General features: G+C 51.6%; 47 protein-coding genes, 1 pseudogene and 1 riboswitch (2 of these 49 only partly in view). Of the genes and pseudogenes, 43 read left to right on the forward strand and 5 right to left on the reverse strand.

All coding sequences use genetic code 11. The features are described from left to right. From argH to CF651_RS06345, 7 genes are all read left to right on the forward strand, one after another. A protein-coding gene (gene argH, locus CF651_RS06315) for an argininosuccinate lyase (protein ID WP_094014117.1) crosses the window boundary here: on the forward strand, positions 1-1,370 show its 3' portion. It extends 157 nt beyond the left edge of the window; the window shows 1,370 of its 1,527 coding nt (coding positions 158-1,527); its start codon lies beyond the left edge, outside the window; its stop codon occupies positions 1,368-1,370. A 235-nt stretch (positions 1,371-1,605) separates the two neighbouring features. Further along, positions 1,606-2,589, forward strand: a complete 984-nt coding sequence (locus CF651_RS06320) for an amidohydrolase family protein (protein WP_094014000.1) — start codon at positions 1,606-1,608, stop codon at positions 2,587-2,589. Then, positions 2,543-3,937 carry a sugar ABC transporter substrate-binding protein gene (locus tag CF651_RS06325; RefSeq protein ID WP_425436214.1) on the forward strand — a complete coding sequence of 465 codons (1,395 nt, stop codon included), beginning with the start codon at positions 2,543-2,545 and terminating at the stop codon, positions 3,935-3,937. Before CF651_RS06320 ends, CF651_RS06325 begins: the two co-directional genes overlap by 47 nt. 43 nt (positions 3,938-3,980) lie before the next feature. Continuing rightward, positions 3,981-4,913, forward strand: coding sequence for a carbohydrate ABC transporter permease (locus tag CF651_RS06330; protein WP_245855736.1), 933 nt, complete (start codon positions 3,981-3,983; stop codon positions 4,911-4,913). A 27-nt stretch (positions 4,914-4,940) separates the two neighbouring features. Then, complete coding sequence (locus CF651_RS06335; RefSeq protein WP_094014001.1) at positions 4,941-5,795, forward strand: carbohydrate ABC transporter permease; 855 nt, start codon at positions 4,941-4,943, stop codon at positions 5,793-5,795. Positions 5,796-6,013: 218 nt separating this feature from the next. Next, positions 6,014-6,101, forward strand: a riboswitch (cyclic di-GMP riboswitch). Between the two features lie 118 nt (positions 6,102-6,219). Beyond that, the gene (locus CF651_RS06340; RefSeq protein ID WP_094014002.1) at positions 6,220-6,669 is read left to right on the forward strand and encodes a chemotaxis protein CheX; all 450 of its coding nucleotides are present in this window, start codon (positions 6,220-6,222) and stop codon (positions 6,667-6,669) included. Positions 6,670-6,797: 128 nt separating this feature from the next. After that, on the forward strand, positions 6,798-7,925 hold the full coding sequence (locus CF651_RS06345; protein WP_094014003.1) for a sensor histidine kinase: 1,128 nt from the start codon (positions 6,798-6,800) through the stop codon (positions 7,923-7,925). Positions 7,926-7,973: 48 nt separating this feature from the next. On the opposite strand, the gene CF651_RS06350 is transcribed toward CF651_RS06345, so the two are convergent. Further along, complete coding sequence (locus tag CF651_RS06350; protein ID WP_094014004.1) at positions 7,974-8,867, reverse strand: TetR family transcriptional regulator; 894 nt, start codon at positions 8,865-8,867, stop codon at positions 7,974-7,976. Between the two features lie 299 nt (positions 8,868-9,166). On the opposite strand from CF651_RS06350, the gene CF651_RS06355 reads away from it, so the two are divergent. The 5 genes from CF651_RS06355 to CF651_RS06375 all read left to right on the forward strand — a co-directional run bounded on the left by CF651_RS06355 (position 9,167) and on the right by CF651_RS06375 (position 16,576). Beyond that, positions 9,167-9,679, forward strand: coding sequence for a GbsR/MarR family transcriptional regulator (locus CF651_RS06355; RefSeq protein WP_094014005.1), 513 nt, complete (start codon positions 9,167-9,169; stop codon positions 9,677-9,679). An 86-nt stretch (positions 9,680-9,765) separates the two neighbouring features. Beyond that, positions 9,766-12,882, forward strand: coding sequence for an efflux RND transporter permease subunit (locus CF651_RS06360; protein ID WP_094014006.1), 3,117 nt, complete (start codon positions 9,766-9,768; stop codon positions 12,880-12,882). A 35-nt stretch (positions 12,883-12,917) separates the two neighbouring features. Continuing rightward, entirely contained in the window at positions 12,918-14,165 is a 1,248-nt protein-coding gene (locus CF651_RS06365; RefSeq protein WP_094014007.1) for an efflux RND transporter periplasmic adaptor subunit, read from the forward strand. A gap of 25 nt (positions 14,166-14,190) precedes the next feature. Then, positions 14,191-15,903: a hypothetical protein gene (locus CF651_RS06370; RefSeq protein ID WP_094014008.1), complete on the forward strand. Its 1,713-nt coding sequence runs from the start codon at positions 14,191-14,193 to the stop codon at positions 15,901-15,903. 121 nt (positions 15,904-16,024) lie between these two features. Then, positions 16,025-16,576: a glycerol-3-phosphate responsive antiterminator gene (locus tag CF651_RS06375; protein ID WP_094014009.1), complete on the forward strand. Its 552-nt coding sequence runs from the start codon at positions 16,025-16,027 to the stop codon at positions 16,574-16,576. Between the two features lie 246 nt (positions 16,577-16,822). Here the strand turns inward: CF651_RS06375 and CF651_RS06380 are convergent, their stop codons facing one another. After that, positions 16,823-18,499, reverse strand: coding sequence for a glycerol-3-phosphate dehydrogenase/oxidase (locus CF651_RS06380; RefSeq protein ID WP_094014010.1), 1,677 nt, complete (start codon positions 18,497-18,499; stop codon positions 16,823-16,825). 333 nt (positions 18,500-18,832) lie between these two features. On the opposite strand from CF651_RS06380, the gene glpK reads away from it, so the two are divergent. Together glpK and gloA2 are read left to right on the forward strand one after the other, a co-directional pair. Beyond that, positions 18,833-20,341: a glycerol kinase GlpK gene (gene glpK / locus CF651_RS06385; RefSeq protein ID WP_094014011.1), complete on the forward strand. Its 1,509-nt coding sequence runs from the start codon at positions 18,833-18,835 to the stop codon at positions 20,339-20,341. Further along, complete coding sequence (gene gloA2 / locus CF651_RS06390) at positions 20,334-20,723, forward strand: SMU1112c/YaeR family gloxylase I-like metalloprotein (protein WP_094014012.1); 390 nt, start codon at positions 20,334-20,336, stop codon at positions 20,721-20,723. The genes glpK and gloA2 overlap by 8 nt, the downstream gene beginning before the upstream one ends. Positions 20,724-20,838: 115 nt before the next feature. Here the strand turns inward: gloA2 and CF651_RS06395 are convergent, their stop codons facing one another. Together CF651_RS06395 and CF651_RS06400 are read right to left on the reverse strand one after the other, a co-directional pair. After that, on the reverse strand, positions 20,839-21,645 hold the full coding sequence (locus tag CF651_RS06395) for a histidinol-phosphatase (protein WP_094014013.1): 807 nt from the start codon (positions 21,643-21,645) through the stop codon (positions 20,839-20,841). Between the two features lie 8 nt (positions 21,646-21,653). Continuing rightward, on the reverse strand, positions 21,654-22,556 hold the full coding sequence (locus tag CF651_RS06400) for a LysR family transcriptional regulator (protein WP_094014014.1): 903 nt from the start codon (positions 22,554-22,556) through the stop codon (positions 21,654-21,656). A gap of 245 nt (positions 22,557-22,801) precedes the next feature. On the opposite strand from CF651_RS06400, the gene CF651_RS06405 reads away from it, so the two are divergent. Further along, the gene (locus tag CF651_RS06405) at positions 22,802-24,367 is read left to right on the forward strand and encodes an MDR family MFS transporter (RefSeq protein ID WP_094014015.1); all 1,566 of its coding nucleotides are present in this window, start codon (positions 22,802-22,804) and stop codon (positions 24,365-24,367) included. A 28-nt stretch (positions 24,368-24,395) separates the two neighbouring features. Then, positions 24,396-25,082 carry a PadR family transcriptional regulator gene (locus CF651_RS06410; protein ID WP_245855738.1) on the forward strand — a complete coding sequence of 229 codons (687 nt, stop codon included), beginning with the start codon at positions 24,396-24,398 and terminating at the stop codon, positions 25,080-25,082. 292 nt (positions 25,083-25,374) lie between these two features. Here CF651_RS06410 and CF651_RS06415 read toward each other — a convergent pair whose 3' ends face one another. Continuing rightward, entirely contained in the window at positions 25,375-26,163 is a 789-nt protein-coding gene (locus CF651_RS06415; RefSeq protein WP_094014016.1) for a TIGR01457 family HAD-type hydrolase, read from the reverse strand. A 366-nt stretch (positions 26,164-26,529) separates the two neighbouring features. Here CF651_RS06415 and CF651_RS06420 point away from each other — a divergent pair, with 366 nt between their 5' ends. The 27 genes and pseudogenes from CF651_RS06420 to CF651_RS06555 form a co-directional block, all read left to right on the forward strand. Further along, positions 26,530-27,213 carry a YceI family protein gene (locus tag CF651_RS06420; protein WP_094014017.1) on the forward strand — a complete coding sequence of 228 codons (684 nt, stop codon included), beginning with the start codon at positions 26,530-26,532 and terminating at the stop codon, positions 27,211-27,213. A 189-nt stretch (positions 27,214-27,402) separates the two neighbouring features. Next, the gene (locus CF651_RS06425; protein ID WP_094014018.1) at positions 27,403-28,362 is read left to right on the forward strand and encodes a metallophosphoesterase family protein; all 960 of its coding nucleotides are present in this window, start codon (positions 27,403-27,405) and stop codon (positions 28,360-28,362) included. 84 nt (positions 28,363-28,446) lie between these two features. Then, the gene (locus CF651_RS06430; protein ID WP_094014019.1) at positions 28,447-30,213 is read left to right on the forward strand and encodes an ABC transporter ATP-binding protein; all 1,767 of its coding nucleotides are present in this window, start codon (positions 28,447-28,449) and stop codon (positions 30,211-30,213) included. Positions 30,214-30,227: 14 nt separating this feature from the next. Next, positions 30,228-30,905: a response regulator transcription factor gene (locus tag CF651_RS06435; RefSeq protein WP_094014020.1), complete on the forward strand. Its 678-nt coding sequence runs from the start codon at positions 30,228-30,230 to the stop codon at positions 30,903-30,905. Continuing rightward, the gene (locus CF651_RS06440) at positions 30,902-31,975 is read left to right on the forward strand and encodes a sensor histidine kinase (protein ID WP_245855739.1); all 1,074 of its coding nucleotides are present in this window, start codon (positions 30,902-30,904) and stop codon (positions 31,973-31,975) included. The genes CF651_RS06435 and CF651_RS06440 overlap by 4 nt, the downstream gene beginning before the upstream one ends. Before the next feature lie 331 nt (positions 31,976-32,306). Continuing rightward, entirely contained in the window at positions 32,307-33,077 is a 771-nt protein-coding gene (locus CF651_RS06445) for an HAD-IIA family hydrolase (RefSeq protein WP_094014021.1), read from the forward strand. Between the two features lie 47 nt (positions 33,078-33,124). Then, positions 33,125-33,679: a glycerol-3-phosphate responsive antiterminator gene (locus CF651_RS06450; RefSeq protein ID WP_094014122.1), complete on the forward strand. Its 555-nt coding sequence runs from the start codon at positions 33,125-33,127 to the stop codon at positions 33,677-33,679. Between the two features lie 149 nt (positions 33,680-33,828). Further along, positions 33,829-34,584, forward strand: a complete 756-nt coding sequence (locus CF651_RS06455) for an MgtC/SapB family protein (protein WP_094014022.1) — start codon at positions 33,829-33,831, stop codon at positions 34,582-34,584. A gap of 258 nt (positions 34,585-34,842) precedes the next feature. Next, positions 34,843-36,153 carry an ABC transporter substrate-binding protein gene (locus CF651_RS06460; RefSeq protein WP_094014023.1) on the forward strand — a complete coding sequence of 437 codons (1,311 nt, stop codon included), beginning with the start codon at positions 34,843-34,845 and terminating at the stop codon, positions 36,151-36,153. A 33-nt stretch (positions 36,154-36,186) separates the two neighbouring features. After that, positions 36,187-37,131, forward strand: a complete 945-nt coding sequence (locus tag CF651_RS06465) for a carbohydrate ABC transporter permease (RefSeq protein WP_425436217.1) — start codon at positions 36,187-36,189, stop codon at positions 37,129-37,131. 12 nt (positions 37,132-37,143) lie between these two features. Next, positions 37,144-37,974, forward strand: a complete 831-nt coding sequence (locus CF651_RS06470) for a carbohydrate ABC transporter permease (protein WP_094014024.1) — start codon at positions 37,144-37,146, stop codon at positions 37,972-37,974. Between the two features lie 46 nt (positions 37,975-38,020). Beyond that, positions 38,021-38,761 (forward strand): glycerophosphodiester phosphodiesterase, encoded by a 741-nt coding sequence (locus CF651_RS06475; protein ID WP_094014025.1) that lies wholly within the window; start codon positions 38,021-38,023, stop codon positions 38,759-38,761. A 21-nt stretch (positions 38,762-38,782) separates the two neighbouring features. Further along, a complete protein-coding gene (locus tag CF651_RS06480) occupies positions 38,783-39,958 on the forward strand; it encodes a YncE family protein (protein ID WP_094014026.1) in 1,176 nt (391 codons plus the stop codon). 74 nt (positions 39,959-40,032) lie between these two features. Beyond that, positions 40,033-40,749, forward strand: coding sequence for a glycerophosphodiester phosphodiesterase (locus CF651_RS06485; RefSeq protein ID WP_094014027.1), 717 nt, complete (start codon positions 40,033-40,035; stop codon positions 40,747-40,749). 396 nt (positions 40,750-41,145) lie between these two features. After that, positions 41,146-45,603, forward strand: coding sequence for a lamin tail domain-containing protein (locus CF651_RS06490; RefSeq protein WP_094014028.1), 4,458 nt, complete (start codon positions 41,146-41,148; stop codon positions 45,601-45,603). Between the two features lie 185 nt (positions 45,604-45,788). Further along, entirely contained in the window at positions 45,789-46,280 is a 492-nt protein-coding gene (locus CF651_RS06495; protein WP_094014029.1) for a cysteine dioxygenase, read from the forward strand. Between the two features lie 61 nt (positions 46,281-46,341). Beyond that, the gene (locus tag CF651_RS06500; RefSeq protein ID WP_094014030.1) at positions 46,342-47,316 is read left to right on the forward strand and encodes an acetylxylan esterase; all 975 of its coding nucleotides are present in this window, start codon (positions 46,342-46,344) and stop codon (positions 47,314-47,316) included. Between the two features lie 104 nt (positions 47,317-47,420). Further along, positions 47,421-47,906: a CcdC family protein gene (locus CF651_RS06505; RefSeq protein WP_094014031.1), complete on the forward strand. Its 486-nt coding sequence runs from the start codon at positions 47,421-47,423 to the stop codon at positions 47,904-47,906. A gap of 169 nt (positions 47,907-48,075) precedes the next feature. Then, a complete protein-coding gene (locus CF651_RS06510; protein WP_094014032.1) occupies positions 48,076-48,720 on the forward strand; it encodes a gluconate 2-dehydrogenase subunit 3 family protein in 645 nt (214 codons plus the stop codon). Further along, a pseudogene (locus CF651_RS06515) lies at positions 48,713-50,421 on the forward strand (GMC family oxidoreductase N-terminal domain-containing protein). Before CF651_RS06510 ends, CF651_RS06515 begins: the two are co-directional and overlap by 8 nt. 491 nt (positions 50,422-50,912) lie before the next feature. Continuing rightward, positions 50,913-52,451 (forward strand): spore germination protein, encoded by a 1,539-nt coding sequence (locus tag CF651_RS06525; protein ID WP_094014034.1) that lies wholly within the window; start codon positions 50,913-50,915, stop codon positions 52,449-52,451. Then, positions 52,448-53,614 (forward strand): Ger(x)C family spore germination protein, encoded by a 1,167-nt coding sequence (locus tag CF651_RS06530; RefSeq protein WP_179232707.1) that lies wholly within the window; start codon positions 52,448-52,450, stop codon positions 53,612-53,614. Before CF651_RS06525 ends, CF651_RS06530 begins: the two co-directional genes overlap by 4 nt. A 36-nt stretch (positions 53,615-53,650) precedes the next feature. Continuing rightward, positions 53,651-54,742, forward strand: coding sequence for a GerAB/ArcD/ProY family transporter (locus tag CF651_RS06535; protein ID WP_245855740.1), 1,092 nt, complete (start codon positions 53,651-53,653; stop codon positions 54,740-54,742). A 96-nt stretch (positions 54,743-54,838) separates the two neighbouring features. Continuing rightward, the gene (locus CF651_RS06540; RefSeq protein ID WP_094014037.1) at positions 54,839-55,213 is read left to right on the forward strand and encodes a hypothetical protein; all 375 of its coding nucleotides are present in this window, start codon (positions 54,839-54,841) and stop codon (positions 55,211-55,213) included. 154 nt (positions 55,214-55,367) lie between these two features. Beyond that, positions 55,368-56,378: an ABC transporter ATP-binding protein gene (locus CF651_RS06545; protein ID WP_094014038.1), complete on the forward strand. Its 1,011-nt coding sequence runs from the start codon at positions 55,368-55,370 to the stop codon at positions 56,376-56,378. Next, the gene (locus CF651_RS06550; RefSeq protein ID WP_245855741.1) at positions 56,375-57,277 is read left to right on the forward strand and encodes an ABC transporter permease; all 903 of its coding nucleotides are present in this window, start codon (positions 56,375-56,377) and stop codon (positions 57,275-57,277) included. Before CF651_RS06545 ends, CF651_RS06550 begins: the two co-directional genes overlap by 4 nt. Positions 57,278-57,296: 19 nt before the next feature. Continuing rightward, positions 57,297-57,671, forward strand: the 5' end (the start) of a protein-coding gene (locus CF651_RS06555; RefSeq protein ID WP_245855742.1) for an ABC transporter permease. It continues 429 nt past the right edge of the window; the window shows 375 of its 804 coding nt (coding positions 1-375); it begins with the start codon at positions 57,297-57,299; the stop codon falls past the right edge of the window.

Here is a 57,671-nt window from a genome sequence, read left to right on the forward strand (position 1 = left end):
CCCATCTGATTATGCTGCACGAGCAGCGGCTGGTGAGCGAAGGCGACGCGGCTCTTATCGCCCGTGCTTTGCGGGATTTGGATCTTGCAGGGCTGAGAAGCAGCACCTATACCGGGCAATTTGAAGATCTGTTCTTTCAGGTGGAGCATGAACTGATGGCTTTAGCCGGAGAGGCTGCTGGCAATCTGCACTTGGGACGCAGCCGCAATGATATGGGGATTGCGATCTATCGCATCGTGCTGCGGGACAAGCTGCTCCAGACTATCGACTCGTCGCTGTTCCTGCTGGAGAAGCTGCTGCGCTTCGCCGCCGATCATACGGATACCGTTATGATCGGCTACACGCATACGCAGCATGCCCAGCCTACGACGCTGGGCCACTACATCGCCGGCGTCGCAGACTCGCTCGGCCGGGACATCCGAAGGCTGATGGCCGCCTACGGAAACTGCAACCGCAGCAGCATGGGGGCTGCGGCGTTAACGACCTCCGGCTTTCCGATCAGCCGGGAGCGGGTGGCCGTGCTCCTCGCCTTCGACGGCCTGATCGAGAATTCCTACGATGCCGTCAGCGGGGCGGACTACGTCGGCGAGATCGCAGCCGGCGTACAGTTGGCGGCTATCGGTTTAGGCCGTTTCGTGCAGGAGCTGCTGCTCTGGTGCACGCAGGAGTTTGCGGTGCTTCGCGTGGCGGCCCCTTATGTGCAGGTGAGCTCGATTATGCCGCAAAAGCGCAATCCGGTATCGATCGAGCACATGCGTTCCTTATTATCGAGCTGCGTCGGGACGTCGCAAACCGTGTTGACGATGATGCACAACACGCCGTTCGGCGATATTGTGGATACGGAGGATGACATGCAGCCCTATGCTTGGAAAAGCTTAAGCACGCTGGAATCAGTGTACCGGCTGCTTGGGCATGTCATCGCTACGCTCGAAATCAACCGTGAATTGCTGCGCAGCCGTGCGGAGAACAGCTTTGCCACTGTGACAGAGCTCGCGGATACACTGGTGCGGACGCAGGGGCTTTCGTTCCGGACGGCACACGGCATTGTAAGCAGGGTGGTGAAGAAAGTGTCGGAGCAAGGCGGATCCGCTCAAAGCGTGAGCTTAAAGCTTTTGAAGGAAACAGCTGTTGAGGTGAGCGGAAGAGAGCTTTCACTTACAGAGGAGGAGCTGAGACAGGCGTTGAATCCGGCTTATTTTGTAGAAGTCCGCAAGCTGATGGGGGGGCCGAATCCGCAGGAGGTGCTGCGGGCTCTAACCGGACAAGAACAAAGGCTCTCTGAACAAAGGGCATGGCTGATTGAGAAACGCAATGGCATGATTAAGGGGCAGGAGCAGGTGGAGCTTATTTTAGCTTCATGGTTGGTATAGGCGAACTAGGGGGAGAGGGCCGGAAGCAGTACTCGACGCGCCAGCACCCTTCAATCCGTTACTGGTAAAAATAGGTTGACAATCTATGCGGGCGGTGATATTCTTAAAACAATTTAAAACCAACTAAATTTATATGAATAATTTGTTATTGTGTACCGGACCACCGGAGATGAGATTTCTTCCTACAGAAGAATTTGCATCTCCTTTTTTTATTCTCTAGAGGGAGCGATCCGATATGTTTACGAATGGCTTCAAGGTTTATGATATTCATGGACATTTGCCGTATGCCCTTCCTTTTATTACACGCAACGAGGTGGTTGACCGGCATAATGCCAAACGATCGGAGAAAATGAGACTCACATGGGATTTTCCTTCTCAGGAAAAGGACGAGAAAGAAGCAGCGAGACCGTTAATCGAACGCTGGGTAGATGAATTGGACCGCTACTCCATCGGAGGAATCAACTTTTTGACAGCCTGGAACAACGATGACTTGGCCGATCAAATCAGCCGTTACCCGGGACGGTTTACAGGATTTGCCCATCATTCCATCGAGGGGGACGATGCGGCCGCCGAGCTGCGCCGTGCCGTTGATGAGCTCGGCTTGAGAGGTTATAAGCTGTTTGGCCCTCTTGTACAAATTCCTTTCCACGATCCGTCGCTGAAGCCGGTATGGGAGTTCATTGCGGAACGGCAGCTGCCGGTTCTTATTCATTTCGGTATTTTGGGACATACGGGGGGCATCGTGCAGCATCTGAATATTAGCCCGCTCTCCATCTACAATGTCGCTCGTGAGTATCCCGAAATTCCCTTTATTATTCCGCATTTCGGAGCAGGGTATTTTCAGGAGCTGCTTCATCTGTGCTGGAGCTGCCCTAATATCTTCATTGATACCTCTGGCTCGAATCAATGGATGCGCTGGTCTCCCTACGAGCTAAATCTGGAGATGCTGTTCCGCAAGACATATGAGCTGATCGGACCGGAGCGAATCTTGTTCGGGACCGATTCCAGTAGTTTTCCGAGAGGCTATGTGTACAGATATTTACAGGATCAAGTCAGGGTATGCCGGGAGCTTCGATTGGCAGAAACCGACATTGAGCTTATTTTCGGCAACAACGCTCGAAGGCTGCTCAACATTTCAAATGGTCATGATAAATCCACGACGCGAGAGGGGAATGGGAGTCTTGAAGAAAGCGAATCGAAATCCATCTCATTACGTTAAGCTATCTGCAATGACGTTAAGCATGCTGCTGGTATTTACCGGCTGCTCCGGAGGCGCGGCCAAGCCTAACACAGGTACGGCAGGGCAGTCCGACAGCAATAAAGGGACGGAGGCTGCGAAATCAGCTGCCAAGACAGGCAGTGATGAGAAAGTGACTATCGAGTATTGGCAGTATGTGTATCCGGCCAAGGTCGATCTGATCAATGCTTTGATTGACGACTTTCAGAAAAAGCATCCGAATATTACGGTAAAGCATACGAACTTCCCTTACGACCAGTACAACGAAAAGGTAGCGGCCCTTGTTCCTGCCGGCAAGGGGCCTGATGTCATCAATCTGTATTACGGATGGCTGCCGAAGTACGTAGCCTCAGGGTACCTCCAGCCGCTTCCGGATAGCGCATTCTCCGAGGAAACGATTAAGAAGGAGTTTTTCCCCTTTGTAGAAACGGCAAAGCTGAACGGCAAGTACTATGCAATTCCTACAGCCGTCAGGACGCTGGCATTGTTTTATAACAAGGATTTGTTTGCAAAGGCCGGACTGGACCCTGCCAAGCCGCCGGCGACCTGGGAGGAGCTTGTGTCCTACGGGAAGAAGCTGACGGAGAAGGACAGCAAGGGGCAATACGTCGTCGAAGGCTTGGCGTGGCAGCCTAACTCCCAACTGCACCACTGGTACCGCGATGCATTGGTGTATCAGGCGGGTGGCAAAGATTTAAGCGACGACCGGCGCAAAATATTGTGGGGAGATTCGCCCGCTGGCTTTGAAGCCTTCAAATATTTAATCGATTTGTCTCTGGTACATAACCTGGGCACCAAAGATTTTTATAACGATGATATTACCGCATTTAAGGGTTCTCATGCCGCTATGAATATTGATGGATCGTTCCAGCTAGGAGGCTTGAAGAAGGACGCGCCTAATCTGAATTACGCTATCGCCCCGCTGCCGTCCTACAAGGAGAAGGCGACACAGGTGTCGTTCTGGGCCAATGCGATTACCAAAGGGGTACAGGGCAAAAAGCTGGAGGCGGCGACACAGTTTCTGAATTATTTGACAAGCAAGGAAGTACAGGAGCAGTGGGTGGAAAAGGTCGGAGAGCTGCCGGCCAAAAAAGAGGTGGCGCTGCAGGATAAATACGTTAAGGACGAAAAGCTCGGTCCGTTCATCCAGCAGTTGAGTTACGCCCATGCCCATTTCTTTGTTGATGAGAAGCTGGAGCGGGATTATTTCGTCGAAGCCGTCGATCAGGTGGTGCTGAACAAGATACCGTATGAAAAAGCTTATCAGGAGCTGGTTCAGAAAACGCAAAAGCTGTATGACGACTATTGGACCAAACAGGATAAGAAATAGGTTCTGACATTAACTACAGTTATAGGAAGGAAGCGTGGGATCTGTGGAACAACTGGAAAGACTGGGGACAGAACGGCAGCCGGCTGTATTTTTCAAAAAGAGGCTCGGATTCAGAAAACAACGTTACCTTTTTATCTACAGCTGCTTGCTAATCCCCCTTCTCTTTTTCCTGTGTATCCGAATATTGCCGATCCTGTATTCCTTTAATATCAGCTTGAGGGAATGGGATTTGTTATCGGAGCAAAAGCCATTCGTCGGGCTGCAAAATTTCATTACCTTATTTCACGACCCCGTGTTTTTGCAGTCCATACACAATACGCTTGTTTATGTGGCGATCGGGGTTCCCGGGCAGCTGCTGGCCGGTTTGATCATCGCTTTGCTGCTGCAAAGACTAAACCGGTCCCGGGGGCTGTTCCGGACGATTTATTTCATCCCTTACGTAACGAGCGTGGTGGCGGTCAGCTGGGTATTCCGTTGGATCCTGATGAAAAATGGAATCATCAACGCACTCCTGCTTCATGTGGGGCTGGAGCCGCAGCTTTTTCTCGGGTCACCGTCACAGTCGATCTATTGGGTCATTGCTTCGATCATTTGGCAATCCATCGGCTTTCAGATGCTTATTTTTCTCACGGGTCTGGAGAGCATTCCCTCTATGTACTATGATGCGGCAGCCATCGACGGGGCTGGGCCATGGCAGCGGTTCCGGCATGTGACCGTTCCTCTGCTGAATCCGGTAATCGTGTTTTCAGTCATTATTGCGAGCATCAGCTTCCTGCAATCGTTCGCGCAGGTGCTAAATATGACGTCCGGCGGTCCGCTCAACTCTACGCTGTCCATGGTGCTCCATATTTACAATCTTGCGTTCAAGCATTTTAAAATGGGCGAGGCGGCAGCTGCCACCGTGGTGCTTTTCTCGATGATTCTCTTGCTGTCGCTGCTTCAGTTGAAAGTGCTGAACAAAAAGGTTGACTATTAAAAATCAATCGAAAGGAGCTATAGCTGTATGGGCAGCGCCGCGTCTCTGAAGTCAGGTTCCCCCTTTGCCAAGCATGTTCTTCAAGCCATCGTACTGCTGGTGTTGGGATCAGGCACGATTGTTATGGTATTTCCATTTGTGTGGATGGTTGCCACCTCATTGAAATTACCCCAAGATGTATTCTCTCTTCAACTGATCCCGCGCCCGCTGACCTTGGATAATTACGTTGCGATTTTTGCCAAAACACCTTTCCTTCATTGGATCAACAACAGCTTTATTGTGGCAGCGGTGACCACGGTGAGCGTTTGCTTTTTTGACACGGTCATCGGCTATGTTTTGGCCAAATTCTCGTTTCAAGGGAGAAAGCTTATTTTTGTAGCAATTCTAAGCACGCTGATGGTACCGACGGAAATGCTGATTATCCCCTGGTATCTGCTCTCCGTCCAGTTAGGGTGGGCAGATACATATATAGGGATATTATTTCCAGGTCTTATTTCTGCCTTTGGCATTTTTCTAATGAAGCAGTTTATGGAATCGGTGCCTCAGGATTTGCTGGATGCGGCCCGGATCGACGGGATGTCGGAGTGGGGGACTCTGCTTCGGATTGCGGTTCCGCTAGTGAGACCGGCATTGGCGACATTAAGCATTTTAACATTTCTCGGCAATTGGAACGCCTTTATTTGGCCTTTGATTGTGACTCAGTCGGAGGCGTATCAGACGATCCCGGTAGGGCTTGCGTTTTTCTCCAGCGAGCAGAAGGACAGCAGCGGGTGGGTGATGATTATGACGGGAGCCACTTTATCGATCATTCCGCTCATCCTCTTTTTTTTCATTTTTCAGAAGCAGATTATTCGGGGCATTGCCTTAACGGGACTCAAATAATTCAAAACGGTAGCCGGCCAGAGGGGATCGGCTGCCTTTTTTTTGGCGGCAAATCGGGCTGCCCGCGGGAAGAAGCCAGGAGATAAGGGATTGCTACTTCAGACACAGGAGAATAGGCGGATGGTCACGATGGTGAGTAGATGGCATGATGAAAATCAGTACTATTTTATCAGGTTGTGTGATACAATGAGTCTGATCGTCATTTAAAACCATCAACAAACCGATAAAGGCAAACCTGCTGAAAAGCAGGGACGCAAAGCTACGGACCTAACGGGAGCCTCTCCCTATGGTAGCCGGGCCGCCGAAAATTGTGCCCATATTCTAGAGGGTTAGAACGGGACTGCTCAATTTCGGGCAGTTCTTTTTTTATGTTGAGCCACTTATTCTTGTTATTCGACCTTACTTGTAAAAGGAGTTGTATCGTGTGCAGGCCAGTCTGGTCAATCCGTTCCTGTCTTCTTCCATTCACGTTATTGAGACGTTAATCCAAATCAAACCGTCCGTAGGTCAGCTCAGTGTTCAAACGATAGACTATATTCATCATTACGTTTGGTTCAAAATCGGGATCGTCGGAAATTTGAACAAGGAAATTTTGTTCGGATTCCCTGAAACCGTAGCTTTTAAAATGGTATCGGGCATGATGGGCGGTTATCCCGTAACCGAATTCGACGAGATGTGCCAAAGCGCCGTCGGTGAGCTCGGGAATATGATCAGCGGCAATGCCAGCACGATTTTGTTTCAACAGGGCATTGAAGTCGATATCACCCCGCCGCATTTGATTCATCAGACAGGCTACACGTGGGGAGAGAAGGTATTCAGCATTCCGCTGACGATCGAGACGATAGGGCAATTTAACATTTATATCTCGGCCTGATGGTCAGGTGGTGGACTAGGTCCGAGGATTGACGAAAACGCGCACAGTAGAGCATTGTGCCCAATAGGGAGGTTATGCTATGGTTAAAAATAGAGTAAGGCATCCTATTTACGGGCAGGTTGTTAGAGATGGATATTGAGCCGTGGCTGACGGAAATAAAGAAACGCAAAACGCAGTATATTGAATATTGGATTGAACAATTCAATGACCAGTTCGTCGATCAATACGACCATGCCGCATTGTACAAGCAGGGTGATACGTTATTTGACTTTTTCGTCGATTTGCATATCCCTGCGGAGGAGCATTCGATTCAATGGCTCGTAGATGACTGGTGCAGGAAATATAAAGAAGTGAACGTCCATATCATACATATTATTACAGGAGCCCACCTGTGGAGGAAAACCTTTCTGGAAATCGAAAGCGAGGTTATTACTATTGCACAGTATCGGGACATCAGCTATCGGATCGACCAATTTGAGCGGGTGATGTGCGAGTGCTATTGGAATCAGGCGGTGTCAGCAATGCGGGAGAAGGATCAGGCGATTCATGCGCTGCACGATGACCGGATTAATCTGATCGGCAAAATGGCTGCCAGCATGGCGCACGAGATTCGTAATCCGCTTACAGCGATCAAGGGGTTTCTGAAATTGCTCAGCTCCAGCCTGCGTTATCCCGATCCCACTAAATTTCAGACTTACATCGGATACATCGAGAATGAGTGCAACAACATTCATATGCAGGTCACCGGCTTCCTTAGCTTTTCGAAGCGTCCCATCATGGAAGAGGAAATGGCGGTGCTGCCTATCAAGCCAACGCTGGAATACAGTTTATCGCTGCTGAACCCGAGATTAATTAACGAAAATGTTGAGCTAACCGTCTCCGTGCCTTCGGGACTGTTCGTCAAGGTGCAGAAGCTGGCGTTTCAGCAGGTACTGTCGAATTTGATTAACAATGGGATCGATGCGCTTTCGGAAATTAAATATAATAAGAAAATGCATATTTCCTGCTTTGAGGATCAGGAGACGGTGCATATCCACGTAAGCAATAACGGCCCCCGCATTCCTGAAGAAATATCCCGTACGATATTCGCGCCCTTCGTCACGAATAAAGCGGACGGAACCGGCTTGGGGCTTGCGATTTGCAAGCAGATTATGAGTAAAAATAACGGAGACATCTCGTTCACCAGCAACGAATTTGCGACGACGTTCATGCTTACTTTTCAAAAAAACGCATCGTCTGCCATAACAAATACATAATAAAAAATCCATGCTTTCCCCTATTGGGAAGCATGGATTTTTTTGGTATCAGGGTCTGGTCAAGCCCTTGCACAGGCTGTTGGCCGCATCGTTCTCAATCATGTCCGCAAGCTGGGGATAGGGACCGCTCAAGCTCTGAAGATAGGTGTACATGCCTTGTATGATGACATCGTTCGGGTGTTCCTTGAGAAATTCGGTTTCAAGCGCTTGAAGCGCCAGCAGCATGGATTGAGCGCTCTTTGGGTCCGTAACATAAGTTTCGATGCCTTGTTTTAGCTGGGTAAGACACGTGAGTCTCGATTCCCCGGCTGAAGCTTCCGTTTCCTGAAATATGTATTTCGACGACAGAATCGGCTCCTGGTGTTTGCCCAATAGGCCATGGACGAGGTCATCCAGCCGTTCTATAAGATAAACAGATAGCTTCTCGATATCAATTGGATGATTAAAGCAAATATAACAAAAGAAATATTCCTTCAGCATACCATTCAGCATGGTAGCCAGGTCGATGCCATGCGGTTCAACGGCAGGTCCGTACAGGTCGATGATCTTGGTTTGAAACCAAGTAAGCCCCATCAAGCTTTGTTCCATACAAATTTGTTGTATCTGCTCACTTTGCGAAGACACAATGCCCTTAACCTGCATCGTTAAGAAATCTTTGTTTTCCATAACGAGCTCGCATTGCAAAGCAATAGCTTTTATCAGCAGTTCTTTCTTTGTAAGCGCTTGATCTTGACATGCCTGTTCCAATTGAGTGAAGTAGGAGCTGAAGTAATGCTTGAATATCGATAGGAGCAATTCCTCTTTGGAATGAAAGTGTAAATAGAAGGAGCCTTTGGAGACGCCAGCCAAGGATACGATATCTTGAATAGAGGCACTGTGATAATCCCGTTCTCCAAACAGCTTGATTGCCGCCTGAATCAATAGCATTTTTTTATCGTTCAACACGTTCACTTCCCCAAAGTCGATGAATAAAGCCCATTTTAGGGGCTAACGCCATTGTAACGTCGATATTACAGTAAGTCAAGGTTGTGACTGACTGGTCAGTATTTTCTCTGAATTGACATATTTTCGTAGAAAATTAGTTGAATAATTGCTGGAAATTGTTTATATTCTTAATTGGAATGACCGACCGGTCAGTTTTTACTACATGCATGCCACCTTGGATGACGGGAAGCCGTTGTTCTGTGGGATCGTTAACGTAATTGAAAATGATCTAAAAGCCAGATAGCGAGGAGAGTGCTATGAATGTCGAGCATAGAACTTTCACGGAGATAAGGGGGGCCCTTAGCGATCACCTTTCCCTTATTTTTGAGAACGAAGGGTACAGCCCGCTTGTAGGTAAAATTTTTGCCATGCTGTTGTTTGCGCCGGAGCCGTTAAGCCTGCAGGAGCTGGCGGGTCTGCTGGGCGTCAGTAAAGCCGCCGTCAGCGTGCAGATCCGAGCGATGGGACGAAACGCTTTATGCCACAAAATACATAAGGGCAACGATCGCAAAGATTATTATTACATCTCGGAGGACATTAGCCTGAAAGTGATTCAATCGGTTTCACAGAAATTGCTGGCAGGGCAGCAGCTTATTTCGAAAACACTTGAGGCGATTTCAAGACTGGAGCAGGTGGAGCCGGGGGATCAAGCATCAAGGGAAATCGCAAGAAAGCGCATGACGGAGATGTCGGATATGTATGAGCTGTCCCGGTGCAGGCTGCAAGGGCTGCAGAGTGAATGGGAGCATCGCTTCAGGACACGGCAGTGAACAGTTTTAAGAGTCGTATGTAGAAGCTAGTTAGGTAGAAAGGGTGCTTCCGGATGGAAGGGCCCACGTATCGGAGGAGTCAAGGGATGAACAAGTTAACGAATTTTTCTTTAAAAAATGTCGCTGCGATTCTCATTATCTGCTTCCTCCTGTTCGCAGCGGGAGGCTTTGCGGCAACCTCGCTGAAGCAGGAGAACATGCCGGACATTTCGCTTCCGGTCGTATTTGTAAGCACTACGTATCCAGCCCCTCCGAAAGATGTTATGGAGGATGTAACGAAGAAGCTGGAGAAGCGGATTGTCGGAATTGAGGGTTTGAAGAAAATTTCCTCGACCTCAAATGATAATTTCTCGGCGATTACCGTCGAATTGGTCAATGGCCGCAGCCCGGACGATGCCAAGGACGATATTGAAGCCGCCCTGTCGGATGTTGAGCTTCCTTCCAATGCAGGCAAACCGAAGGTATCGAAGTTCGGCAGCAACGACTTTCCTGTCTTTTTTGCCGCACTTTCAGGCAACAACGGGATGAGTCAGGAGGAGCTGAACCGGATTTACAAGGACACCATTGAGCCAACCCTAAGCGGGATGAAGGGGATCGATCACGTCGATTCGGTCGGCGAGGAAGAAGCAACCCTGAAGCTCAAAATGAATGTGAACGCCATAAATAATTATGGTCTGACACCTGCGCAGGTTTCCCAAAGCATCAAGGCTGCCTTGGCGACAAGTCCGGCCGGTAACGTGAAATTTAACGGGAACGACCAAATGGTGCGTGTCGAAAGCGACCTGAATACCATTTACAATTTGGAAAATATGAAGATTTCCACTCCGGGCGGGGAAACGGTGCTGCTGAAGCAGATCAGCAAAGTCGAAGCGATCTCCGATTCCGAATTTATCGCCCGGCTGAACGACCAGCCTACAATCGGGATTACACTGTACAAAGGTAAAGACGCGAATACGGTGGAATTCGCCAATGAAGTCAACCGCCTGATGGCGGGCTGGGAGAAGGATTTTCCGAATTTGAAATTTACCCCTGTCTACAATTCCGCTACGGAAGTGGAGAAGTCCGTTCACGGAATGCTGAAGGAAGGGATTACCGGCGCGATACTCGCCGCTGTCATGATTTTATTGTTCCTCAGAAATATTCGGATGACATTGATTGTTTTGGTCTCCATTCCATTATCTATTTTGACCACACTGGCGATTATGCTGCCGCTTGATATTACGCTGAATGTTATGACCTTGGGCGGTCTGACTATCGCAGTCGGACGGGTTGTGGATGATAGTATCGTTGTTATCGAGAACATTTACAGCGAGCTGCAAAGAGCGCAGGAACGCAATGAGTCGGTCATAAAACTGGCTACCGCGAAGGTGGCATCCGCTATTACCTCGTCGACCTTGACGACGGCCGGTGTATTTTTACCGATTGCGTTTGTCGGCGGTGTGCTTGGGGATATTTTCAGGCCCTTCGCCATTACGCTGGTCGTTGCGCTGCTGATGTCTCTCTTGGTGGCACTTACGGTCATTCCGATGCTCGCGAAGCTGCTTGTATTGAACAATAATAAAATCGTGCATCACGATGAAGAGAAGCTTGGCAAATTTGCAGGATCGTATAAGAAGGTATTGTCCTGGTCGCTCGATAATCCGAAGAAGGTTGTCATTGCTGCCTTCCTCATACTGGTATTGTCCGTGGGAGGAACGGTTCCTTTCCTGGCGGCCTCCTTTATGCCGGAGAGCGCGTCGGACCGACAGGTTATGTTTACATTGAAGCTTCCACGTGAAACCTCAATGGAATCGATGGATGAGAAAATGAAGGAAATCGAGACGATGCTGCGGGAATCCAAGGATCCCCAAGGGCATCCGGCATTCGACTATTATGAATCGATGGTTGGCTATGACCAGAACAACACGAGCGGGGACCGGGTACCTTACCGGAGTATGATGATGACCTCCGTGTCGAAGAACCTGAAGCCGAAGGAAGTGGCTAAAGAGTATAAGGACAAAATTTTGTACCTTCTGCCCAAAGGCTCGGAAGTGGAAGGCAAACTCATGTCGGAAGCGATGGGCGGCACGGGGGATGACTTTGCCTATGTTCTGAAAGGCGATGACTTGAACCAGCTGATGACGGCGGCCGAGCTGTTGAAGGAGAAAATGAAGCAGTTTCCGGAGCTGGAGGAAATCAAGGATAATCTGAACGAGAGGAAACTGCAGGTTCAGGTAAGCGTCGATCAGAATAAAGCCAGATTGTATGGACTGTCATCAGCTGAAATCATGGGCACGGTAAGGGTGTGGCTGGCCGAAGAGGAAATCGGCGATTTGAAGTTCGACAATGTAACCTTCACGACCAAGGTCATGCTGGATGATGAATTCAAAAATTCAATTGATAAAATCGGACATTTCCAGCTGAAAACGGCTGCGGGTCAAACCATTAACCTGAATGAAATCGCAAAGATTCGCCAGGTGGATGCGCCGGCTTCGATCTCGCGGGAAAATCAGGAGCAAATGGTGAAGATCACGGCCAAAATCGACAGCAAAGATAAAGGCGGGGTCAGCACCAAGGTAGGAGAGGCATTGAAGACCGTCGAGCTGCCAGGCGGAATCCGCACCCAGGTCCAAGGGGTTAGCGACGATATCCAGGAAAGCTTCGGTCAAATGGCTGTAGCCATGGTGGCAGCTATTTTGCTCGTATACCTGATTATGGTTATCGCATTCGGTAATGCAAGCGCACCGTTCGTTATTTTGTTCTCCTTGCCGCTTGCGGCGATCGGAGGCTTCCTCGGTCTGCTTGTAGCGGGAGAATCGATTAATATTACGTCGCTTATCGGCTTCCTGATGCTGATCGGTGTCGTTGTCACGAATGCTATCGTGTTGATCGACCGCGTGCAGCAGCTGGAGGAAGAAGGTTTGTCGGTAAGGGAGGCATTGGTCCAGGCCGGTTTAAGCCGTCTGCGTCCTATTATTATGACAGCCGGTGCAACGATTGTATCGCTGATGCCGCTGGCAATGGGGCTGTCCGAGGGAACGCTGATTTCCAAAGGGCTTGCGGTCGTCGTAATCGGCGGCTTGACTACCTCTACGATTTTGACGCTGGTCGTCGTTCCAGTCATTTATGAAATTATTGCCACGATGAAAAACTGGGTAAGCCGGGTGTTTAAGAAAAAGGGCAATACAGCCGCGGATTCCAAGACAGCACCTATTGTGCATTAATACAAAAGAACCAACCGATAAAGGAGAATCGACCCATGAACCTGACTTTTACGAAATCGATTCAAACAAGCGCGAAGGCCCTCGGGGCCGTCCTGCTCAGTGCAGCACTGATGGCGGGATGCACGTCCAAGCCTGCCGAGAATGCGGCACCAGCCGAGCCTCAGCTCAAAAGCGTCAAAGTAGCCGCAATTGAGAAGAAAAAAATTAGCGATCCGCTGGAGCAGGTCGCCGATGTGGTGTCCTCCATTCAAATCGATGTCATAACCAAGGCCGGCGGTGATGTGCTTGAGATTGTGAAGAAGCGCGGCGACATGGTGGAAAAAGGCGACGTCATTTTACGTCTGGATCCGACTGATGTGTTAATTCAAAAGGAAAAAACGCAAATCGGTTTAAGCGGCTCCCAGCAGCAGCTGGTTAAAGCGAAGCAGGATGTGGATGACGGCAAGCTGGAGCTGCAGAACGGAATCAAGAAGCTGGAGCTGGGCATCGCCGATGCGCAAAAAACGTACAGCAAAATGCGCAATGATTTTGACTTGGGATTGGTTACCAAGTTCCAGCTGGAGCAGACGGAAACGCAATTAACGAACTTGAAGCTGGATTTGGAAAACAGCCGCAATAAGCTGAAAACACTGGAAACGACGAACTCGTTGGCGCCATTGGAGCAAGGCATGCAGACGGCAGCCGTTTCCTTGAAGGAAATGGATCGTACGCTGGAAAATATGGAAGTCAAGGCACCTGTCAGCGGTGTGCTGACGGACCTGCCTGTTGAAGCGGGGATGACGGTTGCCGCCGGCTTCAAAGCGGCGCAGGTGCAGCAGCTTGATCCGATTAAGATTAAAGCGGAGCTGACGGAAGAAGCGGCTAAGCTGATTCGAGGCAAGCAGGAGCTCACCTTTTACGTTCCGGGTCAAACCGACAAGCTGAAGGGTAAGGTCAACTATTTGGCCGATGTGACAAGCGCCCAATCCAAGTCGTATTCACTGGAGCTTGAAGCGGCCAATGCCGATCGCAAGCTGAAGCCGGGCATGAAGGCGCAAATTTTGCTCACCGAGGAAAAGGATGAAATTGTCACCACCGTACCTTCCTTGAGTGTTGTTCGAGAGGGCGGCGATACCTACGTCTTCGTACTCGCAGGCGATCAAGCGGAGAGACGCAAGGTTGAGCTGGGCCGGTTAAGCGATACGCTTCAGGAAGTGCTATCCGGTGTGAAGGAAGGCGAGCAGCTTATCGTTTCAGGGCAGCATCAGTTGAAGGATAAAGAGAAAGTACAGCTGGCCAAGTAACCAATCATTGTCAGGGGGAAGTCTATTGAACCGCAAGCTGAAACAAACCGCAGCCTCGCTCGTCCTTATTGCTTCTATTATTAGCCCCGGATATTCCGTATATGCTGCGGATGGGCCTGTCCCCACAGAACAGGTACAGGCAGCCGTTATTTATCCGTTAACCGATGTCCTGGATGTAGAGTTAAAGAGCGTGCTGAACGAACATATATTAGAAGGAACACGACTAGGCGTCGTGATTCGCATGAAGAATAACAGCGACGCGATTACCCGGGTTCCGGACTATGAGCTTCGCGTCAAAACGAACGAAGGAACGGAATATACGCTGCAGCCGAGTGCGGCGAATGTGAAGGCTCTACAGCCGAAAGCAAACTCCGAGCTAAGCTACATGGCCGTGATCGACCGGACGGATGAGGTCACCTTATCGGAGATTCATTGGACGGATGTGGACTACTATGTATTCCCTAAGACTGAAACGCTGATCACCAGCGTGCCGATTACCGGGGCGGTTTGGAGCGGCAATGATATGCAAATTACCGACCCGAAGTCTGTTGTGAAATGGTCCGATTCCTTTAAAATTCCATCGCTCCTTTCTCCGATCCAGTACACGCCTGTCGGACTGAACAAAGAGTCGACAGAGCAGGGGACTGTGTATGTGGTTCAGCTGTTGGCTTATAACCCGACGGCGAAGCGGGAGACCGTTCCGAATTTTCAAATCGACGGAAAGACGGCAGTGAAAGTTTTTGCAGGGAAAAGAGTAGAGGAGCAGCCAACGGTGCTGGAAGGCCAGGAAGGGAAGTACATCCACTTTGCTATTCCGACCGATCAGGATACGCTGCTGGAGAGCTTGAATGTGCTGACGAAGGAAACGTTCGTGCAGACGGGCATGGCTCAGCAATATTTTATCGGCAGATTGAATATTGCTTTAGCGACCGCGGTGGACTCCAGCCGGTATCCTGTATATACACTCGGAGACAAGATGAGCTTCGATTCGCGCAGCGAGCTGATCCATCCGGATGTCAATGTCTCTCTCGTTGAGTTTCAAATGCACGAGAATGCGGATGAAGGAAGCCGCAATGTAACCGCCAAATACGAGCTGTTTAACAAAAGCGATCGTCCGATCGCCATTCCCGCATTCGAATCGACACTGGTCGGCTCGGACGGGTACGAGTACAACGGCAAACGGCAAAAAATGGCTACGTCTTCGCTGCTGCCGAATTCGGGTATGGTCGTCGGCTACTCCTTCACGGTGCCGGTATCCGAGACAGGGGAAGGGCTCGCTTTGAAGGTGCAGGATGCACAGATGGCAGCGCCTTTCAAAACGACCATTGCCTCGTACCGGGTCAGCCTGCAGCCGGAGAATAAAGAACCGAAGTTCAACGTATATCCATTTGAGGTTGCGGTGACGAGTTGGAATATTTCGTACCGTGTCGATACGACGACTTGGGCTTACAATTACAAGGGTAAATTTTTTCTGGACATTCAAAGAAAAGATGCCATCCAGGTCGATCCGAATTTCTCGCAGCTTAAATTTGAATTGTACGACAAGGCGGGACGGCTTGTTGGTACGGCGACCAAAGGCTTCACAGGACCGGGCCGCCTGGTTACCGGCGAGAACAATATGACCTTTGCCGGAACGTCGGAGCAATTCGATTATCCTCTGACGGTGAAAATCTACGATGTGTTCACGACGACGGACGGCAGCGAATCCAAGCGCCTCGTAGCCGAGTATACGGAATAAGTTTCACGGGCATGAAGGCCTGGCTCTTACCCAAGAGCCGGGTCTTTTCTTGTGAATTGGCGGGCTTGCATTTATGATGGAAGAATAGAAAGGTGAAGGTTATGGAAGGGAAGGGGCATAAGTGAATTTCTTCGGACAAAAGGTGCTGCCGGCCGTAAGGAAAATGAGAGAAATGGAGCTGCTGGTCAAAAGCCATTTTCAATATTTGGTGCTGCTTGACAGTCATATTTCCCAGTTAGCCAGTATCGTTCAATTAGCCCGCAGCCATCAAAAAAAGCTGCTTGTGCATGCGGATTTAATTCAAGGGTTAAAGAACGATGAATACGCAATCGAATTTCTGTGCCAGACGATTCGTCCGGCCGGCATTATTTCAACCAAGAGCACGGCTATCGCTACGGCGAAAAAAAATAAAGTGCTGGCGATCCAACGGCATTTTTTGTTGGATACGACAGCACTGGAAATGACCTATAAAATTACGGAAAAAATGCAGCCGGACTATATTGAAGTGCTGCCCGGCGTTATGCCTCACATTATTGCCGAGATGAGAGAACAGCTCGGCATTCCCATCCTTGCCGGCGGACTGATCCGCACCGTGGATGAGGTGGAAATGGCGCTTCAGGCAGGGGCCGTCGCGGTGACGACATCCCGCAAGGATATTTGGAGCCACTACTAGGCGGCCCGGATGTCCTTGCACAGCCTCACGCGCAGGAGGCATAGCCTGCTGGCTGCAGCCAAAGCGCAAGCACAGGCGGGCGCTGGCATGGGCGGGGCAATGCGCCCGGGCGGAGGCAGCAGGCAGCAAAAGCGCGAAGCATGCAAGCGCTGGCATGGGCGGGGCAATGCGCCCGGCGGCAGCAGCATGCCACAAAAGCGTGCGGCGTTGATGCCGCTGATAGCCGAAGCCGCAGGGTCGCCCGCTTTAGCCCTGCTCTGCGCTGAGCGGCTCCGTTGCATCGCGAAGCTGCCGATCAAGCTCATCGGCGTGGCGCTTCGTTTGCTCGTCGCTCCAGCCGAAGCGCTGCGCCATGTAGGCCAGTACCGGCTGCTTCCAACGCTCCACGGCGTGGATGTTGAAGTACACCGCGCCGGTACGCCGCACGAAAAAGTCCACCGGCGTCAAAACCATCTCCGACTCGATGCCGTACAGCAGCGAGGCGAACCAGACGCCGGATAGCCCTTGCTTCTGCGCCTCCTCCTGATGCGCAGTGTACAGCTCCAGCACACGGTCGACGTTCGAGCCGTAGCGCTCCACCAAGGTCAAGGCTTCGGCTTCCGTCAGGCCGACGCTTTGACCTGCCCGCACCTTCTCCTTGACGAAGGATGCGTAGCCCTGCGAGCCGCCGACGTCGCCGCCCGACAGCTTCACCCGGTCGGTCGTGCAGCCCGGGTAAGCCGGGTGTCCCTGCTGCTGGAGCTGGCTGGCCACCAGATCGACGATGCGCTCGGCCATCTTGCGGTAGCCGGTCAGCTTGCCGCCGGCAATCGTGATGAGCCCGGACGGCGCAACAAAGATTTCGTCCTTGCGGGATAGCTCGGATGGCGACTTGCCATCCTCATGAATAAGCGGACGAAGGCCGGACCAGCTGGATTCCACATCCTTCGGGGTAAGCGCCAGCTTAGGGAACATGAAGTTCGCCGCCCGCAGAATGTAGTCCCTATCCTCCACGGTCATGCGAGGATGCGTGATGTTGCCGGTGTAGTTCGTATCGGTTGTACCGATATAGGTTTTGCCGTTGCGCGGAATCGCAAACACCATGCGGCCATCGGGCGTATCGAAGTAGATGGCCTGCTGCAGCGGGAACCGTTTGCCATCGACTACAAGATGGACGCCTTTGGTCAAGTGAAGCCGTTTCCCTTGCTTGGAGCCGTCAATTTCACGGATTGTATCAACCCAAGGGCCTGCAGCGTTGACGATCTTTTTGGCATGAATGCTCACACTTTCTCCGGTCAGCTGATCGGTAACCTTGACGCCGACGATCGTTCTTTTGTCGTCATACAGCAGGTCGTCCGCTTTCGCATAATTGACCGCCTTCACGCCGCGGCGCACGGCTTCCTTCATCGTCTCAATCGTCAGCCTTGCGTCATCGGTCCGGTATTCGACGTAGTAGCCGCCGCCCTTTAGTTTATCGGTACGCAGCAGCGGTTCCATTTTCAGCGTTTTTTCCCTGGATAGCATGATGCGCCGCTCTTTTTTGCGGACACCGGCCAGAAAGTCGTAGACGAGCAGGCCGACGGAGGTCGCCAGCTTTCCGTACGTTCCGCCTTCGATAATCGGCAGCAGCATCCATACCGGTGTCGTGACATGGGGTGCATTCTCGTATACGATGGCCCGTTCCTTTCCCACCTCGGCAACAATCTTGAACTCCAGCTGCTTCAAATATCGCAGTCCGCCATGAATTAGCTTCGTCGAACGGCTGGAGGTTCCCGCGCCAAAATCCTGCATTTCAATCAATCCGGTTTTCAAGCCGCGGGTTTGAGCATCCAATGCGATCCCCGCTCCCGTAATACCGCCTCCGATGACAAGCAAGTCCAAAGTTTGTCCAGCCATCTCCTGTAAGTAAGCGTGCCGCTGTTCTGCTGAAAAATTCGTTGTCATACGAACCACCCTTTTCCTGTTTTGTGGGATAACCTGTATCAAAGTCTTTCCAAGAAGGGACCGCACTAGAGCGGTTGCGGCAAAAAAACACGCAAAAAAGACCGCTAACAACACCATGCCATAGCGCTCCAAAACGCCTGCACAGCCTGTTACGGTCTACTCTTCTTCTCTGACCTGAGTATTAACTTGTAATGTTTCATGCTTGACAATTAACCGTATCATAACATGGGATGGATGATTAATCAATACAGTTGACAGCAAAAAAGCTCCTGTGTTAGATTTCAACTTGAAAGCGGTTCAGGGCGGTCTAGTTTGAGAAGGGGGAATCCACCCATGACAAAGAATCGATTTATTGTTGCAATAGATCAGGGAACAACAAGCTGTCGGGCGATTGTGTTCGACCATGAAGGAACGATCGTGAGAACGGCACAAAAGGAGTTCACCCAATTTTTTCCTCAATCGGGCTGGGTGGAGCATGATGCGGATGAAATTTGGCAGACGCAGTGGGAGGTTCTGCAGCAGGCGGTTCATGATATTCCGGCTGGGCAGATTGCAGCCATAGGCATTACGAATCAAAGGGAAACAGCGGTCGTTTGGGATAAGCACACGGGGAAGCCGCTGCATCCTGCGATCGTATGGCAGTGCCGCCGGACAAGCGCCTTGTGCGAGGAGCTCAAGAGCCGGGGCTGGGGGGAGAAGATCCACGCGAAGACCGGTTTGCTGCTGGACGCTTACTTCTCCGGAACGAAGCTGAAGTGGATTCTGGATTCCGACCCGTCGATCCGGGAGAAGGCGGAACGGGGAGATGCGCTGTTCGGTACGATCGATAGCTGGCTGATCTGGAAGCTGACGGAGGGAAGACAGCATGTAACGGACGTATCCAATGCGTCCAGAACGATGATGCTCAACATCCATACCGTCCAGTGGGATGAGGAAATTTTGCACGAGCTGAATATTCCAAAGGCTATGCTTCCGGAGGTGCGCTCCTCCAGTGAGGTGTATGGTCATACGACAATGCTTGGCACAGAAGGCCATGCGGTACCTATTGCCGGAGCTGCGGGGGATCAGCAGGCCGCTTTGTTCGGGCAAGGCTGCTTTACCGAAGGGATGGCCAAGAACACATACGGAACCGGCTGCTTCGTACTGAAGCAAACCGGAGAGAAGCCTGTTTTCTCCGACAAAGGGCTGATTACGACCATTGCCTGGGGCTTGAACGGCAAGGTGTATTATGCCCTGGAGGGGAGCGTGTTCAACGCGGGAACCGTCATTCAATGGCTGCGTGACGGGCTTGGTATGATCCGGGATGCAGCCGAGACCGAGGGTTTGGCTCAAACGGTAGAAGATACGGCAGGCGTCTATTTTGTGCCCGCGTTCACAGGGCTGGGCACGCCGTACTGGGAACCTGAAGCGCGGGGCATGATTGCCGGATTGACGCGTGCGACGACGAAAGCACACATCGTCCGTGCCGCGCTCGAATCCATCGCCTATCAAAGCAATGACGTGCTGCAGGTCATGGAGCAGGAGTCAGGTCTTCATCTGAAGGAGCTTCGCGTAGACGGCGGGGCCGTCAAAAATAATTTCCTTATGCAGTTCCAGGCGGATCTGCTGGGGGTACAGGTGACACGTCCCAAGGTCATCGAGACGACAGCGCTGGGCGCGGCTTTTTTGGCGGGACTTGCCGTAGGCTTCTGGAACAATACGGGAGAGCTGGAGCAGCTCAAAGGGTACGGAGCTACATTTACGCCTAACCGGGACGATGCCTTCCGCGAAGAGAAGGCGGCAGGCTGGAAACGTGCGGTTGCTTACCAGATTACGCAAGGAGATACAGGTCCGCATGCTTAAGCTGAATAAGGTCCATCATGTAGCCATCATATGCTCGAACTATGAGGTATCCAAGCACTTTTATACGCAAAAGCTTGGATTGCCCATTCTTCACGAAATGTATCGTGAGGAACGCCAATCGTACAAGCTCGATCTCCTGGTGGGCGAGACGACACAAATCGAATTGTTCTCGTTCCCGGATCCGCCGCAGAGGGTTCAATATCCTGAAGCCCGGGGACTCCGCCATTTGGCTTTTGAAGTCGACGACGTTGTGAAGGCGGCGGAGGAGCTGGAGCGCGAGGAGATTGAGGTGGAGCCGGTACGGATTGACCCGGTGACGGGGAAGAAATATACGTTTTTCAAGGACCCGGACGGGCTGCCTTTGGAGCTGTACGAGGCGTAACGGAAAACAAAGATAAAAAATCGACCAGACCCGTAAAGGGCTTGGTCGATTTTTATTTTCGATGCGTGATGTGTGATGCGGGTATCACAGCGGTCTCTGCACAAGGCCGCAAGCTTTAAAGTGGAACGATTTGCCGTTCCTTCTGCTTGAAGTACACCCATTCCTTGAAGCCGATTTCCTTCAGCCTGGCACGTACCAGCTCCCAATCGTCTCCGACACGCTCAGGCTTGTGGGCATCCGAGCCGAAGGTGACTCTTACGCCGAAGTGATGCGCACGCTCCAGCACCGCGTCGTGAGGGTACCAGCCGCCGCAATCCTTGGTTTTGCCCGAGGTGTTAATCTCGATGGCAATATCCTGCTCGGCGATGATCGCAAGCGTCCGGTCCACCGCTTCCGTCGGGATATCGGCGAAGGCCGGATAAAAGCCGCGCATCGCATCAATATGCCCGAGAATTTGGAAAATTCCGCTCCGGGCGGACTGCTGAATGAGATCGTAATATAATTCCTTTTGCTCGATCTTCTGCTTGTCCGTCAAGCCGTTCCAACGCTTTTTGTTAAAAATGCTCACACCGCCCGATAAGTGCACGGAACCGATGATATAATCAAACGGGTATTGCTCATACATGGTTCTGTACAATGCCGCGTGCTCGGGGAAAAAGTCCGATTCCACACCTAGCAGCACATCGATTTTCCCGCTGTACTCCTGCTTCAGCTTGAGCACTTCCTCCACATACCGTGAAAATTCGCTTTTGGCCATAGCAATGCCCGGCTGCTCCCGATCCACGTCACTTGCGAAATAAGGAGAGTGATCCGAGATGCCGATAACCGTTAGCCCATGCCGGATCCCTGCTTCGATATAATCGCGAATGGTGCCCAGCGCGTGGCCGCACCGCTCATGATGTGTATGCAAATCGAATTTCATTTGTCTTTTCACTCCGATCCTATAAAATGAATTTCCTGCATGCCCTTCAAATCCAGCAAAAACTGATGCAGCGCCGAGCTTAAATAGCGGCCCGACTTGTAAACAACACCGACAGGGTGGCTGAGCTCCAGCTCATTGACCTTGACCATTTGCAGTGTGCCGAGCCTCAGCTCGTTGGCGATCGACAGCTTGGATATGATAGCGGCACCCAAATTCAGCTCCACCATCCGCTTCACTTCCTCGCTGCTCGACAGCTCCATCACAATCTGCGGTGTAATATACAGCTGCTTGAATATTTGATCGACAAAACGCCGGCCAGCCGTTTCCGGCGATAGCATGATGAGAGGCGTATCGTGAAGCTTCTCGATCGGAACATGACGGTAGCGGCTGAGCGGATGCTCAGGCGAGACGACGAGCTCGAAGGTGTCATAGTAGAGTACAGAGCTCTCCAGTGCCGGATGCTTTTCGAACAAATAGGTGATGCCGATATCAATCGCCCCGCTCTCAACGCTTTGCATAATTTGCGAAGAGGTCATGGAATGGATTGTCGTTTTGATTAACGGGAACTGGTTTTGGAAGTACGATAGCACCCGGGGCAAAATCTGAATCGCAATAGAGGTTGTCGTCCCCAGATGAATATGACCTTGCGGAGTCAAATTCAGATCGGCCAGCCGCTGCTTCAAGTCCTCGACGGTCTGCAGAATTAGCTCTGCATGCTCCAGAAAGACACGTCCGCTGTCCGTTAGGGTTACGGGCTGGTTACGGTCGATAAGCACCGTTTTGAACTCGTCCTCCAAGCTTTTGATTTGTGCGGATACGGCAGGCTGTGTCAGATTCAGCACTTCGCCCGCTTTGCGGAAGCTCATTGTTTTGGAAATCGTAATTAGCGTTTCCAGTTGATTTAAATTCATGACCGGAGCCCTCCTCTCTCTATGATAAAAAGCAATATCGCGCTTAAGAAGGCACGTAATAAAATAGATATAATTTATCGCTTTTTTAAATAATATAAATACAATTTCTCGAACTTATTCTCATTATATGACACTTACCGTTTTCGGGCAAACGGCAGACAGGCGATTTCACAAAATCTTTATTTGCAAATTACTCAAATTTGAATATAATAATTTTATGTTTTGGAGGAGAATGGAGGAGAAGCATGTCTGCAAAACCATCTAATATTCGTTGGACCATCGTAGGGTTGATGCTAGGGCTGCTGCTTGCGGCGCTCGATCAAACCATTGTATCGACGGCGATGCCTACCATCGTAGGAGAGCTCGGAGGTCTAGATAAATTCGTCTGGGTATTCTCATCGTATTTGATTGCCAACGTCGTATCGATGCCGATTTTCGGCAAATTGTCCGATATGTACGGAAGAAAGCTGTTTTTCCTGCTCGGCCTGGTTGTATTTATGCTCGGCTCGGCATTGTGCGGCACCTCGACATCGATGTTCGAGCTGATCGTATACCGCGCCATTCAAGGGATCGGGGGCGGCGCCTTAATGCCGATCACCTTTACGATTGTATTCGATTTGTTCCCGCCAGAGAAGCGCGGTAAGATGCAGGGCTTGTTCGGAGCCGTCTTCGGCATTTCGAGTGTACTGGGACCTCTTGCAGGCGCCTATTTTACGGATCATCTGGACTGGACCTGGATATTCTATATTAATCTGCCTCTCGGTATTGTTTCTTTTGCGCTCATCGCGATGTTCTATCATCCGGTGATGCCCAAAAATCCGAATCAAAAAATCGATTGGCTCGGAACGGTCGTCTTTGCAGGCTCGATTCTTTGTCTTATGTTCGCATTGGAGCTGGGCGGCAAGGAGTTCGCCTGGAATTCCTGGGAAAGCTTCGCATTGTTCGCAGGCTTTGTTTTATTGCTAGCGTTGTTCATCTGGGTGGAAACGAAGGTACAGAGTCCGGTTGTGCCGCTGGGCTTGTTCCGTAACAAGCTGTTTACCGCGAGCATGGGGGCGAGCATATTTTATGGCGCGCTGATGATGGCGGCAGCTTCTTATATTCCGATCTTTATTCAAGGGGTATTTGAAGGCTCGGCAACCAGCGCGGGCCAAGTCTTGACGCCAATGATGCTTGCTGTCGTTGTCAGCAGTACGTTCGGCGGCAGATTTATCGGTAGAACCAGCTATCGCAGCATTTTGCTCGTCTCGGCCGTATTGCTACTTATTGCTACGACGCTGCTGAGCTCCGTCTCCATAAATACGCAGCAGTGGCTCGTTGTCGTGTATATGGTGCTTATGGGACTTGGTATCGGCGTATCGTTTCCGGTTATTTCGATGTCTTCCCTGCACAATATTGCTTACCAGCAGCGGGGGGTTGTGAACTCGCTGGTCAGCTTTTTCCGCTCGATCGGTTCGGCCATTGGCGTCACCGTATTCGGTACGGTGCAGGCGATGGCACTGCAGTCCCGGCTGAAGGAGGGGGGCGTCTCTCAGGTGCCTCTGGATGCTCAAGCGCTGCTGCAGCCGAAGGTAAGGGCAACGATGGACGCGGCCACATTGCAAAAGATGACCGTAGCGCTTGCCGACTCGATCGGCTTCGTCTTCCTCTGTACGATTCTGATGGCGGTAGCGGTTCTGATTTTTGTCCTCCTGATGGGCAAGGCGAAGATGGAAATCCGTCCTCAGGGAGCTCAAGGAACAAACGGGCAAGGGGCCGCTCAAGGAGCCGTCTCCCAAGCCAAGACCGGTACAGCGGGGCAAAAAGCATAATTTCACGAGCAACGATGCAGGCCGAATCATGACGGAAAACTGGGGACTGCAGAGCCGGAGAGAGAAAGCCCGAGAGCCGTCCCGAAAGACGGCGAAGCCGCTAAGACAACACAAAGAAGGTGTCTACATCATGTCTATGAAGCTGGTCATCCTGGGATTATTGATGGAAGGCAATCGCCATCCTTATGAGATTCGCCAGACGATGAAGGACCGTGCCATGCATCATTACGTCAAAATGCAGGAAGGCTCGTTGTACTACGCCATTGATCAATTGAAGAAGGACGGCTACATCGCGCCTGTGGAGGTCGTCAAGGACAGCAGCCGTCCGGACCGGACAATCTATACGATTACGGCAGCGGGCGAGGAGCTGTTCCAGGAGCTGCTGCTGCTTCAGTTCAGTGGGAAAAAACAGGTGTTCCACCCGATGAGCACAGCGCTTGTCTTTGCGAAATATGGCGATCAGAAGAAGATCGAGCTCATTTTGCAAAGAAAGCTGAAGGAGCAGCAGAAGAAGGTGAAGGAGCTTTGGGCGGTATATGAGGAGCATATTCCGAAGGTTCCCCGAAGCGTATTGCACCTGATGATGTCCGGATACGAGCACGGGATGGCGGAGCTGCGCTGGCTGGAGAGGCTCATTCAGGATGCGCGCGAGGAACGTCTCGGACAATTTGGCGAGGCCTTGGATCTGCAAGCTTATCATCACCATGTAGAGTAAACGAAAAAACTGCCTATCCCATTAAGGAAGCCACTGAAGTATTCGCGGAGTGGACGGAATATCGTTCTGTAGAAGCGTAAGCGTTCGCCTTTGTCCCGGGATTTTGACCGCTATAAGCGGGTTGAAATTGAAAAAATCCGGGGACAACAGCGATCGGAAGAACGATCCGTACATGCAGCCGTAAATTTTTCAGTGGCTTCCCCGTTAAAGGGGGGCAGTTTTTTTTGAGCATAATTGAAGGCGGTCGCTCATCTTGAAAGGCTTTGATAAAGGTTTCTCAAGAAAGCTCGTTTTACAGAATGGCTTGGATATGCCCGGATAGCTGCTGCAGGTTATCGCACACCAGCTCAGGCTTCACCCCGGTACGCTCCACATGCTCCTGCACGGTTTCGCGCGTCAAAAGGCCTGTCAGGACTAGGGCCGTGTGGCACTCTGCGGCAATACCGCCTTGAATATCCGTCAGCAGGTTGTCCCCGACGACCCAGATGTGCTCCTTCGGCAAGCCCAGCCTGCGGATGGCATAGTTCATGATGATCGGGGACGGCTTGCCGATCACGACAGGCTTCGTTTCGCTCGCCCGTTCGATCGAGGCGGAGATGGAGCCGGCTCCCGGCTGCAGCTCGTTGTTCCACGGAAGCAGATGATCCGGGTTCGTCAGCACGTAGGCAGCTCCTGCGCGAATGCGGCGCACCGCTTCCGCAAGCTTCACGTAGCTGAAGCTCCGGTCAATCCCCTGCACGACGAAGTCGGCCGGGGCTTCATCGGCCGTTGTGAAGCCGCCCTCCTGCATGGCGAGCTGGAGCCCCGTTTCCCCAATGATATAGGCATTCGCTCCGGGCCGCTGTTCTTGCATATACAATGCCGCCGCTTGCGCGGAGGTCAGCACCTCTTTCGCAGCTGCGTCAATCCCCACTTTGGCGAGATGTGCCGCTACCTGCTCCGGCGTTCGCGATGAATTGTTCGTCACATAAAGGTAAGGATAGCCGTGCTCCTTCAGCCAACGTATAAATTCGGCAGCCCCTGCAATGGGCTGATCCCCATGGTACAATGTACCGTCTAAATCCAATAAAAACCCGGGCATGGCGCGGGCCTCCTTTTTATTCAAATAAAAGACATTGTACCAGAGGAGGACGGATTTACGCCAGATAAACGAGGGCTGGAGCCTCCTATTTGCGCAAAAATTGAAATCATAGCGGCATTCCTCTATAATAAAAAAATGACAAGCTCCCGGAAAACGTACGGTTTCTACGGAGAAGGGCTTTGTCTAATCAATTACACTACACTCTGTAGTGTGACGTCAACACCCGAGGAAGCGCGATAGAGCTTAATAAAAAAAGTGGACTTAAAAGGGGGGGAGACTTAGAACATGGCTGCCGTGTGAGGATGACGGGAACTTATACTCATTTAAACTACATAGCGTAGTGTGAAATCGAAAGGGGACAAACGGATGAAACCGAGAACAGTGTTCATTGCAGCAGGAATTGGAATTTTGGTATTGGCAGGCGGCGGTTATGGCGCCTATGATTATTTTGCGGGAAATCATGTGGAGGTCAAGGATGTCATCGCCAAGGAGGCCGTCGCTGCACCAAGCGGCAATCAACCGGTGGAGGCCAAGCAGGTAGCCGGAACATGGGTCATTCAGCCGGAATCCAAAGTGTACTTTTCCGTCACGACGTCGAAGGAAACGGTCAATATTGAAGGCGGAGCGGTGCAGGGCAATTGGATCATTGATTTGGCGAATCCTTCGGCGATGAAGGCAGAAGCTACCGTCGACATGAACAGCCTGAATTCCGGTAACCCGCAAAGAGACGGGCATATTAAAGGCGCCGATTATTTGAATACGGCAGGGGTTCCGGTATCCAGCTTTAAGGTGAAATCGTTCGATAACCTGCCGAAGGAATGGAAGGAAGGCACGAAGTTTCCTTTTACGATGAATGGAACGTTGACGGTCAGAGGGATTTCCAAGGACGTAACGTTCCAAGTGGAAGGACAATACAGTCAAAATACGATTTCACTGGAGGGAAGCACGGTTGTGACCTTCGATCAGTTCGGCATGAAAAATCCGCATACCGTCACGCTCGATACACAGAACGATGTCAAGGTGCAGCTCCGGTTAGTATTGAAAAAGTAAGCTTGCTTTTTATATTCCGCAATTCCGCAATTCCGCAATGCAGCAGCAAGAAGGCGCCCGGGACAAGCCCGGAGGAATGCCTTCTTTTTTGTGTTATTTGCTCGAGGGAAAGCAGGGAAATGGTAACCATTACCGAACATAGTGGGATGGATACACTACTATGGCATGGGTGGAAGGGGCCGAACCAGAATGAAGACGAATCAATTCAGGGATCCTAACCGATTAACCTTTCGTGAGGATGGCACGTTTACCATTGTGCAGCTGACGGATCTGCATTGGAAGCAGGGCGATGCAATAGATCGCCGGACAGAGCAGCTTATCGGGCTGGTGCTGGAGGAGGAACAGCCGGACTTCGTATTTTTTACGGGTGATACGATCGAGAGCGGGACCATTGCCGATCCGCGGCAAGCGTACCTCGATGCGGTGGCCCCGGTTGATCGCCGCGGCATCCCGTGGGCGGCCGTCTTCGGCAACCATGATGCGGAGGGCAGCGTGACGAAGGCGGAGCTGATGGAAGCGCAGCTGAGCTGCGGGATGTGCCGGTCCCAAGCGGGGCCTGAAGAGCTAAGCGGAATCGGCAATTATACGCTTCCTGTATACGGACGTGACGGCGCTCTCTCGGCGGTTCTCTATGCCCTCGATTCCGGAGAGTATGCGAAGCCGCTTCTCCATGGATACGACTGGATTCGCCGCGACCAGATCGATTGGTATGTGCGGCAGTCGGAGGCTTACGCAGGGATGAGTGACGGGAGGCCGCTCCCGGGACTAGCCTTCTTTCATATCCCGCTCCCGGAATATGTCGAGGTGTGGGCTCACGAAACGTGCTTTGGCGAGAAGGATGAAGGAGTCGCCAGCCCGAAGGTAAATTCGGGCATGTTCGCCGCGATGCTCGAGCAGGGCAATATCGACGGCGTATTTGTCGGGCATGACCATGTCAATGATTATTGGGGCGAGCTGCACGGCATTCGTCTATGCTACGGCAGAGCGACCGGCTATAACACGTATGGCCGGGATGGCTGGCCTCGGGGTGCGCGCATCATTCGGCTTACAGAAGGGAATCGCGGGTTCCAAACGTGGCTGCGGCTTGCGGACGGCACCCGTGTGGATGCGCAGCCTGAGCACAAGCCCGAGGTGAGTCGGGAGAAATAAAAAACTTCTCCGGTTTATATTCAGTTAACAAGGATCCGTTATCTTGTTCAGCATAAGGAGATTTGCCGGAGAGGATGATGTGTGATGGAAACGAATCAAACGAAACGAGGCTGGCGTGATTTCGCCAAGCTGATATGGGGAACGAAGCCGCCTGTTCTTCTGATGAGTATTGCGCTTGCGCTGAGCGTAGGGGCAACGCTGGTAGGGATCACGATCCCGCTGCTGACGAAGCAGGTTGTCAATCAATTTTCCCTGGAATCGCTAGACCGGATGAAGCTTGTCTGGCTCGGAGCCGCGTTTATTTTTCAGGCGGTAGCCGGAGGGGTATCCGTGTATTTGTTGAGCGGGGCGGGCAATACCATTGTCGCTTCACTGCGGGATAAGCTGTGGCAAAAGCTGCTGCGCTTGCCGATTCCTTTTTACGATAAGCACGAAACCGGAGACATGATCAGCCGCATGGTAAACGACACAGGGATTGTCAAAAATTTAGTGACCGAGCATTTAAGCAGCTTCATTACGGGCATCATTTCCATTGTGGGCTCCATTGTCGTATTGCTGTATTTGGATTGGCGGATGACGCTGCTGATGCTGCTCGCGGTTCCGCTGTCGATGGTGGTGCTCATGCCGCTCGGCCGCACCATGTATCGCATCTCTAAGGGGATGCAGGAGGAGACTGCCCGCTTTACCTCCGTATTGACCCGGGTCTTGTCGGAAATTCGTCTGGTCAAAGCCTCGAACGCGGAGCACGTCGAATATGAACAGGGACGAAGCGGCATCCTGAACTTGTTGAAATACGGCATGCGGGAAAGCAAGGTTCAGGCGTTCGTGTCGCCGCTCATTTATTTCGTGCTGATGCTGCTGTTCGTCACCATAATCGGGTATGGGGGCATGAGAGTTTCCTCGGGGGAGCTGACGTCGGGAGATTTGGTTGCGTTTATCCTGTACTTATTCCAGATTGTGATGCCGATCACGCAGATTACGCAGTTTTTCACGCAGTCTCAAAAAGCGATCGGAGCGACGGAACGGATCATGCAGACGTTTGAGGTCGCGGAGGAAAACCTTACGGCCGGCGCTCCGGTTCGGCAGTTGGACCAAGCGATTCAACTCGATCGGGTCAGCTTCGGCTATCATGATGAGGAGCCTGTGCTGCAGGATGTCAGCATTCAGGTGCCGGCCGGGAAAGTAACCGCCATCGTCGGGCCCAGCGGCAGCGGCAAAACGACGCTCTTTTCCTTGCTGGAGCGGTTCTATGTCCCGCAAAGCGGAGCGATTCGTCTAGGGGAGCAGGAGATGGAAGGCTTCTCGCTGGAGTCATGGCGTAGTCAAATCGGCTATGTGTCGCAGGAAAGCCCGCTAGTTGCCGGGACGATCCGTGAGAATATCACCTACGGGATGGATCGGGAGGTGAGTACAGCGGAGCTGGAATATGCGGCGCGGATGGCCTATGCGGATCTGTTCATCCGGGAGCTGCCTCAACAGTATGAGACCCAGGTAGGCGAGCGGGGCATCAAGCTGTCCGGAGGACAGCGCCAGCGGATCGCGATTGCCCGTGCGCTGCTGCGCAACCCGAAGGTGCTGATGCTCGACGAAGCGACCTCGAGTCTGGACAGCCGCTCGGAAGCGGTGGTGCAGCAAGCGCTCACGAATCTGATGCGGGGACGGACGACGCTGGTCATTGCCCACCGCCTTTCCACGGTTGTCGATGCGGATCAAATTGTTGTCATTGAAAAAGGAAAAGTGACCGGCACCGGTACACACCTTGAGCTGTATGGGAACCATGGGGTGTACAGGGAGTTTGCCGATCAACAGCTGCGGATGCAGGGTGCGCCGCAAGCAAATCTAACAACGTAAGGAGGGCGGCGCACATGCCTGTCATATTGATCGTAGACGATGACGCCCACATCCGGGAGCTGGTCCGGGTATTCCTGGAACAGTCCGGCTTTTCAACCTTGGAGGCCTCTGACGGCAATGAGGCTCTGGCGGTTTTGGAGCGCAATAAAGTCGATCTGGTCGTGCTGGATATTATGATGCCGAACCGGGACGGCTGGAGCATGTGCGAGGAGCTTCGAAAGGATTACGAGCTTCCCGTGCTGATGCTGACCGCAAAAGCGGAAACCGTGCATAAGGTCAGAGGCTTCGAAATCGGGGCGGATGATTACTTGGTCAAACCGTTTGAGCCTGCCGAGCTCGTCGTCCGGGTGAAGGCATTGCTGAAGCGCTACCGGATCGAAGCATCCCAGATCGTTCAAGTGGGCGAATTGTTTATGAACCGCCGAACCTTCGAGGTTGTCATGAACGGTCAAGGCGTGACTATTCCGTTGAAGGAGTTCGAGCTGCTGTTCAAGCTGGCTTCGAATCTGGGACGAACGATATCCAGAGAGCAGCTGATCGAGGACATCTGGGGCTTCGATTATCAGGGGAACGAACGGACCCTCGATGTTCATGTGAATCGGCTGAGAGATAAGCTGGAGGAATTCGGCTGCTCCTGCCTCATCAAGACGATTCGCGGATTGGGATACAGGCTGGAGGCGGGGGGAGCATGAAGCCGAAGTGGCAGGTCATTTTTCAACGTATCCTTGGCTTGACTGTAGCTATGGCTTTACTGCTCGTCAGCAGCGCCATTGTCTATGTCATTTCGTTTGGGATCCTTCGTCACTACCGTATTGAGCTGCCGATGCTGGCTATCCAGTTGATCAACATCGCCGGCGGCATTCTGCTCTTGTTCTGTATCATTAGCCTCATCATGGTTGTGACCAAAAGGCACCAGCCTCATTTTTTCGAGGAAGCCATGGAGGTATTCCGGCAAATCGGCAAGGGCAATTTCAATGTTCGTCTGAAACGGGACCCGCGGCGCAAGCTCGGGCACTTAGAAATCCTCGTCGACAGTGTGAACGAGATGACGGAGAAGCTCAAGCAGATGGAAGCGATGCGTCAAGAATTTATATCCAATGTCTCCCATGAAATTCAATCGCCTCTGACTTCCATCCGCGGCTTCGCCCAGGCGTTGAGCAACGACAAACTGAGTGAAGAGGAACGGCGTCATTATTTGCAGATTATTGAGATGGAAAGCACGCGCTTATCCCGTCTCAGCGACAATTTGCTTAAGCTGACCTCCCTCGAATCGGAGTTTCACCGCTTCGACCCCGCCGCCTTCCGTTTAGACAAACAGCTGCGCAGTCTGGTACTGGCGAGCGAGCCTCAGTGGCTGGAGAAAGGCATCGAGCTGGAGCTGGAGTTGGAGCCGGTAACCCTGACTGCGGATGAAGAAATGCTGAGTCAGGTTTGGGTGAACCTTATCCATAACAGCATCAAATTTACACCGCAAGGCGGCTGCATCCGCATCGTCTTGCGGAAGCAGCCGGATGAAGTCGCGGTTGAGGTGTCCGATACCGGGATAGGGATCTCTGCGGAGGAGCAAGAGCGCATCTTCGAGCGCTTCTACAAGGCGGACAAATCTCGTAACCGGGCAAGCGGCGGGAGCGGATTAGGGCTGTCGATCGTGCAGAAGATCGTACAAACGCACAAGGGACATGTACGGGTGGAGAGCTCCCTGGGGAAGGGAACAAAGTTTATCGTGACATTGCCTATAGACGTGCAGCCTGCAGCAACCTGATCGGTTAACCGGCGTCCTGCAGCGCCGTCGCTTGCCAGGGCTGCGCGCGTACGCAGGCGCTTAGGCTTGCATTCATGTGTAACCCGTGAAGGACATTATGTGCCCATGTCTTGAAAGCGTTTCAAAAAATGGGTTGACAGAATGCAGCTCCCGACATATAATTCAAATTAATTCAATACGTTGCTTTAAGGTCAGGTTTGAGTATACCCGAGAAACCCTTACCCTTAGCAGAGCATTTCTTCTTCATTTGGAGGAGGAATGGCCTGCTGTGGAATAAGGGTTTTTTTGCATTTTCTTTTCCTTATTCCTTTGAAAAAGCGAGGCAGATACGATGAGGGGCTATGTGTTTGATTTGGATGGGACGATTTATTTGGGAGACAAAATGATTGAAGGCGCGGCGGAGGTCATCCGGGTGCTGAGGGAAAGGGGGGACCGCGTTGTCTTTTTGTCCAATAAACCCATTGCTACAAGACAGTCTTATGCCGAGAAGCTGACCCGAATGGGGATACCGACCGAGGTGGAGGACGTATTGAACTCCTCGCTGATTGTGGCACGCTATTTGAAGAAACGGATTCAATCCGGCGACCGGGTTTACGTGATCGGCGAGGAGCCTATTCACGATGAGCTCAGGGAGCATGGCATCTCGTTGACAGACGATTATGAAAAGCCGGATTACGTGGTTTTATCGTGGGATCGCCAGTTTACGTACGATAAGCTCAATATCATTTATCAAGCGGCAATCAACGGCGCCAAGATTATCGCATCGAACCCTGACGCCACTTGTCCCCTGGATGATGGGCAAATTCCGGATACAGGCACGTTCATTGCAGCGCTGGAAGCGGCGACGGGCAAAGCGATCGATCTGGTGGCCGGCAAACCGTCGCTTATCGCAGCGGAAGCGGCCGTGGAGCATTTGGGCTTAAGCTATGGGGATTGCTTCATGATCGGTGACCGGCTCGAAACGGATATCCGAATGGGCAATGAGGCGGGGATGGATTCCGTGCTGGTGCTTACCGGCGTTACGACACGGGAGATGGCCGAGCGTGCACAGGATCGCCCCAAGCATGTGGTGAACAGCATCAAAGAAATCGTGGGGCTGTAGACGAGTCGTGATATAATGGTCTTATTTAGAAAGGGGGGGACCATATGATTTACCCCATCGTTGATCTGGTAGAGCATCAGACGATTGCAACCGTCAAGAAAGAAGAGGATTTGGAGCTTGCAGCCCAAAGCGCGACGAACATCGTTTTTTTGCTGACCGGTTCTCTGTTTAATATCGATGAGCTCGTCCACAAGATCAAAGCCGCAGGCAAGCACGTATTTGTCCATATGGAGTTTATCGAAGGGCTGGCGCCTGACAAGACCGGGGTTGCCTATATGGCGAATAATGTTAAGCCCACGGGACTGATTTCGACCAAAAGCAATTTGATCCGTACCGCCAAGGAATTCAATTTAATGGCCATACAGCGCATGTTTCTGATTGATAACAACGCCGTATACCGAGGCATCAAAGGGACGGAGCAAAGTCAGCCCGATGCGATCGAGGTGATGCCGGGCATTATGCCGCGCGTCATTCGCGAGATGACCAACATGACGCCGCTTCCCATTATTGCCGGCGGTCTGGTCAGCAATCAAGAGGAAATTGACGAGGCCTTAAGAGCCGGTGCGCTGGCTGTATCCGTAGGAACATCGAAGCTGTGGTAGCAGCCGCTCTCCAAAAATAAATCATATAGCAAACGTTTTCAAAGGGTTGGAGACCAAGAGAAACCTCTTTGAGAAAGGGAAGACGGATCAGGTGCCCGTCTGTCCTTTTTCAGGGAGGTTTTCTCATTTTCGATAGAGGAGATTAGGGAATGAACAGCATTTGGCATATTACGGACATGGAATTGACCCTTCGCATATTTGCGGCTGCCGCTATGGGAGGGCTGATTGGCTTCGAGCGGGAGTGGAGCAATCATGCGGCAGGCCTGCGCACCCATATCCTGGTCTGCATCGGCTCGGCGAGCATTATGCTGCTGTCGATTTACGGGTTCAGCGAATTCGTCACCGAGCCGAATGTCAGAACAGATCCGGCGCGTTTGGCGGCGCAGGTCATCAGCGGGATCGGTTTTTTGGGTGCGGGAGCGATCATGCGAAACGGCTCGACGGTATCCGGGTTGACCACCGCCGCATCGATCTGGGTGGTTGCGGCCATCGGCCTTTGTGTGGGAGCGGGATTTTTTTATTGTGCCTGCCTGGCCACGTTCATTGTTCTGATCAGCCTGTTCGTCCTTAATAAGTGGGAGAAGCGAATTCTGCGCCATAGACGGCATCAGGAGGTGATGATACGGATGTTCGACAGGCCCGGCGTCGTAGGCAAAATCTCCAGTTTATTCGGCGAGCAGGGAATTCAAATCGTCAACATGAAGATGAAGCTTGAGGCACTCGCGGCTGCGGACGACGAGGCGGAGCCCATTATGGAGCTCAAATTCAGCGTTCAGACGAACAGCAACGAGAAGCTGATCCGGGCGATCGAGCATATTTCCCACAGCGGCGACGTCATTATGATGGAATCCAGTTATGGAAAATCCTATAGTATAGCGGAAATTCAGGGCTCAAGAGCTTTGTAGCTGGAAGGAAAAAACAGGGCACAGCGTTATTGACAAGGCTTTCATGATGTGACATTCTTTTGTAAGAAGGCTTTAGCAATTGTATATCGGACTCACTTGGATGCGGAGATCATGAGATAATCCAAGGGACATTTGTCTTGCTGCAGTGCTGCGGCAGGTGTTCCTTGACGTTCTCTCGTGGTCTTCTTTTTTGCCTTCGTTTCATGGATGAAGAAATTGTATGGAAGCGCTTCACACATTCGAAAGGGGTAGATACATATGTTGAGAAAAAAATGGTTAACACTTCAAGCGGCATCGCTTGCGCTGGTCATGTCAATCGTAGGGTGCTCGTCTTCGGGAGCCGACAAGGTTGAGGATGCGAAGACCGCAGCAGAAGATAATTCCCCTGTAACGATTCAATACTGGCATTCCCATGCGGACGCGCAAATCGAAACGCTGAACTATATGATTGCGGAATTTCAGAAGAAATATCCTAACATTACCGTAGAGCCGGTATTCCAAGGGGCCTACACGGATCTGCACAAAAAGCTTCAGGCGGCCGTGGCGGCCAAAGAGGTGCCCGCTGTAACGAACGTAGAAGTATCCGTACTGCCGAACTTCGCCGATGGCGGTGTGTTTGCGGATTTGAGCCCGTATATTAAACGGGATGCCGTGGACATGAACGATTTTTCCAAAGGGATGCTGCAAGCGTATTCATACAATAACAAGCAGTATGGCTTTCCGTTGATCGTCAGCACAAGCGTCATGGTTTATAACAAGACGATGCTCGATCAGCTCGGCACGAAGCCGCCGCAAACCTGGGCGGAAATCGATGAATTCAACAAGAAGGTGACGCAAAAGGATAACGGGAAGACCACACGCTACGCGTTTTCGGTACCCGGCTGGGACACCTGGTACTATGATCCCTGGGTTTCCAACGGGGGCGGGGCCATTCTAAGCCAGGATCATAAAGCGACGCTGCTGGATCAACCCGACAGCCTGAAATGGATCCAAAATTTCCGCAAGTGGATGCAGGAGGGCTCCATGCATATGGGCTACGGCAAAGGAGCGTCGGACACGATGCGGCAAATGTTCCTCGAAGGCAAAGTCGCGATGGTTCAGCATTCGTCCGCCATTATCAAAACGTATTTGGAAAATGCCAAGTTTGAAGTAGGCGTCTCATTCATTCCGGGTGACAAGGAGCGCAAATCACATATCGGCGGAGCGGGTATTGTCATTATGGACGGCGCGCCGGCGAAGCAGAAGGAAGCGGCCTGGAAGTTCGTCAAGTTTATGACAGGCGCCGAAAACAACATTAAGTGGGCGCAGGGCACAGGCTATTTGCCGACGCACAAGTCCGTGCTGAACACGGAGGAAGGCAAGAAGTATTTTGAAAAATTACCGCAGTACAAGGCCGTGTTCGATAACTTCGACAATGTGGTTGGACGTCCGCAGCATCCGGCTTATCCGGAATTCAGCAAGAAGTACATGGAAGTCGTCGGCAAAATGATTCTCGAAAACGCGGACCCGGTACCGCTGATGAAGGATGCCGTCAAGGACATGAATGCCATTATTAAGGATTCGCAATAACCATAAATACCGCTTGAGAGGGGAACACGCGATATGAACGTGATGGAGGGCCGGCAGGCCGGCGCGCAGCAGGAGACAGTCAGAAAAAGTAAGCGTTCCCGTTACCGGATGCTGGAGGGGCTCAAGGATTTCTCCTTTGCCCTTCCCGCACTCCTCATTTTGCTCGTATTTATTTACTATCCGATGCTGAATTCGTTTTATCTTAGCTTTACGAACTGGAATATGACGAAGCCCGTCAAGAAATTTATCGGGTTCGATAACTATGTTTACTTGTTTACTAGCGATACGTTCTACAATGTGCTGAGAATTACGTTTACTTACATGATTCTTGATGTCACAATTACATTAATTTTGGGGCTGCTGCTCGCGCTGCTCTTCAATTCAACGGCACGCTTCTTTAATTTCCTGAGAACGTTCATCTTTATGCCGCACTATATATCGATGGTCATTATCTCGATGATTTTTCTATGGATTTTCAATGGACAATACGGCTTGTTAAACGAGCTGCTGAAGCTGTTCGGCATGGATCCGGTGCAGTGGCTGACAAACCCGCGCACGGCTTTATGGGTGTTGATCGTCGTTTCCGTATGGAAAGGCGTCGGCTTTACCATGATTATTTTTATCGCAGGGCTGCGAAGCATTCCGATTGAATATTACGAGGCATCGGGTATTGACGGTGCGACCAAGTGGACGCAGTTATGGCACATTACGCTTCCCCTGCTGTCTCCAACGACGCTGTTTTTGGTGATTACGCATTTTATTTCCTCCATGCAGGTGTTCCAGTCCGTTGACATTATGACGAACGGAGGGCCTCTGGAGTCTACAAAGGCCATGGTGTACTGGATTTACGAGATGGCCTTTACCGATTTCAAAACAGGCAGGGCGTCCGCGCTGGTCGTTATTTTCTTTATCATCATCATTTTGTTGACGATGGTGCAGATGTACATTTCCAAGAAATCCGTTCATTACGAAGGGTAGGGGGATCGACTTATGCTTCAGACCTTAACGAAAACTACCCGTATTGCAGCAGCTTTACTTATCACGGCGCTGATGTTTTTTCCGATCTACTGGATGCTCATCACCGCATTCAAGACGCCGGCGGAATTAAGGCTGGCCGTGCCGACCTTTTGGCCGGAGAAGCTGATGTGGGAAAATTTCCTTGATGCCTTCGATACGATCCCGTTCTACCGGTTTACGGTTAATACGGTAGTCCAAACGGTGGGAATCGTCGTCCTGCAGATCAACATCGGCATTATGGCGGCGTATGCCTTTGCGAAGGGGTCGTTTGCAGGGCGGGACAAATGGTTTCTGATCGTGCTCGCCGCACTGATCGTACCGGAGCAGGTGATCTTTGTTCCGGTGTATGTGATGATGTCTAAGCTTCATTGGATTAATACGTACTACGCTCTAATCATTCCTCATGCAGCGTCGGCCTACGGCATTTTCCTGCTGCGGCAAACATTCCGTTCCATTAATAACGATGTGATCGAGGCGGCGAAGGTGGATGGGGCCAACCGGATGCAGGTGCTGTATCAAATCTTGACGCCGATGGCCTTTCCGACGGTTGCAACGATGATCGTAATCAGCTTTATTCACAGCTGGAACTCGTATTTCTGGCCATTGATTATGACCAACTCGAACCAAATGCGTGTACTGACCGTAGGGATTGCGATGATGCGGGATTCGATTGCGGGGAACGAAGCGCTGAACATGCATCTGCTGATGGCTGCCAGCGTCGTGGTCATAGTGCCGATCGTCATCGTGTTCGTCTTTGCTCAAAAATATATCGTGGCTGCGATGGCAAGCTCCACCTTTAAATAGTGCCCGGAGTGCCGGGCCCAATCTAACTGGCAAAGGAGTCAAGAACATGACAATGAGCTCTACATTATTGAATATCGCCCATCGGGGGGCCAAGGGGGAGGCGCCGGAGAACACGCTGGCCGCTTTCCGGCTTGGCTTGGAGCAAGGCTGCGACGCCATTGAGCTGGACATCCATTTGTCCAAAGACGGGCAGCTCATCGTCATCCACGATGCCACGCTGGACCGGACGACCGACAAGACCGGCCGTGTGAACGACCTGACGGTGGAGGAGATTAGGCAGGCCGACGCCGGGCGGTGGTTTCATGAAAGCTTTGCAGGCGAACGCGTCCCCTTGCTGGAGGAAGTGTTCGATTTGGTACCGCCTCACATCATGATCAACGTGGAGATTAAAGATTCGTACGGTCGTCGGACGGAGCCTGCACTTGTGGAGCTGATGAGGAACAAGGACCGGGTCGGGCAGGTCGTCGTGTCCTCCTTCGATCATAAAAGCTTGCAGTACTTGAAGCTGCTGGAGCCGGAGACGAGAATGGGACTGCTGTATGACGTCAATTTAGGCCGCCACTCGGCACTGGTTTCCTCGCTGGGGGCTCCGGTTTATTCGCTGCATCCTAACTTCAAACGAATCAGCAAGGAAGATGTGCGCGATGCGGTCGCGCAAGGACTGCAGGTATTCCCGTATACCATTAACCGTGAAGAGGATATGATGCTTGCGATACAGTACGGGGTATCCGGTATTATTACCGATTATCCGGGGCGATTAAAGGCTTTGCTGTGCCCGACGGTGTAAATCGAAATTTGAGGTGAAAAAATGAAGCGAGCCATCATCTTGTTAGCTTTGATAGGCTCTATAAGTCTGGCGTCCGCCGGATGCCAGCAAGCCCCGGCAGGGCTGTCTGTAAGTGCCGGCGATCAAGGCACACCGTCTTCAACCGGTTCGCCCAAGCAGAATCAGAGCCAGGGTCAGAATCAGGGGCAAGCCCCAGATCAGCAAAGCCGGAAGAGCCTGCAGGGAAAGGGCTTTACACAGGAAGAAGCAGGCATCAAGCTTCGCGTTGACATGCCGGAGCTCCAGGCTTTTTTGCAGCAGGCCAAGGCAGGGCCTATCGTTCCGGCTTTATTGCAGGATGCGGTACCGCAGGGGCTTGCCCTGGTGGAGGATAAACAGTGGATCCTTATATCGCATTACCGAACCGGGGGCAAGTCCAGCCTGCTGTCGGTGATTGATGCAGGCTCCGGCAAGCTGGTGAAGGTAGTCGAGCTGTATACCAATGCGACGACTCCGTATAACGGCCATGCCGGAGGCATTGCGGCCAGCCCCAAGCATGTATGGGTCTCCTCCGGCGAGGAGGTCAGTATTCTGAATATCGATGATATTCAGAAGGCCGAAGACGGAGGCAGGCTTGTTTTTCAGGGATCGGTGCGAAGCGATACCCGTGCCTCTTTTGCCGCTTATGCGGACGGGATTTTATGGATCGGGGAATTTGCCCACGGCAAAGACTACCCTACCAAGGAGTCGCATTATGCAACGAATCGGGATGACAAGCAGCATAAAGCTTGGGCGGAAGGCTACAGGCTGGATGCAGCGACCGATTTGCCGCCTGGGGCCGCTTCGGATGCCAAGGGACAGCAGCCTACGCCGAATTATATCTTGTCCTTACCTGACAATGTGCAGGGGATGTATGTAGGCAAGGACAGTATCCGGCTCAGCCAATCGTACGGGCGCAATAACGCAAGTACACTGCTCACGTTCAAGAACAGTCTGGCTGAGAAGCCTCATGCATCGGTATCCTTGAACTCCGCTGTGATCCCTATGTGGTTCCTCGACAGCAAGAATCGGACGGGATCGATGGAGCTGCCGCCCATGTCGGAGGGGATTGCCGAATCCGAAGGCTCCTTGTATATTTTGTTTGAGTCGGGTGCAGCTCCTTATCGAAGCTCCTCCAGCTATGCGTTGGATCGTCTGCAGATCATCCCGGCAAAATAACGGTTGGTATCCGTTCGCAGCATGGGTTATGATCAGGGAAGGGAAGTACAACATCATAAGCAGGAGGAACGACAATGAAAATTGCCGGATTGGCGCACAGGGGCTATCCCAAGAAATTTCCTGAAAATACGATGGCTTCTTTTCAAGCGGCTATGGATTTATCCTTCAGCCATCTGGAGTTGGACGTACAGCTTAGCAAAGATGGTGTCCCCGTCGTTATTCATGATACTACCGTCAACCGGACGACGAACGGCAAGGGGCATGTAGCGGACTTCACCTTGGAGGAGCTGCGCCAGCTTGACGCGGGGGGAGAAGAATCGATCCCGACGCTGGCGGAAGTGCTGATGCTCGCCAAGGACAAGGTTCTGGTCGACATTGAATTGAAGCAGAGCGGGAATTTATACCCCGGATTAGAGGAAAAGGTGCTGGAGGTCATTGCCGAATGCGGCGTTCAGGATCAAGTATTCGTCACCTCCTTCGATCATTACTCCATCCAGAGAATGCGGCAGCTATCCAAAGAAATCGAGCTCGGCCTGGTCCTATACGGGGCCACGCCTGCCGTGTTTCCCCTTGCAGAGCAGCTGGGAGCGCGTTACATTTCGGTCAAATACATTTACTTAACGGATGACTTTGTCCAAGAGTGCGAACAACGCGGCATTCAACTGATCGCGTGGACGATAGACGATGAGGCGGAGATGCGTAAGCTGCGGGAGCAATACCCTCATGTATGGATCTGTACGAATGAGCTGGAAAAATGGAAGCAGTGTGTCATGGACATAGAAGCTGTGTAATCATAGGCTGGAGAATAAGAGAAGCCCGGATTGCATGCAGGTCAGGCAAGTGACGGAAAGTATTCCGTGACAAGCCTGCTTGCTGCACGCCGGGCTTTTATTTGTGAAGCCAGCTTTCCTTATGGAAAGCTCCAGGCGGCCGGGAAATCATCACGCTAGAAATTTGCTATGAACAGAGGTGGGGTATTCCCTGGAGGAGCGATAGCGTCCGCCTTTGTTATCGGGAACGAACCGCTGTAAAGTGAATCCAATCCTAAGTTCCCGGTAACAACAGAGGCTGGAGGGGAATACCCCACCGGAGTATAATGGCAAATTATAGCTTCCCTGGGTTTCTCAGCTCTTAGCGAATGCTTACGAAGTCAGCTTTCCTTACGGAAAACTTTTAGGAGGAAAAAAATGAAAAACTACCGCCATCATAAGCTGGCCATTACGATGCTAGTGATGACCATCCTGCAGGGCTGCTTAACAGGATTGTTTGTACCATCAAAGTTGTATGCGCTTACAGCTGCTCCGGAGCTGCTCATTACAGAGATTGTAGCGGCATCCGGCGGAAGCAATCAGGCGTATGAGTATGTAGAAATTTATAATCATACTTCCCAAGAGATCAATCTGAACAACTATAAGCTCCGGTATTACAGCGCGAGCCCTTATACAACATTCGCCAACGAATGGACTTTTGTGAACAAAACGATAGCTCCGCGCAGCGCCATGGTGCTATGGCTTCAAAAATTCGATAATCTGAACAACCCCTCGGGGCCGAACTCTTTAGCCGATTTCAACAGCAACTACGGGGCTGCATTATCGCAGGATCAGCTGTACCCGGTGAAATTGACGACAAGCGGGCAAGGCCTGCATGATACCGCCAAGAGGCGGATTACACTGGCCAACGTTTCAGGCACTATCGTGGTCAGCGCCTATATTAACGATGGAGCTGCCGACGGGATTAAGGATAAAGGCATTGTTTACAGTTATCCGGGAAGCGGGATTGAAATGACGAAGGTGGCCAACAGCCAGACGGCTACCCCCGGCTCATTGATAAACGGGCAAATTCCGGGACCGAATCCTCCCGCCGGTGTTACTGCTCAGCCTTCGGATCAAAGCGTGACACTCAGCTGGACTGCGAACGAGGAGGCGAATATCGCCAGCTACAAGGTATATCAGCAGGGGGCGGCACAGCCGGCGACCGTAACGGATACGATATACCGAGTAACCGGGCTTATCAATGAAACGGAGTATAAATTTCGTGTAACCGCTGTGGATACGAACGGGAACGAGTCGGCCGGCTCATCCATCGCCGCCGCGATTCCACAGTTGATCGTGGACACGACCCCACCGGAGCAACCGACCGGATTGACGGCCTCCACAGGACTCGGCACCGTGGGTTTGAGCTGGTCGCCAAATCACGAAAATGACATCGCAGGCTACCGGGTTTTCATGGACGGAGCGTTGCTGACAACGGTATCGGCGGCCACCTACAGAACGCAGCTGGCATCGCTGACCCCGGGCAGAGCGTACCCGTTTCAGCTTACCGCCTTGGACAAAGCGGGCAACGAATCCGTCAAATCCGCTGCCGTCCGGGCAGTCCCGGATACAGCACCGGTGCCCGCGCTGCTGATCACGGAGCTTGTTCCGGATACGGATAATCATTATACCGGCTATGACGCGTTTGAATATGTAGAGCTGTACAACAACAGTCTGGAGGCGATCGATCTGAAAGGCTACACGCTGAAGCTGGAAAGCTCCGATCCGGCCAAAAGCTGGCAGCAATCCATCGAGCAAACCGCTGTCCTGCGCCCGAAACAAACGGTCGTCCTCTGGACGAGAAAGGCGGAGCTCGCTCATCTGGACAAGGAAGCCTTTAACCGTAATTTTTATGCCTCCTACATGGCAAAATACGCTGCCGAGGACTCGATTATATTCGTCGACGGAGTCAGCGGTTTAATTAATTCCGGGAAGCAGACGGTTGTTTTACAAGATGCGGAAGGCAAGGAAACGGTTCGTGCTTCCTATAATGACTCTGCAACGGATGTCAAAACGAATACAAGCATCGTATTCAGTTACCCTGTCGACGGTACGAATCGGATGCGGAAGACGGAAGCGAAAGCCGTCCCGACACCAGGGCAGCTCATCAGCGGACAGCTTGCCGCTATTCCCGGCTCTGATGTACAGCCGCCAGCGGTACCTTCAGGCGTAGAGGCTGCTGCGGGAAACGGCCAGGTGACTCTAAGCTGGAGTCCTAATACGGAGCTGGATCTTGCAGCCTACCGCATCTATAGGAACGGAAAGCCGGAGCTGGAGGTACCGCTCGGCCAGCGGCAAGCTATCGTTTCGATGCTGACGGGGAACGTCGATTATTCCTTCACCCTGTCGGCTGTTGATATTTATGGTAACGAATCGCCTCAGTCCATAGCAGTCCATGCTGTACCGGGACATCAAAGCATCACGCAGCAGGATCGGAGTGAAGCGGTGGATACGGCCTTATTCCCAGATTTCTGGAATATGAGTCAGCCCGGACTGGTGGTACCCGGTTTAGTCGAGGATGTCGTACCTCAAGGGATGGCATATGATAAGGAAAAAGACTGGCTGCTCATTTCCAATTACCGGGAAGATGGCAGACCCAGCACCTTATCGGTTATTGATGCCAAGACGAATCGGATGATCAAATCGTTGAACCTGTATCAGGAAAATAATACGCCCTATACCGGTCATGCAGGCGGGGTTGCAATCAGCCGAAGCAACGTCTGGATTGCCTCGGGAAGCTATTTGTACCGAATTCCGCTGGAGACGATCGTTCAAGCGGAGAATCAGGATCAGGTCTCTTTTGCAGATAAAATATTGACGCCGACACGGGCATCTCTGGCCGCGTACCATAACGGTGTTCTGTGGGTAGGCGAATATTATGAAGAGCCGGGATATCCGACGGACAGTAGTCACAAGCTGATGAACCGGGATCAGGAAATGTATGGTGCATGGCTGGCCGGCTATAAGCTGGATGATGTGTCAGATCGACCTGCACCTGACCATCCAAGTGTCAATGATGCCCTTGTGCCGGACTATATTTTGTCGATACCCGGCAACATTCAAGGAGTCGATGTGCTTGACGATCAAATCATTCTCACTCAATCGTTCACCCGTGCAAAGGGCAGCAGCCTTGTCCGCTACAAGCAGCCTTTAGGCCAGGTGCCGGATACGACGGTAAGCCTTGGGCAGTACCCTGTGCCCGTATGGTTTCTGGATTCCCAAAGCCGGATCGAGAGCAACGGGGAGCTAGCTGCCCCTCCGATGGCGGAAGGCGTCGTAGACAGGGAAGGCAAGCTGTATGTTTTGTTCGAATCCGGGGCGAATGCCTACCGAACCACGGCACTGCAGCCGCTGGACAGAGTACAGGTGCTGGATTTATCGGTATGGAAGGGATATGGAAATATTTCCATTCAAGGTGCTCCGAACGTCCTGGTTCAGGGCACTGAAGCCCAGCTCCATGCGCTTCAGAACAAAGGAAATGCTCCTGCGGTAGATGTGACATCGGACACGGTATTTACGAGCAGCAATCCTTCCGCAGCATTGGTAAGCGCCCAAGGCTGGTTAACCGCAGCCGCACCCGGCAGTACGGTAATTACTGCCACATACGGAGGAAGAAGCTCGGAAGCACGGGTTTCTGTCCATGCGAAGCACCGGAGCAATAATCCTTCCTCCGGTACGACGGGGGTAATGATTCCCGAGCCGGCTTCGGCAGGAGAAGCCCCAAACGTTGGGAATCAGACCATGCTTCAACCTGAAGACGGGGTCGTGGACCAGGACAGGGCTACAGTCATGCTCACCGGGAATCAGCGTGCGGTGGTTTTGCCAGGAACATTGCTGGAGAACAAGCAATTGCAGCTGGCTAATGATAAGGTATCTCTGATGTTTTCCAAAGAGACGCTGCAATCGATTCGAACACAGCTCGGCACGGCGGGGGGAACGGTACAAGATACGAAGCTGTTTTTTCAATTGAAATGGCTGGATGCGGATTCCCGAATGGAGTCATTCATGCTGGCGTCTCAAATCAATCACGCCCAAATAAGTGCAGCTAGTGAGATAATGGATGTTTCCCTCTCTCTCCAAGCAAAAAACGGGCAAATTCCGGTGTCTGTCTCGGATCAGCCGATTGCCGCGATCTTTCAGGTGAGTGGGAAGGCGAATCCTGCCTTACTGGGCGTTTATCGCATCCTGGATGACGGGAAGCTGCAATATGTGGGCGGCCGCATGAAGGATGGATCCATGGAAGTATCCATAGATGCCTTCGGTTCCTACGCGGTGCTGGAATATAATAAAGCATACAATGACCTGCCTGCGGATCATTGGGCTTCCGCAGCGATAAAAGAGCTGACGGCGCGGCATATCGTTCAAGGGACGTCAGACGGGCAATTTTCACCCGACGGCTACATTACCCGCGCCGAATTTACCGCGCTTCTTGCAAGGGGGCTCGGGCTTCGAGCCCAAGGCGGCAAAGCCTTTTTCACGGATGTACCTTCGGATGCGTGGTATGCCGATCCGGTTGCGGCGTCGGTAGAGGCCGGTATCATTCGTGGAGAAGGGGAGGGGACGTTCGAACCGGAAGGTAAGGTGACACGGGAGCAAATGGCTGCTATGCTCGTGCGGGCCTGCGAGGTCCGTACAGGACAGAAGGAGGGCGGGAGCCGGGAGGGCGCATCCTTCGCGGATGAATCGCAGATCAGCACATGGGCCAGACCCTACGCCCGCTCAGCCGTCCAATGGGGCCTAATGAACGGGAAAGAGGCGGACCGTCTCGATCCGCGCAGCTTCGCCACCCGTGCAGAAAGCGCTCAGGTAATATGGAATTTGCTTCACAAATAAGCGGTTCAAGGAACGTCAGAGGCAGCGGGATAGCGGCTCTGGCGTTCTTTTTTCTTTATCCTGCAGGAATGGACAAGCACAAGCGGGAGCTTCCCGACATACAAGTATAGCATTCCAATTAACTATAAGGTTTTCTTATTGAAATCCAAAGGAAATGTTATTTATCGAGGAGTGGAGCGGGACAGATGAAACTACTTGAATCCATTGAGCAAGCGTTTCGCAATGTGAAGCAGCCGAACCCACACGAGCTGCGGGGAATCATCGGCGGTTTGGGACTGACCTCGGATCTGTTGGCCCCCTGGATTGAGGAACCGGGGCTTCTCCCGTATGGACGCAAGGTGATGTACCAATCTGCCAACGTTGAGGTGATCGTAGTTCACTTGCCGCAGGGAACCGAGACCTTTATTCATGACCATGGGGCTTCCGTGGGCTGCGCCTTTGTACTGGAAGGAGCGCTGACCAATCGGATTTATCGCCTTGGCAGAGAAGGGTACGCGTACGAGGAAGCAGCCCATGTGATTGAGCCAGGGAAATTTCTGTATGCACCCCGCGGGCAAATTCATCAAATGAGCAATGCGGGTCCAGGCAGGCTTGTCTCCTTTCATGTGTATGCTCCCAAGCTAAGTGAGACGAAAATGTTTTATACGTATGAGCAAGTGCTTGATTATGTTATTTGAGCTGTTGTGATATAGTAAAAAACAAAAGAGTCCGATGTTTGAATAATGAGGGGGTAAAGCAGTGAATTATATCGAGAAAAAGCTGTCCGAATTGTACGCTTATCGTCCGGACGGCACCCCTCCCGCCGATCTGGACCGTTTCTGGGAGCTTACGCTGCAGGAAGCGGCAGCGAAGCCCTTGAATGGGCAGCGGGAGGCGGCGGAGACGCTGTCTCCTTACATACAAGCTTATCGCGTTACCTACAACGGCTTTGACACGACGCCTATCCATGGCTGGCTGCTGCTTCCTCTTTTTGCAATGGCGGATCATGTCAAGCTTCCCTGTATCGTTTCCTTCCACGGGTATACAGGAAGTAAAGGCATTCCCGAGCAGCATGCGCCGTGGCTGATGAACGGTTATGCCGTATTTGCCGTCGACGTGCGGGGGCAGGGCGGAGAAACCGGCAACCATCTCGCGCAGCAGTACGGGATGTCCAGAGGCTGGATGACACAAGGAATCCTTGACCCTTACCAAAGCTATTACCGAGCGATTACGGTCGATGCGCTTCAGGCTCTGGCATGGGTATCGCAGCAGCCTGAGATTGATACGGAGCAGCTCATTGTTTCAGGGCAGAGTCAGGGGGGAGGGCTAGCCCTCATGGTCGGCGCACTTAGCGAGAAGCCGGTGAAAATTATCGCCGACATTCCGAACATGTGTCACATGGATTACGGGATATTTCATTCGACGGGGTCTTTGAAGGAAGCGGCGGAATTCGTTGCGGCTCATCCGGACAAGCTGGAGCAGGTGCTGCAAACGCTTAGCTACTTTGACATGCTTCACCTGTATGAACGGATTCAAGCGCCCGTTCTGATGTCCGTAGGTTTGAAAGATACGGTATGTGTTCCGGAAACCATCTTCAGTGTATATAACCGGATCACCGGGCCGAAGCAGCTGACGGTATTTCCGTTTAACGGCCATTACACGAGCCGGGGGCATCTTTATACACAGATCGATTTTATCCGGGGAAATGCAGCAGAACAAGGAAAATCAAGCTGATGTTCCAGCAGGCTGCACTTTCAAACCAACGAAAAAAGAGTATAATAAAAGTGTCGAACTTATATGAATTATTCGGGAACGTTAAACAGATAGAGGTGATATGAATGCAGCTCGCACATCTTGCTGTTCCACAGGCGACCGTGACTTTAGGCGCGATGATGACCGCTGTGATGGCGATTATTTTCCGGATGCGGGCATCCGACAAACCGGTCAATGCCAAGAAACTGCTCATGCCCCCGGTTGGAATGAGCACCGGTTTTCTCATGTTTGTCGTGCCGGTAATGCGAATTCCGATGCTATGGGGCCTTATTGCTTTTGCAGCAGGTGCCCTGTTGTTCGCGTATCCGCTTATCCGATACTCCAGGCTGGAGCGGCGGGGAGATGATGTGTTCCTGGTCCGTTCCAAAGCATTTGTGTTTATATTGATCGGTCTTCTCGTTATTCGGCTGCTGCTGCGCGGCGTCATAGAACAGTATGTTACACTGCCGCAAACGGGCGCCATTTTCTTCATCGTTGCCTTCGGCATGCTGCTTCCATGGAGGCTGGCCATGTACCGGCAATTCAGGCAGCTGCTTGCCGCTGCATCCTGATCTGATCAGCTTAAGCTTCTTTGCCCCTAAGCGGGGTGAAGGAGCTTTTTTACGTTTACCGACAGACATCGAAGAACATCAAAATAGTAAGTATATTTTGTTCGTTTATACAATATATATTGAGTTGATCTGGTAATAGGAGAATTCGTGTGAAGCAAGGAGGACTCTTATGAATCCGTCCCATGGTTCCAATGCAAGCTGGCAGACGGAGGCAACGTTCCGGGCTTTGGTCGAAGCGATTGTCCCGAATATGCCTGATGATGGGGGAGTGCAGGCGGCAGGTGCTGTAGATACGGATATACATCAGTATATGATCTGGGAATTAAATCACAGCCTCTCCCTTTTTATGGGATTCTACCTCGCGAATATCCCTCTGGCTTGTGCTACGGCCCAGATGCTCAATGCAGGGGCGTCCGAGCTTCTGGCATCGGGCAATGCGCAGCCGGCTTTCAGCTTTGCTCCGGGGGGAGAGTGTCCTTTTGTCAGCCTCTCGCCCTTCGATCGTATTCGGGTATTGTTCATGCTGGAGCAGCTTCAAGTCGATTTGGGCCGTTTGCCGCCTCCTTATAAAGATGATGGAGGATTTGTCAGGTTTATTGTGGATTATTTAAACCGGGGTACGATGTTCGGTTTTTATTCGGAATGGTCCGCCTACGGCTCCACACGTTTACGGACGCCAACAGAGCGAAGGCTGGAATATTTCCCAATCAGTTGGCGGCAGGTCGGATATCCGGGTGTAGTCAAAGGTTACCGGGCTTTTGGCGGTTTCTTATTGACTATCAAGCGCAATGGAGGGGGATCTCGAGATGGTTGATGCCGATGTGATCGTCATAGGGTCTGGGGGTGGAGGCGCCGTAGCAGCCAAGGAATTGGGGGAGAAAGGACTTAAAGTGCTGGTGCTTGAAGCCGGCCCTTGGTATGGCAACAGCAAATGGCCGAATCCCAATGCCGAGCGCGGCGGCGAATGGAGCTCCAGTCCTTCCGATCTGGATGTGGGCCTGTACAAGAAAATCTACAATGCTTATGAAAATAACATGAACGACGGGTATCCGGCGTCTTTCGATTCGGGCCGGCCGACCGCCGGCGCACGCCATGGCACCGGATCATGCGGCAAAGGGGAGATATTTGGCAGCTGGCGGGAGTCGGCGGAACGACACAGCACTACTGGGCCCAGTCGCCCCGCGCTTTTCCGGTAGCCGTCGATAATGTGTGGCCCATCAGCTACCGGGAGCTGATCCCGTATTACGAGAAGGCGGAAGCGACGCTACCTGTTCAATTCGCGCCGTTGGCCCCGAAAGAAGAGCTGTTCTTCTACGGAGCCAAGAAGGCGGGGTGGTCGCTCATTCCTACGCTGGATGTCGTCAGTCCGGGCTATCGTCCGCATCCGAATGCGATTCTCCCTCCGAACCCGCACCTGATGGATCCGAATTATTCCATGGATCAGTTGTATGAGATGGAAGGCTGCACAATGAAGGGGAATTGCATTAACGGCTGTACGGCCGGTCCTACCGTGGATAGAATCGCCAAGCGGGGTACGCTGGTGAGTTATATTCCGCTTGCTCTCAAGACAGGCAATGTAGCGATTCGGCCTAATTCGTTTACTATCAAAATCTTGACGGAGCACGATCCGAAGGAAGGACTGCGAGCCACCGGTGTGCAGTTCCGGGATACATGGACAGGGGAGATCGGCGAGCTTTCGGCCAAGGCGGTGGTCATGGCGGCAGGCTGCATCGAATCGCCGCGGCTTTGGATCAATTCGGGCTTGCCTCACAATGCGTGGGTGGGAAGAGGGCTCACCATTCATTATTTCGATTGGGTGTCAGGTATTTTTGACGAAAAGGATTTGACGAATATACTTGGCATTCCATTTGTGGATCCGTTCGTGGGAGCGACGTCGGGAGGCCGAGTCGATATTCCGGGGCTCGGCTCGACGCAAGTATCGGGCTTGAGTCCGGGGCTGCATTCCTTCTTAACCTACGGCTTCAGCGATGCCGGCTATAATGCTCTAAATCCCCCGGAGCCGGGAGCCCCGTGGAATATCCGCGGCAGGGTCGTCGGACCCGAGCTGAAGGAACTGATGATGAACTACCGCAGGACGATGAGCATGCTGATTCTGGCGGATGACGAAACGCTGTATCACAACAGAGTGACGGTAGATCCTTTGCTGAAGGACGAACATGGACCGATTCCGGTTGTCTATTACAAACCGAGCGCAAAAACGCTCCAAAGACGTGATCAGCTGGCAAAGTATTCGGCTGAAATTTTACAGAAGGCCGGCGCCAAAACCATTATCCGATCCGATTCCCCGGCCGGGTGGCTGCTTCATATTGAAAGCACGATGCGCATGGGCCATGTCGTGGATACGAACTGCGAGGCTATGCAAGTAAAGCGTTTATTTATCGCTGACAATAGCGTTCACTATAATGGCATCGGCGGCCCCAATCCAACCCTTACGACGCAGGCACTGGCGACACGAACCTCGGAGAAGCTGGCTGAAGCTTATTTCAGCGGATAAACGTCTCGAGCAGGATAGAATTTATCTATCCTGCTTGTTTTTTTTGTTAACGCCCCAGCGCTCCTTACCCCTTTGTAATGCTATAGTGGAGCACCAGACCTGCTAAAGCGATAATGAGTAAGAAACTGAAAACCTTCCAAATGACCTGACTGCTCATACCGGGTTACCTTCACTTTTTGATTTTTCATTTATTGGGATAGCATACCTCGATTGGAACAATATATACCGTGGAAATCGAAGCCGGTGAAAAACTGGCGGAGTGGACGGAATCGTTCTGTAGAAGCATAAGCGTTCGCCTTTGTCCCCGGATTTTGACCACTATAAGCGGGTTGAAATGGATAAAATCCGGGGACAACAGCGATCGGAAGAATGATCCGTCCATGCAGCCGTAACTTCTTCAGCGGCCTCTGGGAATCTGGCATCTTTTTCTGAATGAGCCGATCATATATTGGAAACTTTAACGGATAAAGATAACAAAGGTGTGAATACTTATGTTTTATAAAAAATGGCTGCCCAGGCAAAGGGAGCTGAAGCTGGAGGGACTCGGAGATGAAAATGCCGTCGAAGGGGAGCTCCTCAGCAGCTTGAGTGACAATGAGCAATGGATTCAAGAAACGTTCGCGAACTGCACGGATCTGATGATCAGAAAATTACAACTATTTGATTCCATCCCCTGTATCATCGTGTTCTTTCAGGAATTAATAGATATGAAACAGCTGGATGAGGAATTGCTAAGCCCATTATTGAAAAATAAATCGGTGACATATGGTACGGTACCCCAGCTGATCGAAAGCATAGAACTCGAACTGGTCCCGGTAGCGAAAACCAAAAGGATTCACAATAGAAACGAAATGATTCAGCATATTCTGGGCGGAGAAGCTGTTTTGCTGCTGGAGGGCTCAAAGCAGGGAATCTCGGTCAATGTAAAAGAAAATCAATTGCATCGAGGGCTGAAGGAACCGGAGACGGAGGCTGTAATAAGAGGGCCGCGAGTCGGTTTTATTGAAAACATCTATACCAATATGGCCTTAATTCGTCAACAAATTCGAACCCCGCAGCTGAAGGTCGAGAGGATGACAATAGGAGCAATCACACAAACGGAATTGGCGATCCTGTATGTGGAGAATATCTCACCTCCTGAGGTTATCACAGAAATGAAGAGGCGTTTGTCTCGAATCAAGCTGGATAGCGTATTGGAGTCGGGTTACATCGAGGAGATGATCCGTGACGCACCTTACTCGCCTTTTCCGGTGCTGCAAATGTCAGAGCGTCCCGACACGGTAGCGGCCTGCCTGATTGAAGGGAAAGTGGCCCTGCTGATTAACGGAACCCCGATGTCGCTTATCGCACCGGTTACGTTCTGGCACGGCTTTCAATCCGCTGAGGATTTCTATACAAGCTACATTTTTTCTACATTTCTTCGATGGCTGCGGTACTTTTTTGCTTTCCTGTCCTTAACCTTGCCGTCGCTCTTTATCGCGGTGATGACCTACCATCAGGAAATGATCCCCACAAGCTTAACGCTGAGTCTTGCGGCAGCCAGAGAAACGGTTCCTTTTCCTACATTTGTGGAAACGCTATTGATGGAAATTACGTTTGAAGCGATCCGCGAGGCGGGTATTCGTCTTCCCCGTCCGGTGGGCCAGACGATCAGTATTGTAGGCGTGCTTGTGATCGGACAAGCTGCCGTTCAGGCCGGCATCGTATCCAATCCGATCGTGATGATCGTATCCTTGACGGGGATCGCCTCATTCCTGATTCCCAACACGAATATGAGTCAAGCGATTCGAATTTTGCGTTTTCCGCTGATGCTGTTTGCAGGCATCTTTGGACTGTACGGCTTTATGGCGGTCATGCTTGCGCTGTTGATTCATCTTGTGAATCTGCGTTCCTTTGGCGTTCCCTATATGGCGCCGCTTGCTCCTTTCAGCGCAGCCGGAATATGGGATATATTGGTCAGAGCCCCGTGGTGGGTGCTGCACAAGCGGCAGCACCACATTCATACCGAACAGGAGATGGAGAAGAAATGACTCGAATGATGCGGTACAAAGTCATCGTTCTTATCACTTGTCTCAGTGTATTGACAGGCTGTTGGGATCGCGTAGAAATTAATGATCTTGCGCTTGTCATGGCCGGCGGTCTCGACCTGGGTGAGAATGGGCAGGTAGAAGCCTCGCTGCAAATCGCAATTCCCCAATCCTCTACCACCGGACAGGGCGGGGGAAAAACAAAAAAAGCGTTCATGCTGGTCTCGGAAACAGGAAAGGACGGTCCCGATTCACTGAGCAAAATACAGAAGCGCTTGTCACGAAAAATCTCTTTTGGCCACAGAGGGGTCTTGGTTATTGGTGAAGCATACGCGAGGCACGGGTTGGATCAGGTTCTGGATCAATTAACGCGCTCTGCTGAAAATCGGTACTTGGTTTATGTTCTGACCGCACATGGAACAACGGCCAAGCAAATTTTGAAAACCTCTTATTTGCTGGAATCCATACCGGCTACAGCCCTCAAAAAAATGCAATCCAACGAGAGTAGTCACTCGGTAAAAGTAGATGATTTTTTGGGTACACTCTCTTCCATCGGGAAATCCCCGGTTACCGGGGCGATACGGCTTAGCAGCAAGGATGCGAATGAGGCGTCCTTCCAGATCAATGAAGCGGCAGTTTATCGGGAAGGTAAGCTGGTCGGATTCCTGACGGAAAATGAAATGAAGATTTTGCAATGGGAGAGAGGAAAGCTCAAAAATGAGAGAATACAAACGCAGGTTGAGCGGAAGGAACCAGGATTTAAGGGGACGGTCAGCATCGTTGTGTTAAGTGCTCATACAGCAATACAGACCCGGATGAAGGATGACCTCCCTGAAGCGTCTATCACCTTCAAATTTAAGGGAAGAGTAGTGGAGAACGATACAAGACTGGACTTGAGTAAAGGAGAAAATATAAAGCGCGTTGAAAGCAAATTGACCGAGCATATGGAAAAGCAAATAAAAAATCTATTTCTTCACGTCCAAAAACAATTGAAGTCGGATATTTTTGGTTTGGGCGAGCAAATCCATATCGAGCATGGCGCTGACTGGAAAAAAATCAAGAATCAATGGAACGATATTTATCCCCAGGTTCCGGTTAACGTCAAGGTTGAAGTCGTTATCGAGCGTATAGGCAGAACGCAAGCACCTGCGCAACTAAAAAATTGAGAGCAAGCAATGATTATAAAATGAGGGTTGTTGACGATGAAAGTAACGGGGCTTCAGGTTTTCTGGATGATAACGGTCATGGAATTGGGTATGACCTTACTGATGACATTTACACCGGGCTTACAGGCAGCGAAGCAAGATGCATGGCTGTCGATGATTGTTTCTGGATGTATCGCATTGTTGGTCGCTTTGATTACCATTAAGCTGGTCCGTCTTCATCCTGATCAGACTTTCATACAATTCAGCCAAACGATCATGGGGAAATGGCTGGGCAGGATAATCATCATCGTTTATCTTGTCCAGTGGTACACCATTATTCCCATTGTTTTACGCCAATTCAGCGATCTGCTCCGGATTTTGCTCCTTCATCAGACACCGACTATAGCGATCATCCTTGTGATGGTCCTGCTAGTTGTGTATGTGACCTATTCCGGAGGCATCGACGGGATCGGACGGTGCAGCGAGATCTTGGGACCTCTTATTATTATGATGGTACTGTTTGTTCTCGTGGCAAGCGTCAGCAATATTCATTTGAAAAATTTGAGGCCCTTCTATGTGGATAGCGGGGCCAAAGCGATCTTCAAAGGAGCGCTGCCGTCTGCCTCTTATCTGGGACACGCGGTTGAATTTGTCATGGTCTCACCGTTTCTACATACTCCGCGTAAAGGGGGGGCTTACGTTGTCTGGGGCGTGATTATCGCATGGATTTGGGTAGTATTGTCCATGACCATGGTCATTTTGACTGTAGGCGTCAATTTGGCCTCCAAAATGTGGTACCCCTTTTTCGAGATGACCAAAAAAATTTCTATTTTCGGCTTTATTGAAAATTTAGATGCGATAGCAGTTATCATCTGGATATCAAGCGTATTCATTAAGCTGTCTATCTATATGTTCGTAGCCAGCTATGGCACGGCCCAATTTTTGCAGGTGAAAAATTGGAGAATGATGATCTGGTTTATTGCTCCGGTTGTCCTGGTGTTTGCGCTATTTCCCCATAATATTTCGGAAGCGACCGGTAACTACTTGAACAATTATTGGGTTCCCTTAGTCCTTCCAGTCAATATGATTGGACTGCCGCTGCTCCTGTTGATCGTAGGGAAAATCCGGCAGAGGCATATGCAAAAGTAACGATACCGGACTGTTTTAGGCATGTGTACGGCCCTCTCTGTCATACCTATAGGTATGAGCCATTGTTATGGAGATGAGTTGAAGGGGGCAGGTCCCATGTCTTTTTTTGATAAAATGAAGCAAGGAGCATCGGATGCGGCAAAAAAAGCTCAGCAAACGGTGGAAATCACCAAGCTGAAAACGCAAATTTCTTTGAAGGAAAGAGAAATCGAAAAATCATGCACATATATCGGGGAAGCCGTATTTCGTTCTTATGCGAACGGCGATTGGAAGCAGGCGGGGAAGGATATCGAAGGCTACTGCTTGCATATTACCGGGCTGCGGCGGGATATTAGCGTGCTGGAGGTCAAAATGAAGGAGATCAAAAATGAGAAGGTTTGCTCCTGCGGGAAAGTCGTAGCGCTGGATGTGAGGTTTTGCCCAACCTGCGGGAATCCATTTGAGGATGAGCGGTACTTTGATGAAGTGTAGAGCCTCATTTCATCCCCGTGCAACGCCGAGAACCAAGCATATGCGAATTCTTCCTTCGGAGGAGTCGGGTGCTTGGTTTTTTATATTGTCAGACAACTTCCTGCGTGGTAATATATGACAATTATAGCTTTGGAGGGGAAGGGGTAGAGGTCTGATGAGTGCAATTGAAGTGCGCGGGTTAACCAAATCGTTTGCAGTCAAACAAAAGCCGCAGGGGCTGCTGGGCAGTATCCAATCGTTCATCAAGCCGGATTATGAGCAAAAAATAGCCGTTCACAGCATTGACTTAACGGTGGATCAAGGAGAAACCTTGGCTTTTCTCGGGCCGAACGGCGCAGGAAAGTCCACAACGATAAAAATGCTTACCGGGATTCTGCACCCTTCCGGCGGTGAGGCAAGCGTGTTGGGGTACTGTCCATGGAGGGAGCGGGGCCGTCTGGCGTATTCCGTCGGCTCAGTCTTCGGGCAGAAATCGCAGCTTTGGTACCACCTGCCTCCTAGCGATTCCTTTGAACTGATGAGCCGCATTTACGAATTGAAGCGGTCCGATTATTTCAGCCGCCGCGATGAGCTGATTCGCCGCTTTGAGCTGGAGCCCTATATGAGCGTGCCGGTGCGTAAGCTGTCCCTCGGGGAGAGGATGCGCTGCGAGATCGCGGCGGCCATGCTGCACCGGCCCCGTATCTTATTTTTAGATGAACCGACGATCGGATTGGACGTCATTGTTAAGCAAAAAATTCGCGAGCTGATTCTCGAAATGAACCGGGAGGAAGGCACGACCGTATTTTTAACCTCCCATGATGCAGGAGATATTGAACAGCTGTGCAAGCGGGCGATAGTCATCAATTATGGCCAGGTTATTTTGGATGACGACGTAGACCGGATGAAGCGGGAGCTGCTGACAGAGAAGTCGGTGCATTTAAAGCTCCAGCAGCCGGGACCGCCGTTTCAATTTCCCGGTGTGAAGCTGCTTCGGCAGAGCGAAGCGGAGATCGAGCTGTCGGTTGAGACCACCGTCGCAAGTATGGAGCGGGTGCTTTCCCATATTGTAAAGGAATATCGGGTGGTGGATATTACGATTCAAAACCCGCCAATGGAGGAGATCATCACTCACATTTATGCACGGGAGGGCCGGGAGCGGCTGAGGGGAGTGGCGGACGTATGAATTCATGGGGACAAGGACTAAAAACGGGGAATGAAGGGAGCTCCAGTCCGGCAACGGCGGCTCAAACCGATCCTGCGCTCGAGCGCTTTACTGCGCGGGCCATTCTGGGCAAGAGCATCAAATATGCGGCCATTGGCCGAGTGACGCTGAGAAATCATTTTGCCTATGTGACCGATTTCATCGTACGCTCCATTTTTCTCATTATCATTATGTACATTTTCATCCAGCTGTGGCGCGTGACTTATCAAGGAGAGGGAAGCTCGTTTATCGAGGGCTACAGCTACGAGCAGATCATTTGGTACATTTTGTTCGCTGAAGCGTTAGCAACGGCATTCCCGAGCTTGTCCACCAAGGTCGAGGAGGAAGTAAAGAACGGGGACGTCGGGTACAAACTGACGCGTCCTTTCAGCTATATCGGCTTCCACTATGTCGGCTACGTCAGTGAAGTGATGGTCCGGCTGCTCGTCAATCTGGGCGTGGGCGGTATACTGGGCTGCAGCTTGTTCGGATGGCCGTCATTCGGATGGGGTTGGGCAGGATTTCTCCTGATGTCCGTAGGCTCGGTAACAGTCAACTTTTTACTGAATATGGGCCTTGCCTTATGTGCGTTCTGGGTGGAGGAAACGAGAGGGTTGGAGTTCGTTTATCATAAGCTGCTGTTTACGGTCGGCGGCATGCTGATGCCGTTGGAGCTGTTTCCCGGGAAGCTGCAGGAGGTGTGCCGCTGGCTGCCGTTTCAGACCGTGCTGTACTTTCCCGCCAAAACCGCGGTGCGCTGGTCGGATGTGACCTGGGTTCCCATGCTCGGTGTGCAAATGATCTGGATTGTACTGCTGGGAACTGTGGTGGGATTGATCTATTGGCGAGGGAGCCGCAAGCTGAATGTGAACGGAGGCTAGTGAAAAAGGGGGGAGCAAGATGAGAATGATGCACCGATGTACCGGCATTCTTGCGTTCGTATGGAGCTGCTGGAAGCTCAATCTGGCAGGCGCGATGGAGTTTCGGCTGAGCTTTCTGATGACGGCCGGGATGATGGTGATTAATAATATCGTATGGATTCTGTTCTGGGTTTTGTATTTCGACAGATTTCAGGTCGTCAACGGCTGGTCGTTCCAGGATGTCATGATGATGTGGGCTGTCAGCGCAGGAGGATTCGGGCTGTCTGCGGTGCTGTTCGGCAATGCCTACCGCCTTGCACCGCTCATTGCGAACGGGCAGCTCGACATCATATTGTCTCAACCGAAACCGGTGCTTCTTCATATGCTGGTCAGCCGAATGTCTGTTTCTGCGATT

The organism is Paenibacillus rigui (genome assembly GCF_002234615.1).
Classification (GTDB): Bacteria; Bacillota; Bacilli; order Paenibacillales; family NBRC-103111; genus Paenibacillus_S; species Paenibacillus_S rigui.

Coding starts and splice junctions, on each gene's coding strand:
- CF651_RS06320 (WP_094014000.1), top strand. CDS start 1,606: ATGTTTACGAATGGCTTCAAGGTTTATGATATTCATGGACATTTGCCG.
- CF651_RS06325 (WP_425436214.1), top strand. CDS start 2,543: ATGGGAGTCTTGAAGAAAGCGAATCGAAATCCATCTCATTACGTTAAG.
- CF651_RS06335 (WP_094014001.1), top strand. CDS start 4,941: ATGGGCAGCGCCGCGTCTCTGAAGTCAGGTTCCCCCTTTGCCAAGCAT.
- CF651_RS06345 (WP_094014003.1), top strand. CDS start 6,798: ATGGATATTGAGCCGTGGCTGACGGAAATAAAGAAACGCAAAACGCAG.
- CF651_RS06355 (WP_094014005.1), top strand. CDS start 9,167: ATGAATGTCGAGCATAGAACTTTCACGGAGATAAGGGGGGCCCTTAGC.
- CF651_RS06360 (WP_094014006.1), top strand. CDS start 9,766: ATGAACAAGTTAACGAATTTTTCTTTAAAAAATGTCGCTGCGATTCTC.
- CF651_RS06365 (WP_094014007.1), top strand. CDS start 12,918: ATGAACCTGACTTTTACGAAATCGATTCAAACAAGCGCGAAGGCCCTC.
- CF651_RS06380 (WP_094014010.1), bottom strand. CDS start 18,499: ATGACAACGAATTTTTCAGCAGAACAGCGGCACGCTTACTTACAGGAG.
- glpK (WP_094014011.1), top strand. CDS start 18,833: ATGACAAAGAATCGATTTATTGTTGCAATAGATCAGGGAACAACAAGC.
- gloA2 (WP_094014012.1), top strand. CDS start 20,334: ATGCTTAAGCTGAATAAGGTCCATCATGTAGCCATCATATGCTCGAAC.
- CF651_RS06395 (WP_094014013.1), bottom strand. CDS start 21,645: ATGAAATTCGATTTGCATACACATCATGAGCGGTGCGGCCACGCGCTG.
- CF651_RS06400 (WP_094014014.1), bottom strand. CDS start 22,556: ATGAATTTAAATCAACTGGAAACGCTAATTACGATTTCCAAAACAATG.
- CF651_RS06405 (WP_094014015.1), top strand. CDS start 22,802: ATGTCTGCAAAACCATCTAATATTCGTTGGACCATCGTAGGGTTGATG.
- CF651_RS06410 (WP_245855738.1), top strand. CDS start 24,396: ATGACGGAAAACTGGGGACTGCAGAGCCGGAGAGAGAAAGCCCGAGAG.
- CF651_RS06415 (WP_094014016.1), bottom strand. CDS start 26,163: ATGCCCGGGTTTTTATTGGATTTAGACGGTACATTGTACCATGGGGAT.
- CF651_RS06420 (WP_094014017.1), top strand. CDS start 26,530: ATGAAACCGAGAACAGTGTTCATTGCAGCAGGAATTGGAATTTTGGTA.
- CF651_RS06425 (WP_094014018.1), top strand. CDS start 27,403: ATGAAGACGAATCAATTCAGGGATCCTAACCGATTAACCTTTCGTGAG.
- CF651_RS06430 (WP_094014019.1), top strand. CDS start 28,447: ATGGAAACGAATCAAACGAAACGAGGCTGGCGTGATTTCGCCAAGCTG.
- CF651_RS06435 (WP_094014020.1), top strand. CDS start 30,228: ATGCCTGTCATATTGATCGTAGACGATGACGCCCACATCCGGGAGCTG.
- CF651_RS06440 (WP_245855739.1), top strand. CDS start 30,902: ATGAAGCCGAAGTGGCAGGTCATTTTTCAACGTATCCTTGGCTTGACT.
- CF651_RS06445 (WP_094014021.1), top strand. CDS start 32,307: ATGAGGGGCTATGTGTTTGATTTGGATGGGACGATTTATTTGGGAGAC.
- CF651_RS06455 (WP_094014022.1), top strand. CDS start 33,829: ATGAACAGCATTTGGCATATTACGGACATGGAATTGACCCTTCGCATA.
- CF651_RS06460 (WP_094014023.1), top strand. CDS start 34,843: ATGTTGAGAAAAAAATGGTTAACACTTCAAGCGGCATCGCTTGCGCTG.
- CF651_RS06465 (WP_425436217.1), top strand. CDS start 36,187: ATGAACGTGATGGAGGGCCGGCAGGCCGGCGCGCAGCAGGAGACAGTC.
- CF651_RS06470 (WP_094014024.1), top strand. CDS start 37,144: ATGCTTCAGACCTTAACGAAAACTACCCGTATTGCAGCAGCTTTACTT.
- CF651_RS06475 (WP_094014025.1), top strand. CDS start 38,021: ATGACAATGAGCTCTACATTATTGAATATCGCCCATCGGGGGGCCAAG.
- CF651_RS06480 (WP_094014026.1), top strand. CDS start 38,783: ATGAAGCGAGCCATCATCTTGTTAGCTTTGATAGGCTCTATAAGTCTG.
- CF651_RS06485 (WP_094014027.1), top strand. CDS start 40,033: ATGAAAATTGCCGGATTGGCGCACAGGGGCTATCCCAAGAAATTTCCT.
- CF651_RS06490 (WP_094014028.1), top strand. CDS start 41,146: ATGAAAAACTACCGCCATCATAAGCTGGCCATTACGATGCTAGTGATG.
- CF651_RS06495 (WP_094014029.1), top strand. CDS start 45,789: ATGAAACTACTTGAATCCATTGAGCAAGCGTTTCGCAATGTGAAGCAG.
- CF651_RS06505 (WP_094014031.1), top strand. CDS start 47,421: ATGCAGCTCGCACATCTTGCTGTTCCACAGGCGACCGTGACTTTAGGC.
- CF651_RS06510 (WP_094014032.1), top strand. CDS start 48,076: ATGAATCCGTCCCATGGTTCCAATGCAAGCTGGCAGACGGAGGCAACG.
- CF651_RS06525 (WP_094014034.1), top strand. CDS start 50,913: ATGTTTTATAAAAAATGGCTGCCCAGGCAAAGGGAGCTGAAGCTGGAG.
- CF651_RS06530 (WP_179232707.1), top strand. CDS start 52,448: ATGACTCGAATGATGCGGTACAAAGTCATCGTTCTTATCACTTGTCTC.
- CF651_RS06535 (WP_245855740.1), top strand. CDS start 53,651: ATGAAAGTAACGGGGCTTCAGGTTTTCTGGATGATAACGGTCATGGAA.
- CF651_RS06540 (WP_094014037.1), top strand. CDS start 54,839: ATGTCTTTTTTTGATAAAATGAAGCAAGGAGCATCGGATGCGGCAAAA.
- CF651_RS06545 (WP_094014038.1), top strand. CDS start 55,368: ATGAGTGCAATTGAAGTGCGCGGGTTAACCAAATCGTTTGCAGTCAAA.
- CF651_RS06550 (WP_245855741.1), top strand. CDS start 56,375: ATGAATTCATGGGGACAAGGACTAAAAACGGGGAATGAAGGGAGCTCC.